The sequence below is a fragment of the Kribbella sp. NPDC020701 genome, from assembly GCF_055562215.1.
The window spans coordinates 1-53,531 of the sequence record NZ_JBVHFT010000032.1 but is presented as its reverse complement, the minus strand read 5'-3'; the positions used below and the strand labels follow the sequence as shown (position 1 = coordinate 53,531).

Sequence of the window (53,531 nt, the reverse complement as noted above, 5' to 3'; positions counted from 1 at the left end):
GAGCGACCAACTCAGACCGTCACCCCGGCTGCCGCCGAGTCCCAACAGCAGGCACCGTATCGGTGCCCACAGCAAGGATGGTGCCCTAGTGACCACCTTTATGGTTGGTGAGTCTGATTTCCTTCTCGACGGTCGGCCCTTCCGGATCCTGTCCGGGGCACTGCACTACTTCCGGGTGCACCCGGACAGCTGGGCCGACCGGATCGAGAAGGCCCGCCTGATGGGACTCAACACCATCGAGACGTACGTGCCGTGGAACGCGCACAGCCCGCGCCCGGGCGCCTTCGACACGTCCGGGATGCTCGATCTCGAGCGCTTCCTGCGGGAGGTGGCCGAGGCCGGCCTGTACGCGATCGTCCGCCCCGGCCCGTACATCTGCGCGGAGTGGGACAACGGCGGGCTCCCGGCCTGGCTCTTCCGGGAGCCGGACATGGGAGTCCGCCGGTACGAACCGCGGTTCATGGCCGCGGTGCAGGAGTATCTGTTCGACGTACTGCGGATCGTCGCTCCGCTGCAGGTGGATCGGGGCGGCCCGGTGCTGCTGGTCCAGGTCGAGAACGAGTACGGCGCGTTCGGGGACGACCAGACCTATCTGAAGTCGGTCGCCGAGATCATCCGGAACGCCGGGATCACGGTGCCACTGGTGACCGTGGACCAACCCGTTGACGCGATGCTTGCGGCCGGCGGGCTGGACGGCGTACTGCGGACCGGGTCGTTCGGGTCACGAGCTCCCGAACGGCTGGCGACGTTGCGGCAGCATCAGCCCACTGGGCCGTTGATGTGCATGGAGTTCTGGGACGGGTGGTTCGACCACTGGGGTGGACCGCACCACACGACCAGCGTGGCCGAAACTGCGGCGGAGTTGGACGCGTTGCTGGCGGCCGGTGCGTCGGTCAACATCTACATGCTCCACGGCGGCACGAACTTCGGGCTGACGAGTGGGGCCAACGACAAGGGCGTCTACCGGCCGACGATCACGTCGTACGACTATGACGCCCCGCTGGACGAGGCGGGGAACCCGACGGAGAAGTTCCACGCCTTCCGGGAGGTGATCTCCCGGTACGCACCCGTCCCCGACGCTGTCCCGGCGTCGGGGCCGCGCGCGCCGGAGACTTCCGCGGCGCTGGGATCGCCGCTCCGGTTGCTGGCTGGTCCTTGGGGTTCGTGGACCGAACATTCGAGGATCCCGACCCTCGACGAGCTGGACGCGCGGCTGGTGCTGTTCCGGACCGAGGTGCCGGGCGAGGATCCGGCGCTGCTGAGTGTGGGCGAGGTGCGGGACCGGGCCTACGTGTTTCTGGATGGCGCGCCGGTCGGGGTGCTCGATCGGGAACGGCACGACCGGGCGCTGATGCTGCCACGGGGTGGGCAGCTCGAGATCGTGGTCGAGGACCAGGGGCGAGTGAACTACGGACGGCGGATCGGTGAGCCGAAGGGTTTGACCGGTCCGGTCCGGCTCGGCTCGGTCGAGCTCACGGACTGGTCGGCGTGTGTGATCGATCTGGACGACGTGCCGCGGTTGTGGGACTCCATGGGTCCGACAACTGATGCTCCCGGTGTTGGACCTACGGCTTGGCGAGCGTCGTTCGAGGTTGACGAGCCGGTGGATCACTTTCTGTCAACCGTTGCCTGGGGCAAAGGGTTTGCCTGGGTGAACGGATTCAACCTCGGGCGGTACTCGCGCCGGGGGCCGCAAGAGACGCTGTACGTGCCGGGTCCGGTGCTGCGGCCGGGGCACAACGAGCTCGTCCTCCTGGAGCTCGAGGTGCTGGTCGACCCGGTCGCGCACTTCGTCGCCGGACCGTCGCTGGGGCCGCTCGAGCTGTAGACGGAACAGGTGGGTCCGGCCTGGCGTAGGTGGAACAGGTGGGTCCGGCGTCGCTGTAGCCGGACCCACCCGGCTCAAGACCCCGCGGCGGCTGCGGTCGGGCTGGCAGCTGGTGTCGGGGCGGCGCCGACTTTGGTGGCGAGGAGGTCGGCGACGGCGTGGACCGCACGGAGGGTCGGGGCCTTGGTGCCGGTGAGGTCGGCGAGCTCGACGACCGCGGCGAGGATGACGTCGAGCTCGAGCGGCTTGTCCTTCTCGAGGTCCTGAAGCATCGAGGTCTTGTGCTCGCCGACCCGTTCGGCACCGTTGATCCGCTTGTCGACCGAGATCTCCGGATGACACCCGACCGCGGCGGCGATCTCCAGCGACTCCTCCATCATCAGCCGGACCATCGCGCGGGTGCCCTGGTGCGTGGCGATCTCCACCATCGTGGCCCGGGCCAGCGCGCTGATCGGGTTGAAGGCGGCGTTGCCGAGCAGCTTGATCCAGATGTCGTTGCGGATGTCCGCCTCGACCGGGCACTTCAGCCCACCGGCGATCATCACCGCACTGAACGCATCGCAGCGCTCCGACCGCCCGCCCACCGGTTCACCGATCGAGAAGCGAGTGCCTTCCAGGTGGCGTACGACGCCAGGCCCCTCGAGCTCCGTCGAGCAGTAGACGACACACCCCACGGCTCGCTCGAGTGACAGCACCTCGGTCACCGAACCGCCCGGGTCGACGGACTCGATCCGGCGCCCCTCGTACGGACCCTTCAACCCATGGAAGTACCACCAGGGAATGCCGTTCTGCGCGGCCACGACCACGGTGCGTTCGTGCAGGAGCGGCGAGATCAACGGGCCGGCGCTCGCGTACGAGTTCGCCTTGAGCCCGAGGAAGACATAGTCGACCGGTCCGACCGCGGTCGGATCGTCGGTTGCCGGCGTGCGGGCGTCGAAATCGCCGCGTGGGCTGAGCACCTTCACACCGTTCGAGCGGATCGCGTCCAGGTGTGCGCCGCGGGCGATCAGATGGACCTCGGTCCCGCCGCGGTGCAGCGCGGCGCCGACGTACGCGCCGATCGCCCCGGCGCCGAGAACAGCAACCTTCATGAATGTACCGCCTTCCAAGCAGGCTTGGTATACGGGATACAGTAGGCGGGAGCCCAAATGCGGTCAAGATCACACTCTGCGGTAAGCGCTCGCCAAAAAAGGTTCGGTGCGAGCGATGAATCGGGACCGGCCCGTCGGTATGTACCGGCATGAGTCACTTGACCGAAGGAGCAGGAGCCATGGGCCGCGTCATCGTCGTCTCGTTCGTCAGCCTCGACGGCATCATCACCGACCCGGACGGATCGGCCGGTACGCCGGGCGGCGGCTGGGCCTGGCGGTTCGGACCGGAACTCGTCGGCGGCGACAAGTTCCGGCTGGGTTCGATCCTCGACACCGGGACCGTCGTACTCGGCCGCTCGACCTGGGAGCTACTCGGACAACGGATGCCGAGCCGGACGGACGATTTCTCGGTGCGGATGACCAAAATCCGCAAGCTGGTCGCCTCTCACTCGCTGACCGATGTGGACGCGTGGGCGAATTCGACCCTGATCGAGGGTGAGGTCGCCGACGCGGTTCGGACCGAGCGCGAGTCCCGCGATGTGGTCGTGGTCGGCAGTCTGAGCGTCGTACGGGCACTGCAGACCTCCGGCCTGGTCGACGAGTACCGCCTGATGACGTTTCCGTCGATCCTCGGCGCGGGCGAGCGGTTGTTCCCAGCCTCGGGTACGCCGGTCCACCTGGAGCTGGTCTCGATGGACCAGGTCGGCCCGACTGTCCTGGCGACGTACCGGAGGTCAGAGGGTCAGGGCTAGTCCGAAGGCCGCGAAGACGGCGTCGTCCTGGAAGACGCGGTTGTGGCTGATGCCGGCCGTGGTGATGGTGAACACGTGCAGAGTGTGCAGCCGATGCACCTCACCATCGCCGCGGTAGACCGCGATCCCGGCCTGGCCGTTCGCCGCGATCGGGAACACCCTCCAGTCCGTGCCCCGCCGTGCGAACACGCCCTCCACGAACGACAGGTGGTCTTCGCGACCGGAGTACCAGTTGTAGAACGGCGGCATCTCGAGCGTGACGTCGGCGGTGAGCAGCTCGGCGAACGCAGCTACGTCCGCCTTCTCGAAGGCGACGATGTACTTGTCGACAATCGCCACGCTGCGGGGATCGTCGGGTTCGAGGACGTCGTCCTCGGCAAGTCCGGTCTCAGCCAGCTTCGCCCGGGCGCGTTGCAGGGCACTGTTGACCGCGGCCGGAGTCAGCTCGAGCTGAGCCGCGATCTCGGCGGCGGACCAGTCCAGCACTTCACGCAGGATCAGGACGGCACGCTGTTTGGCGGGGAGGAACTGGAGTGCTGCGATCAACGCCAGCCGGAGACTGCCGCGCTCACCGACGATCGCTGCCGGGTCAGTGGGGAACGGCTGCAGCCACAGGACTTCCTCACCGCGGACCAGTGGTGCTCGCGGATCCTCACCGCGGGCAACCAGCCCGGACGGCAGTGGGCGACGGCTGCGGCTCTCCAACTCGTTCAGGCAGGTGTTCGTGGCAATCCGGTAGAGCCACGTGCGCAGTGACGCGCGACTCTCGTCATACCGGTCGAAGGCACGCCACGCACGGACGAGCGTCTCCTGGAGCAGATCCTCCGCGTCCTGGATCGATCCGGACATGCGGTAGCAGTGCTGGAGCAACTCCCGGCGGTACGGCGCTGTCCGCGTCTCGAACGTCACGAACCCATTGTGTTGGCAGGATGGGGCAGATGAGCTGGCCGGCGATGGTGTGGATCGGTGGAGCCCCCGGTGCGGGCAAGTCGACGATCGCGCGCGACCTGGCGCGACGGACCGACCTGCCACTGCACCCGATCGACCTGTGGACCTACGACCACGCCGCGCGGATGCCACCAGGGCGGTCCTTGGCCGAGGACTTGGCGGAGGGGCCGGCGTTTGCGGCAGATGCCTTCGCCCGGATCGCGCGGACGCGGTTGGAGCTGGTGACCGCGGATATCCGTGCACGCGGGCTGGGCGACGTACCTGCGCTGGTGGAGGGGCCGCAGCTGTTCCCGTCCATGGCTGATGAGGTGTCTGCGGCGGTGTGGTTGGTGCCGGACGCGGAGCAGACCCGGCGGGCCCGTGAGGAGCGGCTGACCCGGGCGGAGGATCCGGAGGGCCGCGCTCGACTGGAGGCGTTGCTCGCGCGGGACGCCCTACTGGCGGACCTCGTACGGCGTGAGGCGGCGGAGCGCGGGCGGACCGTCATCGAAGTGCCGGCTATTCCGGACTGGGCCGCGATCACCGGGGCTGTCGAGGAAACGCTGGGTACGGCGCCGGGGCTTGCGGCCGGCGGGGAGCTACAACGGCAGCGTCGGTACGAGAACCTGACCGCGTGCCGGCAGGGTCGGCTGTGGCAGGCGGACATCGGGTTGGCCGAGCTGCCGCCGTACCCGTTCGCGTGTGAGTGCGGCCGGTCAGGCTGCACCGCCAGTTGGCCCGCTACGCCGGACCAGTACGACGCGCGGCGTGGCGATGAGTGGTTGATGGTTGGCTGACCGTGCTAGGGTCATCGGCGGTTGCAGTTTTGCAGTTCCACGTTCGTTTCGAAGCGCCCGCGGATTGTAATCCGCTGGGCGTTTTTCTCATATCAGGACCGTTGGTCCGATCTGGGAGGGCTCGTTGCGGCAACCCGGGACCGGCGCCCGCCGGACTCGTAGGCCCCACAGAAGGAGCAGATCATGGCCAGCGGAACAGTGAAGTGGTTCAACGGCGAAAAGGGCTTCGGCTTCATCACCCAGGACGGCGGCGGCGCCGACGTGTTCGTGCACTACTCGGCGATCGCGACGGACGGCTTCCGCTCCCTGGACGAGAACCAGAAGGTCGAGTTCGACGTCGCCCAGGGCCCGAAGGGCCTGCAGGCGGAGAACGTTCGCCCGGTCTGAACCCCACAGACATAACAACAGGCCCGGCCGTTTCGGCCGGGCCTGTTGTCATGTGGTCCAGAGGTACTCGCCGTCGTCCACCTCGTCAGTGCGGGTGAGTCCGGCGGCCGCAGTGACTGCAGCCGAGGCGGCGTGGTCCGGGTGGACGTGGGCGATGATCCGCTCGATGCCCTGGGCACCCAGCCAGGTGACGAGACCCTGTGCGGCCTCTTTCGCGTAGCCGTGGCCCTGCCAGTCCGTGCCGATCACCCAGGCGACTTCCGCCGTACTGTCGGTAACTGTCGCTTGCACGTAGCCGACCAGCTCGTCGTCGTGCTGGATCACCCAGTTGAGCCAGTGCTCTTCAGGCCGGGCCGGACCGGCGAGCTGTCGGCGGTAGCGGGCTTCGAGCGTGTCCACACTCGGCGGTTCGCCACCGGTGAAGGTGTAGAGGTCGGGGTCAGACAGTACGTTCGTCATCTCCCCGGCGTACTCGATCTGCAGCGGCAGCATGCTCAGACGGGCCGTGTGGAAGGGCGTGATCACGGCTCAACCGTAGCGTCGGGCGTCGGTGTGCAGATCGAACTGCGGACTGCGGTGGGCACCGGCGTCGTACGGCGCCACCCGCTCCTCGTAGTGCAGGTGTGAATCGGCAGCGACACCGAGCCGGTCCCCCGTCTCCACGGTCGCCCCCTGGCTGACCACGAGCTCGGACAGGCCGCCGTACAGGTGCCAGATCGCGTTCGACTCGACCATGACCCGATCGGACTCGATCTGGACCACCACACCGGCCAGAGTCGCTCTGATCGGCGTACCGGGTTCGGTGCGGTAGTCGCGACCGGAATGACCCGCTATTTCGAACTCACGGACCACCTCTGGGTTGTGCACCGGCGCTGCCATGTTCAGATGCTGGGGCGGCACCTTCAGACAGCCTTAAAGCCGCGCCGGGACGGCCGGATAGGGCGCCCCGGCCTTCCGGGCCTTCAGTGCGGCGGGCAAGCATCAGCTGAGCGCGCGCCTCGCCGAGTTGGTCGCCTAGCCCGCTACGAATGTTCAAGACCTCGTGGAGGACTTCACCACCACCTGCGGCGGAGTACAGCTCCAGTGCGTCGGCCAGGCCCGCGCGGTCGCGGCGCTTCCGGCAGAGTGCGGCGGCCTCCTCCGCTGTCGCGGCGGCCTCGGTCTGGTTGCCGGCGTGCAGGGTGACCCACCCCAGGGCGACCAGTGCGCCAGAGAGCCCCAGTACGGGGCCATAGGCAACGGCTTGGCGTGCCAGTGCGGCCAGCTCGGCCGCCAGGTCCTCGGTGCCGTCGCCCAGCACCTTCTCCAGTACGGCGAGGGTCTCGGGGACTGTGAACGCCAGAGCGGTGGCGTCGATCTCCAGCACCTGACCACGGCCGCGGAGCCGGTCGATGCCGAACGGCATGGGACTGCGGGACGCCACGACCAGGTGCAGGCTCGGTGGCGCCGTGCGTACCAGGCCTTCGATCAGTGTGGTGGCGGGTGCTGCGGGGTCGAGCTCGTGCAGGTCGTCGAGGACGAGGATCAGGTCGTCGTCGAGGTTGTCGGCTAATGCGTCGGCCAGAAGGGCGGCGTACGCGAGGGCTCGGGTCTGCTGCTCGGCGTCGGCGTCCGGACCGCGCGGGCTCTGGAGTTCGGCGGGGACGGTCTCGAGCGCGGGGACCTGGCGGCGCAGGGCTGTGACCAGTGCGGACACCATGGCGGCCAGCGAGCCGTCCTCGGCTCGCATGGTGTGCCACGCGCATGGCTTGTCGGTGGCCCACGAACTGAGCAGCGTGGACTTGCCGAAGCCGGCGTCCGCCACGACCGTCAGCAGCCGCCGCTGCACTCCCTCGTCCAGCAACGCCCCCAGCCGAGGCCGCCCCACCGTCCCCGTCACGGATTCCACCGGCCCGCACCCCCTCCCCAGATCCCCGAACAGGACGGCACCCCCGACAGGCCGATCGCAACCGTGCTGGCGCTGATCTCCCGGTTGATCCTGCAAATCTCCCGGCTGACCTGGGGTAACCGCCCGGATGTGGCGGGACTGCGTACCTAAGGACAGGAGGTAGTGGGTCTTCGGCGGGGTGTTCACGCGGGAGCGTGCGGGATGAGGGCGACCACCTCCTGTTCTTAGGTACGCCAGGATCCGGGTTGCTGGATTGGCAACAGCATGTGGGGGTTGGTCGCGGGTGGGCTCAGACTGGCGGCATGGTGGAGATTGAGATCGAGTGGGCGGAAGAGGCTGGGCGGCTCCGGGCATCGGCGGAGGGTGAGGCGGACTGGAACAGGACGGTTGCCACCAGCCTGGTCCGGGATGCCGATCAGGTGGCTGTCGACGTGGGCTGCGGTGGCGGTGGGATGGCCAAGGCGTTGGCGGACGCACTGCCGGCCGGAGCGACGGTTGTCGCGATCGACGCGGATCCCGATGTACTGGAGCAGGCGAGGCAGCACACCGGCGGGGCGGTTCGGTGTGAGTTGGCTTCGATGGACGACGGGGCGGAGCCGTTGCGCAAGGCAATCGACGCGCCGGCGGACCTCATCTGGGCGTCGGCCTCGGTGCACCACGCCGGCGACCAGCAGGCTGCCGTTGACGCGCTGGCGTCGCTGTTGGCACCGGGTGGGCGGTTGGCGTTGGCCGAGGGTGGTCTGCCGGCGCGGAGTCTGCCGTGGGATCTCGGGGTCGGCGAGCCGGGGCTGGAGCTGCGGCTGGACCTTGCCCAGGATCAGTGGTTCAAGGTGATGCGCGAATCGCTGCCGGGGTCTGTGCCCATGCCTTACGGGTGGACCGACGCTCTCACCCGGGCCGGGTTGACCGACGTGACCACGCGGAGCATCCTCACCGAAACCGCGCCTCCGCTCTCGGCGGAGCGCCTGGAGCACCTCGTCTCCGGGTTCCGCTTCAGGGTCGAGCGCCTCACTGGCACTTCGTCCGAGACGGGCCACGGACACGGGCATGGGCATGGGCATGATGTTCCGGCGGACGCCGACTGGTTGAGCGCTGACGACCTGGCCGCTTGGCAGCAGCTCCTGGACCCTGACGGGCCGCACTACCTCGGCCGCCGTACCGATCTCGCCGTACTGTCCGTCCGCAGCATCCACCTCGGTCACGCACCCCGCTGAACACGGTCGGCAGCACGCCGTACACACCCCGTCGTACGGCGTGCTGAGATGAGCGCCACGCCGAGCTTAGGACCGGCGGTCGCCCTGGTGTCGGCGGGTCGCCGTAAGGTGGGTGCCCATGAACGACCGGCTGGTGTGGATCGACTGCGAGATGACCGGCCTCGACCTGGCGGCGGACGCCTTGATCGAGGTAGCGGTTCTGGTCACCGACTATGAGCTCAACGTGCTCGGCGAAGGGATCGACCTGGTGATCGCGCCGCCACCGGGCGCCCTGGAGCAGATGGGTGACTTCGTCCGCGACATGCACACCGGATCCGGCCTGCTCGCCGAGCTCGAGCACGGCATCGCGCTCGCCGACGCTGAGCAGCAGGTGCTCGAGTTCATCTCCGGGTACGTGAAGGAGCCGCGCAAGGCCGCCCTCGCCGGGAACTCGGTCGGCACCGACCGGACCTTCCTGGTCCGCGACATGCCGCGGGTCGAGGCGCACCTGCACTACCGCAACGTCGACGTCAGCTCGATCAAGGAGCTCGTCCGGCGCTGGTACCCGCGCGTCTACTACGCGACCCCGGCCAAGACCGGCAACCACCGCGCCCTGGCCGACATCAGGGAGAGCATCGAAGAACTCCGCTACTACCGCCAAACCGTCTTCGTCCCCCAGCCCGGCCCCGACTCCGACACCGCCCGAGCCGCCGCCACCCTCATCGCCACCCCAAACACCCCTGAACCAGCCCCGTAGAGGGCCGATTTCTGGTCCTACCCCTACCCCTCCCAACGCCCCAACCAGGTTCTGCTGGGGCGCATGGGAGGGCCGATTTCTGGTCCTGGGGGTTCGTCGCTATGATTGCTCAGCCGTCGCAGTCGGGGCGGCAATGGTGGGTGTAGCTCAGCTGGTAGAGCACCTGGTTGTGGTCCAGGTGGTCGCGGGTTCGAGTCCCGTCACTCACCCCAAGGCGAAGGCGACCTGCGTCCGCGGAAACGCGAACCGGGTCGCCTTCGCCATTTTGTGCGACCGCGATCTCCGTCCGGCTGGCAGGATGTGCGGGTGAAGTCTTCCGGGAGCTTGTGGTTCGGGTACGGCGTAGTGCTGGCCGTCACGTTCGTGGTGGGGTCTCTGGCGTTCGCCGTCTGGGTGTTGTCGAAAGTCTTCTGAGTCGGGTGTGATCTGACGGGGCGGTCGATGCGTCTCTTGAGGCAGAGGCATCGACCGAAAGGCTGCGATGAGATCGACTGAAGACTTCGAGGAGTTTGCGCGGGCGCGGATACCGCAGCTCTACCGGACCGCGTGGCTGCTGACGGGTGATCGGCATCACGCCGAAGATCTGGTCCAGGAGACGCTGGCGAACCTGCTGCGGACCTGGCACCGGATCGACACCCCGACGGCGTACGCGCGGACCGCGCTGGTGCGGACGTTCGTCTCGCAGCGCCGGCGTAAGAGCTGGTCCGAGCGGCCGACGGCGGATCTGCCGGAGCGGGCCGAACGGGCCGGCGACCCCGAGTTGCGGCTGGCGCTGCAGAGCGCCCTGGCCGAGTTGGCGCCGCTGGATCGTGCCGTGCTGGTGCTGCGGTTCTTCGAAGATCGCAGCGTCGAGCAGGTCGCGCTCGATCTCGGCAAGAACGCCAGCGCGATCACCACCCGCACCGCCCGAGCCCTCGACCGCCTCCGTGCGGTCCTCGGCGACGGCGCCGCCCAGCTGATCGTGCACTGAACCCGAGGAGCATCCATGAACACCCAACTCACCGACCTCATGCAGCGGGCCACCGAGAACCTCGAGCCGATCACTCCGGACCTGCTCGAACGCAGTGTCCAGCAGGGCCTCCGGCTGCGCCGCCGCCGTACGACGGTGCTCAGCCTCACCGGCGCCGGGGCCATACTCGCCACCGTGGGCCTCATCGCCGGCGGTGTCCAGCTGCTCGGCAGTCCGTCGAACACAGCAGTCGCCAGTACGCCGATCCCGTTGGCGAAACCGACGCCGGCGGCCAAACCGAGCCACGTGACTCCGCAGCAGACGCTGGAAAGGCTCAAGTCCTTCGTCAAGGCACCAGGCCGCACTCTCTCGCAGCCCGAAACGTGGGGCACGTCCGAGGAGGGCTTCGCGGCAGCGGCGTACGTCGTCAACGACGGCAAGGGCGCCTCCCGCGTCGACGTACTGGTCGCCGGTGGCGGCGTTCAGGGCCTGTGCGAGTCCTCCGCGGCGAACTGCATCACCAACCCCGACGGTTCGAAACTGTTCACCCTGACCGAGCAGCCGGAGTACCCGGGTAACCGGAACAAGGACGGCGTCACCAGCAACCACGTCGAGATCTCCTACCCCGACGGTCGCTTCATCAGCATGACCAGCTACAACGCGCCCGCCGAGAAGGGGCAGCGCCACACTCGCCAGAAGCCGTTGTTCACGGTGGCCGAGCTCACCACGATGGCGAAGAGCAAGACCTGGAAGTTCCCGCCGGCCAACGTCGTGAAGCCGTCCGGCAAGGTGGTTCCGCCGTCGTCGAAGATCAAGCCCACCAAGTAAGCGCTGAGGCCCGGCTACCGCACGGGTAGCCGGGCCTCTCGCAGCTCAGCGGCGGATGAAGCGCACCGCGTCCGCCACCGCGTAGCCGTCGGCGGTATCGGTCAGCTCCACAGTTCCGGTCAGGCCGCCGGTGAAGTGGTAGGTGCCCAGCGTCACCCACTCCCCTCCGCGTACGTCGGGTGTACCGCGAACGGTCTGATCGACAGGGACTGTGCTGGAGCCGTCCGCGTGGTTGACGACGTACGGCGCGGCCTTGGACCGGTTGGACGCGGCGGTGTACGAGACCTGCACTTCGTAACGACCATCCGCCGGAAGGCAGGGCTGCCAGCGGACCCGCGAGCTCCCGTCGCCCGGTGCGTGCGAGGCGTAGTTGCCGCTGTAGTACCCCGCCACACCGGTGCCTGACGGCCATGTGCCCGAGACGACCGTGTAGCCGAGCGCACCGTTGTCCACAGTGATGGTCTCGGACACGTCCGGAGCAGCAGGTGCCTGTGTCAACGTCAACTGATCAAGCGAGATGCTCTGGCCACCACCACGCCCCGCACCGGCCGGCGCGAACCGGACCACGTGCTGTCCAGCTCTGAGTCGCACAGTGCCGAGCAGGAGTACGTCGTACCCGTTGGCGGTCTCGGATGTCGTGTCTATGAGGTTGTTGCGTGGTTTCAGGCCATCGACCGTCACGGAGACCAGTCCGCCGTCGGTAGATCGGTAGTAGCGCAGCCAGAGCTCGTACTCGCCAGGGCCGGGCGCCGTGACGTGATACTCGAGGCGATCTCCAGCTAGCTTGTAGGACTTCGTCTTCAGGCGTGGACCCTTCGCGAGACTGTCCCGGCCGTGCGTCAGCCACTCGAGGTTGAAGCGGCAGATGTTCACCCGCAGCGGGAAGCTCGCGATGTCGCCGTCACAGCCGTAGATCAGCACGATCGTCCCGTCGGACAGCCTCGCCAGGTCGGAGTAGTACGACCGATTCGGGTTGATCACTCGGCTGTAGCGGAAGGTCTGTGCGTCGTCGTAGCTGATCGACACGGTCATGTTGTAGCGGACCGGTGCATCCGGTCGGCTGAACAGGATCCGCCCGCGCGTGTAGCCGAGCATGCCCGCATCGACGGCGTTGAACGTCCCCGTACCGCCGTCCATCGTCGGCGCCGACCAGGTCAGCCCACGGTCCTTGCTGACCGAGGTGATCCGTTGCCTGTTCCCACCGGCGGCGTACCGTCCGTTGATGAGCACAGTGCCGTCATCACGCTGTACCAACCGGGCCTCATTGATCGGATAGTCGACCGACACCGGTACGGCGCCAGTGCTCTGCCACGTCCGCCCGTGGTCGTCGCTGTACACGGATGCGACGCCGTACATCCGCTCTGCCACGCTGTTGCCGACGATGACCCGCCGGTGCGCGACATTCATCAGCAGCCGGCCGTTGTCGAGCTGGATGCCGTGGCCGGGTCCGGGCGAGTGCAGCGCCCAGTCGTACCCGAAGTGGTCGAACAGGTCGAGCACCCTCGGCTCTCCCCACGTCACACCGCCATCCGTGCTGGAGACGACGTACAGCACGCCGGTATCGCCGGAGCAGCTCGTGTTCTCGGGCAAGCGGCCGGACAGGTTGTAGAACAGGAACACCTCGCCGGTGTGCCGATCACACACGAGTGCCGGGTTGCCCCACGACTGGCCGTCGACTGACGTCACCACGACCTGCGACTCGCTCCAGGTCTCGCCTTTGTCGGTACTGCGGCGCAGCAGCAGGTCACGCGGTCCCGCGTCGCACACCTCGTGACGTCCCTCGCTGAACGCCAGGATGGTGTCATCCGGCAACACCATCAGCCCGTGGACGTGGTAGTTGGCCAATGGCCCGGATGACGCGTCCCACAAGGTCTTCTCGTCGTACGACGGTTGCCCGGGGCCATGACCCGCGTACGCCGGCGTGATGCCCGTGACTGCGGCTCCCGCGGCCACTCCCAGTCCCACGGTGAAGGTCCGCCGGCCGATCAGTCCGTCGCTCATGACGCGCTCCCAGGGATGAGGTGGGCTTCCAGAGGTGCCACGACGTCGGCGAGCTGTCGCAGCTCGTCCGGCGTACAGGGCGCGAGGGGTGGTGCGCAGTGCGTTGGGCAGAGGCCCCGTGCATTCAGCAGCGCCTTGACGGTCGGTACGCCGGGACGTACCGCGTGGATCCTGGTCAGGGCGGTCGAGAGCTCCTGGAGCCGGTCGAGATCGGCGCCGGGGGCAACCATCTCGAGAGCGAGTCCGGGGGCCAGGTTGGCGATGCCTGGAGTGATTCCGTGGGCTCCGGCGCGGAGTGCGTCGGCCAATTGTGTCTCGTCGCCCTGACTGACCTCGAAGCCGGGGCGCGCGATCGAGAGCAGGTAGCGGAGCATGTCCGGGTCGCCCGAGGAGTCCTTGACGCCGGCCATGTGTGGCATGGCGACGAGCGCGTCGGCAGCCGCTTTTGTCAACAATGTGGAGCGAGGAGTGTTGTAGGCGACCACCGGCAGACCGTGACGACCCAGTGCGGCGAAGTGCGCGACGACCTCGTCGTCGCGGTGCTTGAAGAAGGTCGGTGGACTCGACACGATCGCGTCGGCGCCGGCCGCGGCCGCGTCGTCGGCTCGCCGTTCCGCTTCCGCCGTACCCGGTGCTGTGACGTTGACCAGGATCGTCCCGGCGGGCACGAGTTCGCGCCATCGCTTCACCACGCCGGTCACGAAGTCGCCAGATTCTTCGGCCGGGATCAGCGGTCCTTCGCCGTTGCTGCCGAGCAACATCAATCGCCGCACGCCCACCGAAGCCATCGCCGCCAGCAACGGCTCTCCAGCCTCCGTCGACGGCACCCCAGGCGCCGACATCGGAGTCACCAACGGCACCACCACACCACTCAGCAGACCAGCGGCCCCGGTCATGAGCGCCACCTCTTGTCGTCGAAGAGAGCTACTTCGCCGTGGTCCATCAGGGCGATCAGGCTCAGCAGTGCGCCCCAGGTCTGGAATGGCTCGCTGTTCGGCTTGTCGCAGGCGCCACCGTGCACGCTCGAGTAGTTCTCGTGCACGTGCCGGTGCTGGTTCCACTCCTTCAGCACCAACCGCGAACTCCCCTCAGCCAGCCACGCCGCCGTCTCCTTCTCACCGGCGCGCAGCAACCCCAGGTAGACCAGGAAGTTCACCGGTGGCCAGGCCCGGCCCTCCCAGTAGCTGGTCTCCTTCAGCTCGATCGGCTCGTGCCGCGGCGACGTCGGCAGGATCCACTCGCCGCCGAACCCGTCCTCGGCAATCAGGTGCTCGGCCACCATCCGCGCCGTACGCTCGCCGCCGCCAAGCCCAGCCAGTAACGGGTAGAAGCTCATTGTCGACAATCGTTCTGTCGGCAATCCGGTGTCGGTCCGCCGGCTGCGGTAGATCCCGCTCGGCTCGTCCCACAAGGTCCCCATCGCCCGGACGACGGTCTCGTGCCGCTCCCGCAGTTCCGTCACCGCGTCCGCTTGACCGAGGATCTCGGCGATCTCGGCCAGTGCCTCGCAATCGGCGGCGTACAGGCTGTTCATCCCGACGTCGTGCGCGGCGAGCAGACTCTTGGTCTGGTCGAACGGCACGTCGTCGAACACCGGATGCCCGTCCCAGCCGCTCTCACAGGTCGCCCCGAAGTGCTGGTGGATCCGCGGGATGTCCTGTGGCGACGGGAACTCCGGATCGAAGTACGTCGACCCCGTGCAGAGCAGCTCGCCGTCCCGGCGGACTCGCCACCACCAGCGGTTCCAGGACAGCAGCGCGTCGAACGTCTCCTCGAGGAACCACTGCTCACCGAACCGGCGGTACAACTCGAGGATTGTCAAAGATCCGATCGGCGGCTGCGAACCGTCGTACGTCTTCCGGCCGGTGCCCTGCTCGACGTTCGGCACGAAGCCGTCGGGGGTGATCGCGCGGAGCATCTCGACCGCGTTGAGGTAGGCGACCTCCTTGCTCTTCGGGGCTGCGATCAGGGCGTTGAAGAACGCGTCCCAGCAGAACAGCGCGTACCCGCCGCGTTTGCCGACATTCCACAATCGGCTCACGCCGGTGATCACGCGAGACTTGGACGGTTCGTAGATGGTGTTCCAGGAGATCGCGTCCCGGACGATCTCGTGATGCTGCGCGATCGGATCCGACCCAGCCGCCCCGATCTCCGCCGACGCCGCGGCCACGATCTCCGCAATCTCGGCCAGACTGCGAGCCCGCCCGGTACTGACGCCCACCGCGCCGCTCAACTCCAGCGCCAGGTACGGCCCATCGATGTCGACATACGGATCGTCGACCTGTGGTGCGGTCGCAAAGATGTCGACAATCCTCCCGTCGACAACGGTGGATCGCGGCGAGGCGCCTGGGGTTGGGAGTGCGGAGCCGGGCGTGGCACGGAGGTGGTCCGGCTCCCGGCTGACGATCCCCGGACGGTTCCACAAGTAGTTGACGGCGATTGTCAACAATCCGCTCTTCTGCTGGTTGGCCGTTGGCGTCACCAGCGCCACCAGGTCGTCTCCGGCATGCGCGGTCTGGACCCGGATCGTGATGCCGGCCCAGCTCACTGTGGTCTCCGTGTAACTGCCGTCGTACGCGTGCCGGCCGAGCGTCACGGTCTCGGCGCCCTCGGTCCGCCGCCCGATCTGCACCGTCCGCAACGACGTACCCCGGTAGTACTCCTTCAGGCCGAAGGACAAGCCCAGTGCCTCCGGCAGCAGCACCTGCGTGAGCACGCTGCGTGTGTCCCAGGTGTTCCACCCGCGGGCCACCTGCTCCTGGATCCGTTCGTAGGCCGCTTCACTCTCGTTCGTCATCGTTCCCTCGGATACTCGGCTCCGTCTGGTGGCAGACAGCCTCGCACCAAATCTCGTGGTAATACGAATTATTCGAGTGTCGCGTCGTACGGAGGCAGGTCCGGACGCTCTCCGCGCAGAAGCGGGTTCAGGCAGGGGGTTCGACGTACCAGTGAGGTAGTTCGTCGGGGTGCAGGCTGGTGGTGTCGCCGGGGCGGCTGAGGGTCAGCACCGCCTGGACGATCTCGGGGCGAGTGTTGAGGGCGTCCTCGAGTCCGTTCAGACGGGCGGCGACTACGGACTCGGGGTCGTTGCCGGCCAGGTCGACCGCGGCGACCAGGAAGATCTTGTCGGCGCCGACCCACTCCATGTGCAGGAAGCTGACCCTTTCGATGTCCGCGTGGTCGAGCAGCGCCCGCAGCGCGCGGTTGCGGGCCAGCGGCGTGACCGCCTCACCCGTCAGGAAGTCCATGTTCCGGCTGATCAGGAACAGCGCGACGCAACCGAGCAGCACACCGACCACGATCGACCCGATCGCGTCCCAGACCGCGTTGCCGGTCAGTTCGTGCAGCAGGATCGCCACCGCCGCGATCACGATCCCGATCAACGCCGACAGGTCCTCGACGAACACCGCCCGCAGGACCGGGTTCGACGTGAGCCGTACATAACGCCACGGCCGCAGCATCCGTTCCAGCGCGCCGGCCTTCGTCTGCCGCAGCGCCTGCGTGAACGAGATCCCTTCCAGGACGAACGAGATCGCGAGTACGGCGTACGCCCACGAGTAGGACGCGGTTTCGGTCTCCCCGCGCTGCAGCGACTGGATCCCGTGCCAGACCGACACGGCCGCGCCGACGGTGAACAATCCGAACGCGGCGAACATCGACCAGATGTAGCCCACCCGCCCGTACCCGAGCGGATGGGTCTGGTCGGCCGGCTTGCGACCCCGGCGCTCACCGACGAGCAGGAAGATCTCGTTGCCGGTGTCGGCCCAGGAGTGCGCGGACTCCGCCGCCATCGATGCCGAGCCGGTGATCACCGCGACCACCGTCTTCGCCACCGCGATCAGCAGGTTGGCAGTGAGGGCGACGAGCACGGTGAAGAAGCTCTCGCCTCCCGCCGCGTCCTGCTCCGAGCTGCTCACAGCCCGACCCTAAGCCCCGCACCCCGCTGCTCCCGGGAACCCGGCGCTCAGCCGGGTGGGCGGATGATGCGTTGCTCGATGGCCCGGGCGACGGCCGCGGCACGGGTCTCGACTTCGAGCTTGGTGTAGATGTGCGAGAGATGGGACTTGACCGTCGCCTCGCTGACGAACAGGCGACGGGCCAGCTCCCGATTCGACTGACCGGTCGCGAGCAGGCCGAGGATCTCGACCTCCCGCTCGGTGAGGAGCGGACCGGACCGCCGTACGAGTCGGGCCGCGACGGCCGGGGCCAGGACCGTCTCACCCCGCACGGTGCCGCGGATCGCCCGGAACAGATCCTCCGGCGGCGCGTCCTTCAGCAGATACCCGGAAGCGCCGGCGTCGATCGCGCTCAGGATGTCCGCCTCGGTGTCGTACGTCGTCAGAACCAGGACGTGAGGTGGTTCCGGAAGTGCCCGCAGGCGCCCGGTCACCTCGGCACCGCCCGGGCCTGCGCCGAGGTTGAGGTCCATCAGTACGACGTCGGGCCGGACCGCGGCGACGAGCTGCTCGGCGCTGTGCGCGTCCGACGCCTCGCCCACGACGGACAGGTCGTCCTGACCTTCAACCAGCGCGCGCATCCCGGCCCGCACCACGGGATGGTCGTCGACCAGCGCAACCCGGATCATGAGCGTTCCAACGGTATTGATGCCGCCAACGCCGTTCCCTCTCCTGGTTCACTTTCCAGCACCAGCGTTCCGCCGAGCTGCTTCAGGCGATCACGGATACCCGCCAGTCCTCGCCCGCGGTCGGGATCCATGGGTTGCTGAAGCAGACCGCGGCCGTCGTCTCGGACATCGAGGACGACAGCGTCCGGCTGGTAGGTCAGTGTGACCACAGCGGTGCTGGCAGCGGCATGTTCGAGCACATTGGCCAGTGCACCCCGGGCAGTACGCAGCAGGGCGGTTTCAACCTCCGGACCGAGCGACACCGGCGTACCGTGCACCTGGACCCGGACCTCCACACTGCTGTGCGCCGCAAGCCGCTCACAGGTCTGCCGGAGCGCGTCCGGCAACGCAGGAGCCCCGGAGACGGCCAATTCCGCGGGCGCCAGGTCTCGGACCACCCGCCGTACCTCATCCAACCCGTCCCGAGCCGTCGCGGCCGCCTGGGCCGCATGCTCGCGTGCCGCGGCGGGGCGGTCGTCCCACTCCCGTTCAGCGGCTTGGAGGAGCAGATTGATGCTGGAGAGTCCCTGAGCCACGCTGTCATGGATCTCCCGCGACAACCGCGCCCGTTCGGCCAGTGCGCCGGCCTGGTGCTGCGCATCGGCCAGATCACCCTGAGCCGCGTGCAGGTCGTCCAGCAGCGCCTGCCGCGCCAGTGCGTCCCGCTCCAGAGCCCGATAGGCCCCAACCGCGAGTACGGCGATGCACACAGGACCCAGCACGATCGTCGGGTCCAGCCGGTCAGCCATCCGGGTCCACTGGACCACTGTGGTGATCACCATGCCCGCAACGACCACACAGGCCGGCCAGAACGGCAGTACGCGCAGCGCCACGAACGACAGCGGTACGGCGCACCACGCGAACGAAGGCGCCAGCAAAACCAGCCCGAACCACACGACCACCAGCAACCCGAGCCACACTGCTCCAGGCAGCACTCGGTGTGCGGCGTACGTCGCCAGCAGCACCAGAGCGCCCGCAAGCACCCAGGGCGCCCGGTCGTCGAACCCGTGGCCGGTCAGGTACCGGACCGCGGAGGCGATCACCAGGACGACGAACGCCGCGTGCAGCGCCGTCACCAGCCCGTTGGCATGGCCGAGGATCGCGGCCGGTGTGCGCTCTCGATCTCCGGCGAGTGAAGTGGTCATGTCCTGCCGATGGTAGGCCCGGCGGACCGGCTTCCGAATCATCCGTTCGGCTATCCGATGGTGGCCGAACACCCGTCGTGTGGGCCTGCGCAGCGGACCAGGCTGGAGGCAGTCCACCCGTTCGAGTGATGAGAGGTCCTCATGTCAGTCCGCTCCCTGTCCGCGACTCTGGCACTGTCCGTTGCCCTGGTCAGCGTCGGCGCCGGCGTATCCACCGCGTCCGCCCGGCCCAGTTCATATGAGCTACCCGGCGATACCGGCGGGTCGAAGTTCGAGGGCATCGGGTACGACGCCCGCACGCAGCGGTACTACGTCTCGGAGACCACCGGCGGCGAGATCCACCGCGGCCAACTGCGGTCCGCGACCGCAACCGAGTGGCTGCCCGGCGACGGCACCGACAACCGCTGGACCGCCCGTGGCGTCACCGTCGACGCGCACGGCCGGGTGTACGTCGCTGGTGGTCCGAACGGCATCGATCACCCCGGTGCGCCGGACCTGTGGGTCTACGACCGTGACGGACGGCTGCTCGCGGCGCTGCGGACCGGCGTACCGAACGCGTTCCTGAACGACCTCGTGATCGGGCCGGACGGCGCGGCGTACGTAACCAACTCGAACGCTCCGCAGGTCTTCCGGGTCGCCCAGCAGCACGGCCGCTGGACCATCCGGACCTGGGCGGACGCCACCGCGACGATCCCGACCCAGACCGGCTTCAACCTCGGCGGAATCGTCCTGTCCCCGGACCGGAGCGCACTGGTCGTGGCCCAGGGCAACGTCGGCAAACTCTGGCGGTTCTCGCTGCGCACCGGCGTGGTTTCGGCCGTCGACACCGGTACTGCGGACCTGGTCAACGCCGACGGTCTCGTGCAGGACGGCCAACGGCTCTGGGTGGTCCGGAACTTCTCCCGCGTGCTGACCACGCTGCAGCTGTCCGGCGACGGCCGTACGGCGCGACTCGTCTCAGCGATCTCCACCGACCCGGACCGGGTGCTCACCACCGCGAAGCTCGCGCAGGGCAGACTGCTGCTCGTCGACAGCAAGTTCGACGAGCCGACCGCGCTCCCGCCGTACCAGGTCATCACCCTGACGCCGCCGCGCCAATGATCCGCGCCATGACAGTGGCTGCCGTCATCCTGCTGACGGCAGCCTGCACGACCACTGAGAGCCCACCACCGCAGAGGACTACCGCCGTGTCGACAGTCAGCACGCTCGATCAGCAGCTGATCGCCGCCGCCTGGAAGAACGACGTCGCCGAAGCCCGCAGTCTGATCACCAAGGGCGCGGACGTGAACGCGGTCGACGACACCGTGCAGAGCGCCTTCCTGATCGCCGCCAGCGAGGGCTACCTCGACCTGCTCGACCTCACGCTGCAGCATGGCGCGGACATCCGGAGCCTCGACAGCTACCACGGTACGGCGCTGATCCGCGCCGCTGAGCGTGGTCACGCGGCCGTGGTCGGCCGACTGCTCCAGGCCGGGGTGACCGTCGACCAAGTCAACAATCTCGGCTGGACCGCCCTGCACGAGGCCGTCCTGCTCGGCAAGGGCACCCCGCAGTACGTCGACACCGTGCGGCTGCTGATCGCCGCCGGAGCGGACCGCAACAAACCTGCTGAGCGCGATGGCACCACGCCGGTGCAGGGGGCGCGCTCGATGGGCCAGACCGAGGTGGCAGCCGTTCTCGCCACCAAGCGGCCGAGCTCTCCGGCCGCTGCGCTGCTCTCGGCCGCCACCTCCGGCGACGCGAACCAGGCTGCCGCCGCACTGGCCGCCGATGCGCCGATCGAGTCCCGCGACGGCAACCGCCGTGCGGCCCTGCTGCTGGCGTCCTTGAACGACCGCGTCGACGTCGCCCGCCTGCTGGTCGCACTCGGCGCGGACCCCGACGCGCAGGACGATCGCCATGACTCGGCCTGGCTCGTCACCGGCGTCACCGGCAGCGTCGCGATGCTCGAGACCCTCCTCCCCGCGAAACCCGACCTCACCCTGCGCAACCGCTTCGGCGGCATCTCGGTGATCCCGGCCAGCGAGCGCGGTCACGTCGACTACGTCCGCCGCGTCGTCCAGACCGGCATCGACGTCAACCACGTCAACAACCTCGGCTGGACCGCGCTCCTGGAAGCCGTCATCCTCGGCCAGGGCACCGAGCCGTGGCAGCAGATCGTCCGCATCCTCCTGACCGCCGGCGCCGACCCATCCCACCCCGACGGCGACGGTGTCAGCCCTCTCCGGCACGCCGAGAAGCGCGGCTACAACGAGATCGCCAGAATCCTCCGCGAGTCAGGAGCTCGCTAGGGCCAGATCGAGTGCTTCGGAGGACGGCTAGGCCCAGATCGCGGCCGGAGGCCCGTCGCCGAGTGCCTCGGGAGGGTCGGGGTAGGCGACGGCCCGGCCCTCGGCGTACCGCCTGGCCGTCCACGCCACTGCGGCCGCGTCGAGTACATCGTCAACGGCCGCGAACTCGCCCGCCGGACCGATGTCGCCGGTGAGGCCCAGGCCAACGCTCGCGAGCAGTCGCCTGCGCTCTTCCCCGCCCGCCCAGGTCGATTTCGGATGACTCAAGGGCCGCCCGGCCATCGTTGCGAAGCAGACCTCCGGGTGCACCTCGATCACCGCGCACCGAGCGCTCGACAGCCAGGCGTCGACCTCGAGGACCTTCCTCCGCAACGCGAACGCCTGCTGGCTCAGACCCTTCCCGGTCGCCCGCACGTTCAACGCCGACGCCTCCGCGTGCGTGATCGCCATCAGCGCCTCCCTGACCGGCGTCGCGAACACCGACGACGCCCGCCGGCCCACCACCCGTCGCGCCAGTACGTCGGCCTGCCTCGACCCCGCCGACGGCAGCCCGATCGGAATGTCCACACCCAGCACGGCCGGCGCGCCATCCACCTCGGCCGCCTCGACCAACTCCGCGATCGTCGTCCCGAAGTACGCCTTGAGGTCGTCAGCGACCCCCACCCACCCCTTCTTACACGCGTCGACCCCCACTACCCGCGTACCTGCCATCCATTCCTCCGCAAGTCTGATGACACGATTGTCGGGTGCGGGTCTTCTCTGGCGGTGTGGACGGTGGTGACGAGGCCGTCGAGTTGGCTGTCGGGCACGCGTTGGTGCGGCGGGTGTCGGCCGGGGAGGTGGAGGAGGCGCTGCGGGTCTATCGGCCGGCCGCGCCGGTGGTGGTGTTCGGTCGGCGGGACACGCGGCTTCCGGGGTTCGGGGCGGCCGTGGGTGCGGCCCGGGCGGCTGGGTTCGAGGCTCTGGTGCGGGCAGTGGGTGGGCGACCCGTCGCGTACACGACCGAGGCGTTGGTGGTGGACCACGTCAAGCACGAGCGGCTGGCACCGGACGGTATGGAGACTCGGTTCAAGCAGTACGGGATGCTGTACGCCGACGTGCTCCAGACCCTCGGGATCGACGCGCGGGTCGGAGCGGTGCCTGGCGAGTACTGTCCGGGTGCCCACAGCGTCAACGCGCGCGGTGTGGTGAAACTGGTCGGCACAGGGCAACGCGTCGTACCCAGCGGCTGGTTGTTCAGCGCACTGGTCGTCGTGGGCGACGATGCGCGTCTCCGACCGATGCTGGCCGACATCTACCGGCACCTCGAGCTGCCGTTCGACCCGGTGTCGGTCGGCTCGCTCTCGACGGAGGTGCCCGGACTGACCGTGGAAACCGTCGAGCACCAAGTCCTCGACGCGTACGGCGCGACCGACCCGCAACCACTGGACGACGCGACCCTCGCACTGGCGCAGTCGCTCGCCGGAGATCACCGGGCCGACTAAGACAGGCAACGAGAAGGCAGGTCGAACCACCTGAGGTGGTCGAAGTCCGCGTTCACCTGTCCCTCGGCGTCCGGTCCGGTCTCCTGGCAGGTCGACAGCAACTCTCGCGCCTCCGCCAGGTAGTCCTGCAGGGCTGACTCCGGCGCGGTGTGGTCGTGGCGTGGATACCTCAGCCTGCCGTCGGCGTCGTACCCGACCTGCGACAGGCGCATGGGCGGCTCGACCGGGCCACGATGGTGCCGCCACAGCCCGTTCGCCGGGTCGAACCGGTAGTCGCCCAGCAGCCGCCACCCGTCACGGGCGACCAGCTTGACGGCATCGACGACGTACGCGAAGACGGCCTCCGAGATGAAGTAGTTGAAGTTCACCCGCACCCAGCCGGGCTTGATCCCCTCGCACCCGTGCAGGATCTCCTCGGCGAACTCGTGCGACCGCTCCAGGTCGATCCCCAGCAGCGTGTGCCCGTACGGACCCGCGCACGAGCACCCGCCCCGCGACTGGATCCCGAACAGGTCGTTCAGCAGCGCGACGACGAAGTTGTGGTGCAGATACCGCCCGGACGGCGCCTTGACCACGAACGACACGATCGACAGCCGCTCGGAGTCCAGATTGCCGAGGATCTGGAGGTGCGGCTCGTCCTTCCACGCCTCGACCGCACGCCGCAGGTACGCGTCCTCGTGCGCACGGATCACATCGATCCCGACCGCCTGCTTGAGCTGGAACGCCAGTCCGGCCCGGATCGACCCGATGATCGCCGGTGTGCCGCCCTCCTCCCGGTGCACCGGGTCGTCGAGGTAGCGGTGCTCCAGCGGGTTCACGTACGCGACAGTCCCACCACCTGGTACGTCGGGCACCCGGTTGCGGAGCAGTTCCCGCCGGGCCACCAGTACGCCGGGAGTCCCCGGTCCGCCGATGAGCTTGTGTGGACTGAGGAAGATCGCGTCCTTGTACGACAGCGGGTCTGCGTCGGGGTCGCCGTACATCTCGATCTCGACGTACGGCGCCGCGGCGGCACAGTCCCAGAACGACAGAGCGCCGTACCGATGCAGCAGGGCCGACACCCGATGGGTGTTGCTGACGATGCCGGTGACGTTGCTGGCGGCCGAGAACGAGCCGATCTTCAGGGGGCGATCGGCGTACTCGATCAGGCGTTTCTCGAGCTGCGGGATGTCGATGTGGCCGTCATGGTCCTGGCTGATCACGACCACGTCGGCGATCGACTCGCGCCACGGGAGCTCGTTGGAGTGGTGCTCGTACGGCCCGATGAACACGACTGGGCGCTGGTCCGGCGGGATCTGGTCGGTGAGGTGGTAGGTGTCGTCCAGCTCGGCCGGGATGCGCAGACCGAGGATGCCGATCAGCTTGTCGATCGCACCGGTCGCACCGGACCCGCAGAAGATCACCGCGGTCGCGTCGTCGCCGCCGACGCTCTGGTGGATGATCCGGCGCGCGTCCTCGCGCAGGCGGGTGGTCTGCAGGCCGGTGCCGCTGGACTCGGTGTGCGTGTTCGCGTACCGCGGGAGGACTTCCTCGCGGATGAAGTCCTCCAGGAAGGTGAGCGCGCGTCCGGACGCGGTGTAGTCCGCGTACGTGACCCGGCGCGGACCGTACGGCCCGGGCATCACCTGGTCGTCACCGATCACCGACGCGCGGATTCGCCGCAGCAGCGGCGTGTCCGGCGGCATCTCCCCCTGGATCCTCATGCCCCAGAGTAGAGCGGACGAGTGACGTTCGTCGCGTGCTGTGGCCGCGAGCTGTGGATAAGGTCGGTGCCAATCGACGGCGAGGAGTGGGGATGACGTTTTCCAGCGAGCTGTGGGACCGCGGTGGGGCGCCGGTGTACGACGCGATCGTCCAGCACCCGTTCATCACCGGGCTGACCGACGGGACGCTCGACCACGATGCGTTCCGTTACTTCATCGTCCAGGACAGTCACTACCTGCGGGCGTACTCGCGGGCGCTCACTCTGGTCGCCGCACGCGCGGTCGACGAGGACGCGGTCCGCATGTTCGCCCTGCACGCCGCCAACGCCATCGAGGTCGAGCGGTCGCTGCACACGTCACTGCTGGGCTCTTTGGGCTTGACGCCGGCCGATGTCGACGCAGCCGGGTCCGGGCCGACGACAACGGCGTACATGTCCTATCTGACCGCGGTCTGCGCCACGGGCACGTACGCCGAGGCTGTGGCCGCCGTACTGCCCTGCTACTGGATCTACCGCGACGTCGGCCGCGAACTGCTGAAGCGGTCGTCGCCGGACCCGCTCTACCGGGAGTGGATCGAGACGTACGGCTCGGACGAGTTCGACGCGGTGGTGGAGTCGGTGCTCGCGGTCACGGACGGACTGGACGTGAGCGCGTCGGAGCGGGAACGTTGTCATCAGCACTTCGCTACGACGTGCCGCTACGAATGGATGTTCTGGGACGCCGCGTACCACAAGCTCGATTGGCCGGTCGGATGAAGGACTTCTACGACGTCGTGATCGTCGGGGGCGGGCACAACGGCCTCGTCGCCGCCACCTATCTGGCCCAGTCCGGGATGTCCACGCTCGTACTGGAGCAACAGGCCCACACCGGCGGCGCAGCGGTCAGCGAGCAGGTGTTCCCCGGTGTGGACGCGCGCCTGTCCCGCTACTCGTACCTGGTCAGCCTGCTGCCCGACAAGGTCGTCGCCGACCTCGGGCTGTCGCTGGACCTCCGCTCCCGCGCAGTGGCGTCGTACACGCCGGTACGACGCTCTGGACGCGATCTGGGCCTGATGGTCGAGCGACCGGAGGGCGCTGCCACCCGGGCGTCGTTCGAGGCACTCACCGGAGGCGATGCCGACTATGCGGCTTGGACCTCCTTCTATGGTGCCGTCGGCTCCCTTGCCGCCGCCATCGCGCCCACACTGCTCGAACCTCTGCAGTCCGCCGCCGCACTGCGCTCATCTGTCGATTCGGAGCTCTGGGACGAGCTCATCGAACGACCCCTCGGCGAAACCATCGAACGACGCTTCACCGACGACACTGTCCGCGGCGTGGTCGCGACCGACTCCGTCATCGGTACATTCGCATCCCTCCACGACGAGTCACTGATCCAGAACCGGTGCTTCCTGTACCACCTGATCGGCAACGGCACGGGTGAGTGGCGGGTACCAGTGGGCGGCATGGGCGCGGTCACGGACGCCCTGGCCGAGGCAGCCCGCCGGGCCGGCGCCGCACTGGTCACCAACGCATCGGTGACCTCCGTGGAAGCAGACGGGGTCCGTGGGTCGGTCACCTGGATGGGCGGCGATGGTGAGCGGTCGGTCGACTGCTCGTACGTCCTCTCCAACGTCGCACCGGCCACGCTGGATGCTCTACGTGGCCGCCCGGCCGACGTACGGCCTGAGGGGTCGCAGCTGAAGATCAACCTGCTGCTGCGCCGGCTGCCCAGGTTGAAGTCCGGTGACGATCCGGCGCGGGCCTTCGCCGGGACCTTCCACATCGACGAGGACTACAGCCAGCTGGAGTCGGCGTACGTCGACGCGGCCGCCGGTCTGCTGCCCGCCGTACCTCCCTCGGAGGTCTACTGCCACTCCCTCACCGACCCGTCGATCCTGTCGCCGTCTTTGGTTGCCTCCGGCCACCACACGCTGACCGTCTTCGGCGTCCACTTCCCCGCCCGCTTGTTTGCCTCCGACAACGACGCCACCCGCGCTGAAGCCGCCCGCCGGGTGCTGGCCGGCTTGGAGTCCTACCTGGCCGAACCGCTCGAGGACTGCATCGCCCGCGACGCCGACGGGAACCTCTGCGTCGAGGCCAAGACGCCGTACGACATCGAGCAATCCGTAGGCATGCCCGGTGGCCACATCTTCCACGGCGACCTCCAGTGGCCCTGGGCCACCGACGACACCGATGTCGGCCGCTGGGGCACCGAGACCGACGTCGCCAACCTCCTGATCTGCGGTTCCGGCGCCCGCCGCGGCGGCGCCGTCTCCGGCCTCGGCGGCCACAACGCCGCCATGACCATCCTCACCCGCTAACCGATTTCGCATCTCCCCGATCCCCCTGCTACGATCCTCATCGTTCGCAAGCGCCGCTAGCTCAATTGGCAGAGCAGCTGACTCTTAATCAGCGGGTTCGGGGTTCGAGTCCCTGGCGGCGCACAAAAGCCCAGGTCAGAGCGTTGACCTGGGCTTTCGTGTATCCCGCTCCCATGCTTTACCCCATGCTTTTCACTCCTGCCGCTCCTCCACGAGCTTCCGCAGCGTCGGGGGCAACGCCTGGGGCATGTCAGGTGTCCACCCGGCCAGACCTGCGTTCTGGGGCTGCTGGTTCAACGCGGCTTCGAGTGCAGCGGCCGCTGCCGGGTTCTTGGCCCGGCGAGCCATGTACACGTCCTGGGTCAGCGACGGCCGCGCGTGCCCGAGCTGGTCCGCGATCTGCCGCGCGCTCTGCCCGGCGTCGTCCAGGATCGTCGCTGTCGTCTTGCGGAACGAGTGCGACGTGATCCACGCAAGGGCGTCAGCCTGACTACCTTCGGTGGCCTGGGTCGCGAGGTCCAGCACCTCGGTCCGGTCATCGCCGTGCACCCGGTAGAGGTCGAGCAACAACTCGGCGGCGGGCATCTCCAGCCGGACGCGGGCAGTCTCGACCAGGCTGACCCGCGACTGCGGCCAGTCCAGCGTCATCGCCGTCACGGCTTGCGACAGACCTGCCGCGCGGCGCGCTTCCTGGAGCCGTCGTCCGAGCTCGCGGCGCGTCTCGCTACCGACCGGTGACCGAGCTCGCCGCAGGTCCCGCCTTACGTTGGTCGGATCGCGGTACTCACCGTCGGCGTTCGCGAAGATCGGCTGATCCAACCGACCGCCATCCATCAGGCGGCGGCGGAGCATCGCCATGCCCCACGCCGGCACTTTTAGGACCCGCTCCCCTGCCCGGGACTTCGTCCTGATCCGGATGAGTCCCTGGCCCTTCACACGGATGATCTGGTGTGTGATCTCCACCTCGCTAGCCGTGAAGTTGACCTGATGACCGAGCACAGCCACGGATTCCCCGATCCGTACGCCGGTCGCCAGCATGAACGTCGACAAGTCGGGAAGATCAGCCGCGAGCGCGCCGGGATCACTCCGGAGCTGCTCGAACCACGCCTCCCGTTCGTCGTCTGTGAGCGCTCGCGCTTTGCGTTTGGACTCCGTCTCGATCGTGTCGACATCCCTGATCGGGTTGTAGTCGATCGCTCCGTATCGAGCGGCCAGCCCCAGGGTTCCCGAAACGACGCTCCGGCAGGTCTTCGCGGTCGGCGGCCCAACCTCCGCCTTGATCCGCCCGATCACCTTGTCCAGCAGCGGCGTAGTCAGCTCACCCAGCCGAACCTCTCCCAGCGCTGGCAGCACGTGATTGTCGAGCTGCCGCCGATACGTGTCCACAGTGCCCGGTGACCTCTTCCCGTCCCGCACCTTCTCTTCGAGCTTGCCGAACCACAGCTCGGCGGCGACCGAGAACCGATCCATAGCGTCCAGCCCTGCATCTTGGTTCGCCCGGCGTCGATTCTTGAGCTTCTCGACCAGGTTGTTTTCAGCCTGCGAGATGGTGCGCCCGATCGCCTCCACCTGTCGCACCTTGCCGTCGAAGTCACGGTAGTTCGCGACGGACCGATGCGAGGTCGCTTTGCCTTTCTCGTTGCGCACGGCAACATAGGTCCGGATCTTTCCCCAACTCCCCAGCGGCAGGGGTTTGCGTGCCATTCCAGGTGTCCTCTCAGGCTGCTTGCTTCTGGGATTCGAACCACGCCACGACGTCGGCGGGGTCGTAGCGGAGGTGCTTGCCGATCCGCGCACCCACCGGCCCCTCTCCAGTGAGCCGCCACTTGTAGATCGTCTTGACCGACACCTGCAGGAAGTCGGCCACGTCGCGCACCGTCCATCGGGCGGCGTGCTGGCCGATCAAGGTCAGGTCGAGTTCTGCGATTCCTTCGGTCACTTGTGATGCCTCCCTAGGTCAGGCGCAGTCGGTGGCGTCGTCGCCGGATAGGTCGGGAACAGCTCTGGGTCCCCAAGCCGTCCCAGCCGTCCCAGCCGTAACTTCCCTGGTCAGGTCCGGGACGGCTTGGTTGGTTGGGACGGCTTGAGCCGTCCCAAAGGTGGAAGCCGTCCCCGGTGTGACCTGCGCGGGGACGCCTGGGACGGCTGGGACGGCTTCCCGATCGGCGGTCGTTTTGGGTTCCGGGCAGTAGCGGTTCCACGCGTCGGTGAAGTCGCTGCGGGTGTAGCCCTTGGCCTGCCCGGTGGTGAATCGGATGTTGCTGGAACGGATCTCGAAGTCGCGCAGCAGGTTGCCGAGCTTCATCGGGGTCAGCCCGTTCGGCCCGTGGGTTGCCCATGGCGCTTCCGGGTCGCCCTTGAGCCGGTCGAGCAGTTCGGCGGTGGGCAGCGCGTCGGCGTCCTGGAAGGCGATCCGGCAGTCAGCCAGCAGCCGAGTGTGGAGCGATCCGTCATCGCCCGCGTCGCGGTCGCTGGTGAGTGCTACAGCGGCCTTCCTGGCGGCCCGTGGCCACTGCCCGCCTGCCAGGTCGGCAACGGCGATCATCGGCTCCCAGGTGTCTGCCGCTCGGTCTTCCAGTGGCATCTCTGGGGCTGCGTCGGTCAGCTCGTCCAGGTGCGCGGTCAGCCAGCGATTCAGGCTGTGCCGCAACACGTCCAGCTCGGGACCGTCCCGGCGTACCCGGTAGGGCTGTACGGACTCACCTGGTGCGCGGCGGCGCATGCGGATGACGGCGGCGCGGTCCTCGATCGTGTCCGGCATCGCACCGATACCCGCGAGTGCTGCCATGGCGAACGTCGGGTGCTTCTCCACCGCGTCCCGACCCGCGTTGTAGCGGATCGTCGTCCGGCCGCGTTGGTGTCCGGCGTTCAGCAGTCCGCGCAGGTCTTCGTCACCGTTGGCCTTGGCACCAAAGATCGCGTCGGCCTCATCGATCAGAAGGGTCGGTGGGTCGCTCGGTTTCATGCTGATCGACCGGTAGACCGCAGACGGTGACGCGTTGGTCGTCATCAGCGGCCGGTGACATAGCCCTTCCACCATGTCCAACAGTCGCGACTTGCCGCATCGCTTCTCGGGTGCCCGGATCACCAGCCGGGGCGCGCAGTTCCAGGCCGGTACGGCGTGGCTTGCGCCGATCCAGAGCACGACGGCGATCAGCGCGGAGTTGCTGGGCAGGATGACGTACCGGCTGATGGTGGCGGCCACGTCGTCTAGCAGTTCGGCACCGTCGATCGCCTCGGGGATGGCCTCGTCGGTGTCGGTTGGGGTGGTCATGCGGCGATCCCTTCGTCACGGAAGCCACCAGCGATGGCGGCTCGGATGTCGCGGGCGGTTTGCTCGGCTTGCTGCCCCACGTCGGTCAGTACGGCGATCGCGTCGGCGTGGGTGATCGCACCGGCTGCGACCATCCGTGCAACGCCTCTCGCTGCGCCATAGAGCGTTGTTCGGCGCTTGCCCTCGGGTGCGTTTCGGACGGCGGCCAGGTGCGCACTGAGCAGCCGTTCAGGGTGGGAGATGCCCCCCGCCTGCTGGGTGCCGATTTGGCCGGCGCATGGCACAGGGGCGACCGGTGGAGGCAGGCAGGCGGTGACGAGAGCGGGGGGCATCTCCGTTGGTTCGGCCGGTCCAGTGCCCCATCGGTACGGCTCGCCCGTGCGGTGGTGGATCGACGGCGGGAGGACGACGTAGCCGCCGTCTGCCTTGATGTCGATCCCGGCCCGGTTCGGCATCGGCCGTGACGGGATCTCGCGGCCGGGGTGGCGGTAGTACAGGTGCACACCACCGGAGCCGGTGCGAACCCAGAGCGTGCGCGGCACGAGCTCGCGCGCCAGCAGCTCAGCCAGACTGTGCCCTCCGCCGTGCGCGGGGTCCACGTCGACCACCAGCAGCCCGGACACAGCCCCGGTCCGGACGGCCAGCTGTCCGGCCGGGACTGCGGCCACGATCGCGGCGACACGGACCGGGTCGGTGCTGGCGGCGTAGAACCCGTGACAGGTCAGGTGCCCACAAGTCGCCGGGTCGTGCGCGTCTTTTGGGCAGTCGTCGCAGTTGGCCACCGGCCGCTTGGAACGCCCGAGCATGAACACCGGCCAGCCACGTTCGGCAGCGTCCAGCGCGGCGGCGAGGACCGGCGACGGCGCGATCACTTGGCGCCCCAGGTGTCGCCGATGCCGACGGCCTTCCACTTGGCTCGGGAGGTGCAGAAGCTGTGGGTCTTACCTGCGGTGTCGCGGATCTTGACCCACCAGCAGGGCTGGTACTGGGCTTTCCCGTTGACCCAGCTCTGCTGGACTCGGTAGTCCTTGTCCACAACGGTTCCGGTCTCGGTGCAGGCGCTGGTCAGTGCCAGGATTGCGACGGCGATTGCGGTCCCGATGAGTCGCTTCATGGTCGGTTCCTCCTCGAGGTGGATCACGCGGCGTGCGGGTAGGTGGCGGTGTTGATGCAGGTCAGGCAGCGGCCGTCTGAGGTGGGGATGCAGTAGTCGGTGACGGTCTGGCAGAGCTGGCAGGTGCGGCGGGCTTGCATGGCCCTGTCGAGGGCGTTGAGCTGCGCGGGCGACGGCACCCGCGACGGGCGGGCGCGGTCGAGCCGGTAGAGCCATGCCCAGCGTTTGCCGCCTCGCCACACCAGCAGCGCGTACGGCTCTGACCGCCCGGACTCATCCGCATCGCCCGGAGCTGGCGGCGGGTGGCGAGTCCTGCGGGTGCCCATCGGAACCGGAACACCGGCGTGCCGTGCAGGTCCCAGCCGAGGGCCTGTTTGCCGTTCCACAGCTCGATCCACCGGGCCGCGGCCGGGTGCAGGCTGGCGCGGTCGATCGGCGCGGCCATCAGCGCTTGCCCTTGCTGGTGGTGGAGTTCTCTCCCGCGCCTCGGACGGCGCGGATGTGGTTGATGACGTGGCGGCCGAGCCGGACCCGCAGCCCGGAGCCCTGGCAGCGCGGGCAGTGCCGGTAGGCGCGGCCGAAGGGGGATTTGAACTTGCCGACGCCCTTGCAGCGGCGGCATTTGCCGAACGGCCAGATCAGGCAGGTGAACAGGTAGAACGCGACGGCGATGGTCACGATGAGTGCCACCGTGGCGGCCTGGCCGGCGGTGTGGACCGTAGCGGCGAGGTCGCTACCGTGGGTAGCGGCGGTGGGGATAGCGGTAGCGGCGGGGGTGAGCATGAGTTGCCTCCGAGGGCCGGTTTTTGGGCGTAGGAGCCGGGGCCGCTACTCGCTACGCGTGAGCGAACGGCCTGGTCAGGTTGAGGTTGCGGGGTAGCGAGACGGGTAGCGCAGCCGCTACCAGTAGCGTTAGGGCCGCTACTTGGGCCGTCCCGCACCCTCAGTTCAGTTGGTTACTCTGTGTTGCCAGCGGCTTAGGTGCCGGACGGGTCGCGGCGGGCCATCGCGGCGCGCAGGTCGTCGCCCTTGAGGCCCTTGCGGACCACGCCGTCGCGCTTCACGTTCACGCTCGGGACACCGAGGGCGCGGGCCTGCGCGCTGATCGCGTCGGGCGTGGTGCCGTCGTACTGCTCCGGCATCTGGTTCGCCAGGCGCCCGGCGAGCGTGTCCCAGTGCGCCGTGCCGTCCGGACCCATCACGGCCAGCAGGTCGGCCAGCACGTCACGGGTGGCTCGCTCCAGCTCTTCCCCGGCCGCCTCGCCGGTCAGGGTGCCGAACTGCTCGCGGTGCTTGCGGGCGGCGGTGAGGATCTTGTCCGCGTCGGCCGCGTCGGCCAGGAACGACCGCACCGTGGGGGTGTTGTCGGTGACGCCGTACAGGTAACCAACGCCCCGGTACTCATCGCCCACCGGCAGCGTGGACGCGTCGAACCCTTCGGCGTAGGCGTCGCCACCCAGCACGGCCTCGGACACAATGCGGTTGCCGCACTTGAGCGCGAACCGTGCCGAATGGTTGTCGCGGTACCGGTTGAACAACCGGCCCACGTCCCCCGCGCCCACACCAGACGGCTTCTGCGAACTGGAGATGATCACCACACCCGCCGACGGGCCGACCGCCTGAATCCGCGACAGCTTCGCCGCGATCTCCTTGTTGACCGCCTGGTCCTCGGTCTCGAAGTAGACCTGGAACTCCTCCATCACCATCACCAGCACCCGCAGGTCCGGGTAGCGCGGATCCCGAGCGAGTTCCTTGGTCATCTTGCCGTCTGGGCACATCGTGACCGGCAGCGTCGTCAGGATGCTGTTGACCCGGTCGATGTGGGCCAACACCTCGTCCAGGATCGCCTGGAGGTGCTCGACCGGGTTGTCGTCGTTCGGGTTCGGGTGGGTACCGAACACAGTCCGATGCGCGATCTTCTTGAACGCCAACCAGTCCGGGGAGTTCTTGCCGTCAGCAACGATCAACTTCACGTACGGGTCCAGCGCGGCCCACAGCGCCACCAGCCGGGCGAAGAAGGTCTTGCCCTTACGGGGCTGTGCGCCAACCAGGAGCGAGTTCCACATCAGCAGCAGCGTCACCAGCGAGTCCCGCTCGTCCTTGCCCAGCTTGACCGGGTCCCAGATCGAGCGCGGCTTGCAGTCCAGCATCTCCGTGCGGCCCACCGCGACGGCCAGCGGGTCGCGATCGGACACGAACAGCGTGTGCCGCCGCGAGCTGGTCTTGTCCGGCGTCAGGAACACCTGGTTCACGTGCACATCGAGACCGGACGCGATCTTCTCCCGGGCGCCGGCCACGTCGGACCAGCCCTTGCCGTAGGGCAGGTCCACGACCACCTGAGACCCGGTGTTCTTCGCGTCCCTGGACATCGGGGACCCGAAGCGCACCTCCTGGTCCGCGCGGTCCGGCTTACCGAGACCGGCCGCGTAGTAGGCGCGCAGGACGATGTCGGAGTTGAGTTTGCGGAACCGGGGCGCGACCACCGCCGTGCCGACGAGGGTCTGACCTGCCGGGCGCCCGAAGTGCGCCAGGCCCGCGACCGCAGCCGCACCCGCCGCGACGAGACCAGCCGCAGGCGCGGCGTTCCACAGGATCGGGGCCGCGATCAACAGTCCAAGGTTCTGCAGCGCCAGCACGCCGCCGCGCCACATGCGGGTGGCCTTGAGCTGGCGGTGGATCTTCTCCCACTCCTTCAGCTCCCCCGCGTCGGCGGCCTTCTGCTCCAGCGCGACCGAGTTCGGGACCCACCACCAGCGCATCTGCTGACCGATCAGCCGCGACAGACCACGACCGGCAAACCAGCCCAGCTTGGTCGCATACCAAGGCGAGCGGATCGCGTGGAACGCCGTCACGTGCCCGGCCCGGGCGAGTGCGCGGGTGGTCGTGGCGCGCACGTTCTCCGGGCGCAGGTGGGTCGGGATGATCGGCAGCCGCTGGCCGTCCGCGACCGGCACCGGCAGACCAGGGGTGTCCACCGGGACCATGACCTTGCCGGTCGACGGGTCGTCGTCGGTGTCGTCGAGGGCGATTTCGTAGGCGGTGTCCATCGACTCGACCTCGCCCGGCGACAGCGGGACCAGCGCGCCGGCCAGCTCGTCGGCGGGCTTGGTGTCGTCGTCGCGGCGCGCGCGGTGCGCCTCGAGGTCGATCGGCTCGGGCAGCTCGTTGCTCATCGACTCAGTCATGTCAGTGGCTCCCGTTCTCGCGGGTGTGGATCAGGTGGGCCAGCGCGGCACCCATGCCGAGCACGGCGACCGGCAGGCACGCGACAGCGGTGGTGATCGGCCACGGAGCGGTCGTGACTCCGGAGGCGTCGAGGAGGTGGTAGGCGACCTGTCCGAGCGCGCCCAGAGCGAGCGCGGACAGGGCAGAGACCTTGGCGAACTTGCGGGCCTTGGCCGGGACCCGGCCCGACAGCCACACCCGCAGCGCGAACGCGGCATAGGTCTCGACACCGATCGGCAGCGTGATCGCGGAGTTGATCGTGAAGCCATCCGCGATCCCCGGCAGCGGGTGGACCACACCGAACCCGGTCAGCTCCCCCAGCCCGACCCAGCCGGACCAGACCGCGACGAACGCAGGCAAAGCGAGCAGCCACACCGGCCACGGGCTCAACGGCTTGGCGTCGTCAACTGAAACCGCGGGAACCACCCCGGACGGCGCGGCATCTGCAGTCGGAGCCGGGTCCGTAGGCGGCGTGACCTGCGGAGATGCCCCCTCCTCCGGCCCGGGGGGCATCTCGTCCGACCCGCCAACCTCGTCAGCCATACCCGAGTTCGGCACCGCGTGCAGGCGCGGCTCAACAAGCTCAGGGGCGGCCTGAGGCGCGGGCGCGCTCAGGGCATCCAGGACCGAGCGGGCCTTGTCCGCGCCGATCCGGAACTCCTTCATGACCCGGTTCCGCGACGGCACCGAACCCAGCTCGTCAGCGAGCTTGCGCGCGGCCGGAATCAGCTCTTCCACCGGCACCGGGTACGTCGTGCGAAGCGGGGTGCTCATCGCTGAACCTCCTTGCCCAGCAGCACAGTGCGGGCATCGGTGAGAAACGCGGCCAGCTCCAGCAAGTCGCCGTAGCGCACGGCGTGCTCAGCCGAACCAGCCGGGGGAATGTCACCGCGTACAGCGGTCACGAGGGCGGCGAGCCGAGCGTCCAGCTCGCCGTGAATGTCAGCCGGGGACTCAACACCCAGCCGGTCAGCCCAGCTCTGCTCCAGGGTGACCATGCGTCGACGGCGGCTCATGCGGCACCGTCCTCATCGGTCTCGCGGTCGGCCAGGTCGCAACTCAGCTCCAGGACCCGACGCTCGGCACGGCGAACGCGGCGACGGTCCAGGACCGACGCGTACGGACCCGCGTTGATGAGCGCGATCTGCGCGTCAAGCAGGTCCAACTCAGCCGCGATCAGCGGCCACTCCTGCACGATGCCGGCCAGATCGGCAGCGGTCGGCTCTTCGCCACCGGTAGCCGGAAGGTAGATGATGCTCATTGGGTTGTGCTCCTCTTCGAATGGACTAGCGCGACCCGGACGCCTCGGCGGTTGCACCCGCCGGGGCGTCACCTTGTTATTTCAGATCCGTGTTTCGGATCTCTGTTTCGAATTACGGTAGCGCGAAGGATCTGAGTTTCGCAAGTGTGGTCCGTTACCATGTGGCGGTGACTGACATACGGGATGAGCTCGCCGACGCAACCCGCCTGTACCGGCAGACCGAGAGTGCCCACGAGGCAGCCCGGCAGGCCGTCATCGCCGCTGCGCTCGCAGCTCTCCGCGAAGGCGTCACGCCGAACGAGGTCGAGGAGCTGTCGCCGTTCACATCGGCGTACGTGCGCCGACTCGCCCGCGCCGAGGGCATCCCGCCGGCTCCGCCCGGTCCGAAACGACGTGCAGTCAGCTCGGAGCGGCGATGAGGTTGCACCGTTGCTGTTCATGCCATCTAGCTTGTGGCCGGGCAGCCACTGTCAGTAGTCGACAGCGACAGACGGATCTGGACATGACCAGTGTCCCTGGACACGGGGGGACGTGACCGATGTCCAGCACCGCCCCAAAGCCGATCTCAGCGCGCAACGGCGTGCTAATTCAGCAACGCGAGGCGAGAAGGTGGGGTAGAGGCAGGCTCGTCGCCGAATTTGAGCGAATCGGGCGTGAACTTGGCCTCGCCGTTCCATCTCGGAGCGCGATGGAGAAGGCAATATATCGCCACGAGACCGGCGAAAGTCACGTCACCGATGAAATGTATGTTCGCCTCTACTGTGCGGCCTTCGAATGCTCCCCGCACGAGCTGTTCGGCGGGCTTACCGAGTCCCTAGAATCTGGTGATTCGGAGTTTCATCTCACCAGCAACAAGTTCTCGCCGGTCTATGTAGGACCGGAAGTTGTGGCGCAACTGGGCCGCTCCCTGCCGGTCGAACCAACGGTTGTCGAGCAGGTGGAGTGCTGGTCAATCAAGATCGACCATCCGCGCGGCGAATGTGTCCTTTACGGATTCCCGTGGGGATGCCTCGTCTATCACATCAGGGAGCCGCTCAGTAAAGACTCGGTCGCCGACGTTGCCGTGTGGCGTCATGGGTCATATCCCCGCGAGCTCGACTGGGCGGACCAGCATGTTAAGTCATTGCTCGATGAGTCGCACAGTGGACCTGAGTACATTTTCAGTGCGTTCTGGGTTCACACGCCGAAGTGGAAGGGCGACCAGCTCGTCACAGCGATGAGATTGCTTTGCGCACAGAAAACCCTGCTCGACCATGGCAATGAGGAGCCATCTCGACCACATGCGGAACTTGTAGAACAGTCGTTCATGCGAGATGGATTTTCGGACCCGCGAATTCTCGAATTCGGCGTCAGCGGAATCTCATATGGATACGCAAGCTGGTCATCGGTTGCGTATCACCCACTGGAGGGCCGCAGGGGTCTACCGCAGCAAACAATCGTAGACTTCGAGATCATCGTTCAATCGCTCTGGTGCTTCTGTCACCACGTCCGCTCACAAATCGAAGCCGGGCGCGACCCTCAGGTCTCAGATGGATACGATTGGCGCTGGCTTCGAGGCATGACGTCGAGACTGACCAATGCACGGCCACGAGAGTCCGCTCAGCATGTAGCCCTGAGAATCACCGTCCTCCAGTCGAGCGGACTTGAGAGCCACCTAAACAACACTCTCGAAATCCTGAAGGATTCCTCAGAAAGGCAGCAACGTGATCCCCGCTGACGATAGCGTTCTCGTCCTCGTCGACGTACAGAACGGCTTTGTGTCGCCGCGCTCAGCACATGTTGTCCCTCGCATTGCGAAGTTCACTCGGGAGTGGGCCGCCGCCGGACGTCCGTACATCATGACCCGATTTATCAACTACCCAGACTCGCTGTTTGAGCAGCTCATCCGCTGGACCGCGATGATGCCAGGCACACCAGAGACGGAGATCGTCGACGAGCTTGCCGACATGGTGCCGGGCGCGGCCGCCGTCCTGGACAAGCCGACCTACTCCCTCTTCAACGACGAGGGCACCGAGCTGGTAGCTCGCACCGGCTGGAAGCACATCGTCGTCGTCGGCCTCGACACCGAGTCCTGCGTCCTCAAGACGGCGGTCGACGCCTTCGAGCTTGGGCTAGTCCCCTGGGTGGTCGAGGACCTGGTCTACAGCCACGCCGGCCAGGTCGAGCACGAAGCCGGACTCCTTGTGACGGGCCGATTCATCGGTCGCGGTCAGCTCGTCCAGTCCGAGGGCATCTTGGCTCCCGAGGCTCGCGCCGCGACAGCCTGAGGCTCGATCGCTTGCTCACTGCGGGCCGCCTGACCTAGATTCGAACATGTGAGCGAGACGAGAGCCGCATTGCGGTATGAGCGCAGATGGGATCCAGATGCGTCGCACGCCCCGTACCTCCACGGGATCTGGGACAACGCCACCAGAGACTGGATAGCCCGGAACCTCACCGGTCCGGCTGCGGGCTTGCAGGCCGCTGCGCTCAGCCTGCGCTACCAAGGATCTGCTGATCGTCCAGATGCCAGCGCTCGATGGGTAGACCCGCCGATCCACGTCGAGTTGACGATTTCGCCCACAACCACAGAGGTAGCGCTGCTGCACATGTGGGCTCGCGAAGATGACGGCTGGCACGGCTACGTGACCTATCTTGAGCGTCATCCGCTGGATCCAGGGCGTTGGGCATCCGGCTCGTCTCTGCGCCCGCTGAGCGACGATGAAATCCGGCTCTTCGAGAACCTTCGAGCATCGATCCAGCAGTAACGCGCCTGACCCCATGGTGCCTGTGGATAGTGCGACGCAGGACGCGGCCCGCGCGCGGCCCGCTCCACAGCGCGGTTACGTGCAACGCTCACGCCCTGCGGCGTCCCCAGTTGCACGAGCACCAGTCGCGTATCGTCTCCTCATGGATCCATTCATCTCGGGGACAGCGCAGAACGCTGCCGGAGGATTACTCCTAGAGGCTCGGCGTGGCATTCGAATGCTGCGACTCGCTGGAAGGTACGAACCAAGGTGGATTGGCCTGGCCGATGATCAGCCGACTGGTTACACGTTGTCTGCTAAGCAGATTACGGACATTGAAGCGTTTCTCGACTCACCTACTGTGCGTCCGTTGCTCAGCCTTCTGGCAATCACCCACCTGAGTCCGACAGACGACGATCGCGACCAGGCGATTAACGCTATACGCGGAGGCTTCGTTCGAGTCGCTGAGACCTGGAATGTCGACAGTAAGAGTAAATGGTCAAAACATATCGGCACACTTTGGGAACGCGTAAACGAAGTCTTTGAATCAGGTTTCGATCGAGTTGACCCTAGCACGCTATCGCGCGATGAATTGCTACAGTTCTCGCGCTTTCTCTCATCCTCCTTGGAACTTGAAGGCAAATCGTCTCAAACCAGCGACTACCTCCGTCGCATCTGCGCCCTTGCCAGCGATATGAAAAGGCTGGCAAAGGCAACTGAAACATCTGCGAGCTTACTCAGCGTCCTTCAGGCAAAGTCGCCACAACCTATCTTGACGCACACTGACGCTGATATAAGCACAGACTTCGAGAGCCTATATATATCGCGCACCATATATTCAGCAACGGATGGCGCTGCGCACGAGACAGAAGATCTGCTGACACGAGGCGAGCCTTTCCGCATCGTATTGACGGGGGCACCCGGCGCTGGGAAGACAACTTTCGTAACTCACCTCGTCAACGTTATGGCCAGAGTCTCCATCACACCTCAGATAACGATTCTGATCAAGTGTCGTGACTACGTCCGTGACGGATGGAATACATCCATCCCGGAGTACGTCCTGATGCGGATTCGCGCTGAGGTTGACAGCAATGCCGACATCGAATCGATTCGCGATCTTCTATTGTTGGGCCGAATCGTCATTGTTTACGATGGCCTTGACGAGATCACTGAGATACCTAGGCGTGCCGATATGGTGACGCGCATAGAGTCCATGTGTCGGGTCTACCCGGCAACCTCTGTGCTCGTGAGTTCGCGCGAAGTTGGCTACAACCGCGCACCGCTGAACAGTCGACTTTTCGAGCACGATCGATTACTTGAATTTAGCGCACCGCAGGTACAGGAGTACGCGAGACGCTGGTTTGAGCTAATGAAGCGGCCAGAACTAACTGGGCCCTTCATCTCTGAGTCACAGTCGATCGAGGATCTGCGCAAGAACCCACTGCTCCTCTCGCTCCTCTGCATCCTATACAAGGCGCGCGGTGCGATCCCGCGTAAACGACGCGAGATCTACGCCAAGTGCGCTGATCTCTTGTTCACTAGATGGGATTCGCACAGAGGCATACCATTGTCCGAGGACATGCCAAGTTACGGCCCGCGGATCATGCAAGAGATTGCGCGCTGGGTCTATGACTCTCAGAAGGCACAGGCCGGCCTCGAAGAGCAGGTCATAGCCAAGGTAATCGCTGTCTATCTCGCCGATGCCGCCGGAATCACAACTGAGGAGGCGCGTCGCCGAGCGGAGGAGTTCCTGGATTTCTGTGCTGGGCGTGCTTGGCTGTTGGCCAAGATCGGCACGAGCTCAAGTGGCGAGAAGATCTTTGGCTTTACTCATCGAACGTTTTTTGAGTACTTTGCTGCAGAATCGTTTTCTCGGCGGGCCACCAGCGTCGACGATATAGCATGGCGAATCACAGAAGCTTTCGGCAGAGATTCCACGTCCGTACTGCCTGAATTACTAATACAGGCCTACGACGACAAGGAAGAGTTTGGTGGACGTCGAGTCTTCGAGAGGCTTTGCAGTGCCGAGAAGCCTTCTTGCGAACTAGCAGTTCGGCTAATGGATGGGATTCTACTGCCAGCTAAGGTGCGAAAGGTCGGCTTCGATCTACTGTGCACACAATGGCAGGATGCACGGCAGTTTACCATCGAGACATTCATTTCGCTGCTCGCGTTGAATCCGGATGCTAGGCATCAGTTTGTCAATGATTACCTCAGCCACCCTGGACGAAATGAGGCTCGCCGATTATTTGTACATGGCTGGGCATCTATTCAATTGTCACGCCACGACCTGCCGATTGTCGCCGACTGGGAAGATGAGGTCACTGAGATAGTCGACGAAGTTACTTCGAATCCCGGCGACTACTCCGACGCGATTGTCAAAAATTGGCTGGCCTTGATGGGCATTCGGCCCTTCGCGGCGCTCGCGCTAAGCGAGTATCTCCTTGCAGCCGGTCGCTTCGGACTCGAATTGGGCGCGATCTGGTGGTTGCTTGAGCGAGATGCCAGTGGCGACCTCCCCCTTGAGCAACATCAAACTGATCTCTTGGCTTCATGCGCAGAATTATTGGCCGAGCCTGAGAGCATTGAGAAACCGGTCATACGTCGGTTTGCTGAACTGGCTGAGAGGCGACTGTCCGAACGCCTACTGAATGGTTCGCAAGTCAGATGGGAAAGTAGGTCACCCGCGGCTCGATCGCTGCTAGTGGGCCTAGGGCTCGCCGCAATGGAGACCGAGTTCGACGCGCCGGAGTTGTATTGGATGATCTCCGAGGCTGCCGGCATCGACACAGACCAGTTTGTTGGTGTGCGTAGATGGTCGGCCAAGTCCGGTGCCAAGCCAGAGCCGGAGGCGAGCCAGGAGGTGCTCAACGATCTCCGTAGCCTTCCAGCGTGGTGTAAGGCGTGGTGTGCTGATCAGTTCGACATCGTGAAGCCCTATTTCGGAAAATCGGCGTACTAGGCTGTCAGCCGAACGTCTCGACGCCCCCGCCATGGATCCTGAACACTGGCGCGCGGAGTTGGAAGGCGTGCTGGGTCCAGGCGGCATGCCCGGCACCGTGCCCGATCGGACGGCACCTGGCGTGAACCACCGGTCAACATCGGTCAAGTCAGATCGGACGACGAGCACAGCGCCTATAGGGCTGAGCCGACTGCGGCTGACAATTCCTGTTCCCAAGCTGACGGTGTGGAGTGACCGCAACCGGGACCGCAACAACCAGCACCAGCGACCGACAGATCCCGATTGGCGGATCTAGCCCCCGACTGTGGACCTGTGCGCCCCGGTCACCGCTGTCGAACTGAAAGCAGACGGTCGACGGGGCCCAGCTCCTGGTCCGCCCGGCAGCGGAGCGACACGTCGTCGACTGGTTCGCCGTAGGTGTCAGTCGCGAGCACCTAGCAGGTCGATGCTTTTGGTTTGGAGAGCCTCGTAGCTCTGCTGAAGCTCATCCAGAATCCGCTTGTTCAGCTCTGCCGTAGGAGACCCCGCCGGAAGCTTCATCTGCCGGAGGTGGACTCGCCTGATTTCAGACCGAAGGTCCCCGATCTGCTGTTCGAGCCGCACTAGTTCGTCGCGACGCTCCTTGGACACCGCCGACCTGGGCGGCGGCATGCCGGCCGCCTTCCGCCCTTGATCGGTCAGGATGTCTATGCCTGCGGACCAACCGGTGACCTCAGGGACCGTCCCGGTCCACTGAATATCCGGGACGGGCTCGGACCTGTAGTGGCCGGAGTTCCCAGCTTCGAAGCCTGAGCTCCACGACGCGCGGATGATGTCCTCGATGTCCTGCCGCAGATCCAGCAACGTCGGCCGCGCTTCCTGAAGTTTGATTTCGGGTCCAAGCTCCAGCACTGGATGGCCATCGAGAGGAAGTGGTTCAACGTCTTCGGTGATGGCCTGCGCCACCAGCGACGCGTCGATCACCTTCTCGACCCCGCTCAACTGGGCTGTCAGTTCCCTCGCCTCGTCCGACGGATTGAATTCAGCTTCGCCGAAAGACCCCTTCAGGCGGAGCAGATTGCGGATCCGATCACCGATCTGCCGCCGGAAGCCAAGTACTGCCACAGTCACGACGACAGGCCACTTGACTGCCTGGAGAGTCTCGTTCGCCAGGGCCCAGCCCTCCGCCACGTTCATGCACAGAGTTTGCCGGATCAGGCGCTCCATCACCGCGAGGCTCGACGGCCACCAGGCCACGGTTTTCCCCATCCAATTGGATGGGTAGCGACGAGCACGGCCGCGCTCTACAAACTGGGTCCCGATGGGGCGTTTGCCAAGGTCGGGGCAAGGTCGATTAGCAACGAGAACGGTGCCGACGGCTTCGGCGGGAATCAGCGGGTTCGGGGTTCGAGTCCCTGGCGGCGCACCAAAGCCCAGGTCACGACGGTGGCCTGGATTTCTTCATGCCCGCAGGTCACCTCTTATTCGACCCTTTCAGCCACGCATCCCTCCAGCTGACCCGACCCTGCGACCTTCAACCGATAGTGACTGTGCGTCACATCGGCTCGCGGCGTACCTGCCTCGCCGATCCTCCGCACCGGCCGAGCGTTGAACAGGTGACACTCACACCGGTTGGAGGAGACACGTGCCGAGGCCACCGCTGCCCATCGGAACCTGGGGAGAGATCTCCACCAGGACCACGAAGACCACCAAGAACGGCAAACCCGCCAAGTACCTGGCCCACGCCAAGTTCCGCGACCACGACGGCAAAGTCCGCGCCGTCACCGCCACCGGAACCACCAAAACCGCCGCCCGAACCGCGCTGCTCACCAAACTCCAGAACCGCGCCAAAACCAACCACTCCGGCGACCTCACCGCGGCACACAAGATCAACCACCTCCTCGACCTCTGGGAACGAAAGTTCGAAGAACTGGTCGCCGACGGCACACGCTCACCCACCTCACTCGCCACCTACCGGCGCGCCCTCAACAACCATCTCCGTCCCGCCATCGGCGAACTCCACATCGCCGAAGCCACCACCCAACGCCTCGACACCATCCTCACCACCATCAAGCACCACGCCGGCGCCCCCACGGCCAGAACCTGCCGCGCCGTCATCTCCGGCGCCATGAAACTCGCCGTCCGCTACGGCGCCACCACCGTCAACCCCGCCCGCGAGGTCGACACCATCGAAGCCAAACCCAAACACCCACCCCGAGCACTCACTGCCAGGGAAGTCACCCTCCTGCACAGGAACCTGACCGCCGATGAACACGCCGTCGCGGCTGACCTCCCCGACCTCGTCACATTCATGCTCTGCACCGGCGTCCGCATCGGCGAAGCCCTCGCCGTCCTCTGGAACCAAGTCGACCTCGGACCCGGCACCGTCGAAATCACCCACACCATCGCCCGGCCACCCGGCGAAGGCCTGATCCGCAAGACCACCAAATCCAGAACCGGCGAACGCACCCTCACCCTCCCCAACTGGGCTACCGCCATGCTCCGCGGCCGCCGCACCACCGGCACTCGCCCCGACGACCCTGTCTTCCCCGACACGACCGGCGGCTACCGCGACCCCTCCAACGCCCGTCGCTGCCTCCGCACCGCCCTCTCCCCCGTCGGCAGTACCGCGCGGCACGAACTCGGCCGAACCCTCCGCGGCCTCCGGCGCCAAGCCGGCCTCAGCCGCAAGCAAGTCGCACAGACCCTGGGGTGGCCCCAAACCAGACTCGAACTCATCGAAACCGGCCGCATCAAACCCAACCATCGACTCGTCTCCAGGCTCGCCAAGACCTACGGCATCGACCTCGACCGCCGCCCCGACCTGCTCGCCCAACTCACCGACGCCACCCAACCCGCCGAATCCGACAAACTCGCCTGGATCAGATCCCACACCCTCCGCAAAACCACCGCCACCGCCCTCGACCAAGCCGGCCACACCGCCCGCCAAATCGCCGACCAACTCGGCCACGCACGAGTCTCCATCACCCAAGACACCTACCTACACCGCCAACCCGCCAACCCCGCCGCCGCCCAAGCCCTCGAACACGCCTTCGACGACCCCGACCTCGCATGACGACAAGTGTGCCGCGCTGCACCATCCAGGACGTCGAGGATCGCTACGGTGCTGACCGCTGTCACCAGCAGGATCCATCAGGGTGGACCCTGACCTGGGCCTTGCTGCTCATCAGTGTCCACCGATGACTGTCGCTCATCAGTCACCGACGGAGCAGTCACGGATCAGGGCGTGCGTGCGCCGCACCGATCGAAGGCGAGGTCGACGCGCCGGCCCAGTTCAGTCCGCAGGCTCTCAGCGCGTGCCTTGCAGCGATGCCCGGCCACGCCATGGTGCCGGTCGGTCCGGCGGCGCGTGCAGGAGTGTGGAGTTCGGCACCGCAGTCCCCCTCAACCCGACCGCAATTGAAACACCCTTCAAGGTCGCGATCGTGAACTCGTATGTGGCTCTCGCACGCCACCAAGCAGCTCTGGACAGTTGATGCCAGCTCCGTCGATCCATTCACCTGGCAGGTATCGTCGCGAGCTGTGGATTCGCCTCGCGCCTTTTCTCCGGGACTCACGCCGGTCTGGCACGCTGTACACAAACGGCTGTCGACCGGGAAGCCGGTGAGTCAGGTCCGCGTTGGCCCGCTGACCGACGAACAGCGCGAGGCACTGGCCGATCTGCTTGGGCGCGACCGGCTGCCCACGCGCCAGCCGACCATCTCGCTTGCCGCGCTGGAACGGGCCGTGGGTGGCAACATCCGCGATTTCATCACGGCACAGGTAGGCCCCTTGGGTAACCGTGCAGAGGAGGTACGTCTGGACAAGGAGCGTAAGTCGGACCTGTGGGACTGGCTGGCGACGCATCCCGTGGTCGAGGCTCAGCCTGCGCTGAAGCCATGGGCGACGGTGGTACGGCGTAGCGGTCTGATGAACAGCTCGGTGGACGCGACGCGAGCTGAGCTGCACAAGGTCCTTGATGTCCTGCAGGCGCTGCCCGCGACCGGCCTCCCGCTGCCCGTGTTCGCCGACACTGTCTTGAGTGATCCTCATGGCTTGGATGAGGGCTCGCGTCGGGCTGGGCTGGTCCTGAGGGCGTTGGCTGCGATCTTCGATGTTCCGTGGCCGGACGACATGGCTGGACGGAGGGAGCTGTGGAAGCGGGCTGGCGTCTCGGACGACGAACTGTCGTCCACGGTCCTGGTCGCCGGCCTCCGGCCGCCGGGCGATGGCCCGTTGGAGACGATTCTGCGAATCTGCGCGGACGCGGGCGACGCCTCTGCGGTGACACTGCGCCAACTACGACGCCGACCGCTGAAGTCCGGACTGCCACCCGCCGTCTGGACGTTCGAGAACCCGAGCGTCGTGGCGTTGGCCCTCAAGCGCTTCGGTCCGTCCTGCCCGCCGATGGTTTGTACGTCGGGCTGGCCGAGCAGCGCCGGAGTTCTGCTGCTAGAGCAGCTGCGAGACGCGGACACCACGATCCACTACCACGGCGACTTCGACGGCGAGGGCCTGCGCATCGCTTCGTCGGTGGTCGCAAGAGTCGGGGCTGTGCCGTGGCACCTGACCGCTGCTGATTACACGCGCGAGGCGGGCGCCCCTGGTCCGCCAGCCGGACGCATCACGCCGGTTCCCTGGGACGACGAGCTCGGTGCAGAACTGTCCCGGCGCGGCGTCACGGTTCCGGAGGAACGCGTGGCCGGCCGGCTGCTCGACACGCTGGCCGCACAAAGTGTCGGCGGCCTCCTCTAGCGTGACATGGGTCGCTGGTCGCAAGCTCGAGGACGGAGGCGGTTGTGGACCCGATCCGGATCCCGCCTGAGCTGTTCCGCTTCACGAGTGGCGAGCGCGCCGACCAGTACATTGCGATTCTGCACGCCTTCGCGGAGGCTAACGAGCGACTCGATACCGCCCTCGGGCTCGACGACCTGAGCGCATGGATGCGATCTATCGGATGGGTCGTTACGCTATCCGACGACCAACTCGTGGACGCCCTCCGCCAATTGCGCGCCTGGCATCTGGTGGATTTCATCCAGGACCACGGGGAGAACTACCGCACTGCCTTGGAGTACGAGCGCAACAACGTCCGCTACTCGCTCAGCCGGCGAGGCGAGGCCGCATTCGCCGGCGTCACCCACGCGATGAGCGTGCTGGCGTCCACCGGGGCCTTGCAGACGGCGGTACTCGATGCGATCGGAGATCGGTTGGCCGATCTCGTCGTCGAGCTCGACGGCGGATCCGATCGCCGGGTGTTCACTGCACTGATGGAGCTTGAAGGGCATCTGGAGGCCTTGCGCGCCAACACCAAGCAGTTCAACGGAGAGCTTCAGCGACTGCTGCGCGTGGAGGGTGTCGACCTGGCGACCTTCCACGACGTCAAGGTCTCGACCGTGGCCTACCTGGAGGAGTTCCTCACCAACCTTGATCATCGCTCGCACGTGATCCGCAGCCGCATCGAGGCAGTTCTGGATCGCGGCGTCGCCTGGATGCAGCGCCGTGCGCTGATCGGTGCCGAGCTGCCGCGACTCACGGACGCCGACCCGGGACCTGCCTGGCTCGAACGTCGCCAGGCGCGGTGGGATGGCCTGCTGGCCTGGTTCGTAGGTTCGGAGACGACGCCGCCTCGGGTCGAGCAGTTGCATGCGGTAGGACGCAAGGCGATCGTGACGCTGCTGCAGGTTCTCGACCGGATCAACGAGACGAAACGCCGGGCAAGCAGTGCCGTCGCGGACTTCCGTGAGCTCGCACGCTGGTTCACGGCGGTGCCGGCTCAGGACGACCTGCACCGACTGTGGGCAACCTCTTTCGGTCTGACCTCCGCCAGGCACGCCCATCTCGCGGTTGACGACCCGGAGCTCGTCGCATCCTCGGTGTCGTGGTGGGAAGCCCCACCCGTGGCGGTCTCGCCATTGCTGCGATCGTCCGGGCGAGTCGAGCGATTCAGCCGTACCGGGCGCATCCGCGACGTCGCGGCGCTCAAGGCTGCCCGCGCGGAGCGAGCCGCTGACGAACGCGCCGAACTCGAGGCGGCCTGGGACCACCTGGACACCGGCGGCCCGATCCGGCTCTCGGGATTTGCCAACCTCGATCACCAGCTCTTCGAGCGGCTGCTCGAGCTGCTCGGCCAGGCATTGACGAGTGCTCCCGGACGCGGTGGGCACCGGCATGCGACCACCTCGGACGGCCGCGTCGACATCATGCTGTGGCAGCCGTCGGACGACGCCATCACCTCCCTGCGAACACCGCGCGGCGTCTTCCGTGGGCCCGACTACGTCGTGGAGATCAAAGCGGCCCAGGCTCGATCACGTCGACAGGCGGTGAACCCCGAATGAGTCAACTCGCCAACCAGCTCGCGCTGGCCGAACGCGACGAGGTGTCGCGGGCGATCCGTGGATTGCTCGGCGTTCCCCTTGTCACCCAACTGGGCGCTCCGGACATCTTCGACCTGATCCGGCGTCGGCAGGATCCGATCCGCAAGTGGTTCGACTACTACTGCGGATGGGCCGTGCGGGTCGAACCGCGGCTGGGGTATGCCCGACTGGTCAAGGTTCGGTCATCGACGGATGCGAGCCGACCGGCACGCCGGCTGCGATCGGGCCGGGCACCGTTCGACCGCCGCCGGTACGCCATCCTGTGCATCGTCGTCGCGGAACTCCTGACCGTGCCGGTGACGACCATCGGACAGCTCGCGGAGCGAGTGCGGCAGGCGACCGCGGTCGACGACGTCGTCCCGACACTCGACACCGCCAGCCACACCGAGCGACGGGCCTTCGTCGACGTTCTCCGGCTGCTCGAGAGCTGCGGCGGGATCGATGTGGTCGACGGCAGCACGGAGGCTTACGTCGAGAGCGAGTCCGCGAAGGTCCTCTACCAGGTCAACACGACCCTGCTGATCCGGCTCTTGGCCACCCCAGTCGGTCCCTCCACGCTCGCGATACCCATCGAGGAGGTACCGCAACGGTTCGAGGAGCTCCTCACCGGCATCACTCGAGAGCGCCGCTACGGTCCTGCAGCGGACGCAACTGCCGAGACTCCGGAGCTCTCCCCCACCCAACAAAACCTCTGGCTTCGTCACACCGTCTTCCGACGTCTGGTCGACGACCCGGTCGTGTACTTCGCAGACCTCTCTCCGGGCGAGCACGCCTACATCACGTCACCCACCGGGCGTCAACTGCTGCGCCGCGCCGCGGAACAGGCCGGGTTCGTTCTCGAGGAGCGAGCCGAAGGGGTCCTCCTGGTCGATCCGGACGGGTTGGCGACGGACTCACGGTTCCCCGACGACGTCAGTACGGCGAACGTCGCAGCGCTCGTACTCCTTGAGAGCCTCACAGACCCAACCACCACCGAGCAGCTCCGGCTCGTCGTCGGCCGGGTGTTGCAGCAACATCCATCGTGGGCCAAGGCCTTCCAGGACGTGGACGGACCGCACAGGCTGACCCGCGAGGCTCTCGCATTCTTGACCAGGTTCGGACTGGTCCACGTCGCCGACGGCATCGTGACGCCCCTGCCGGCTGCCGGCCGGTACGCAGTGCAATCTCCGCGCACCGACAACGAGAAGAGCCGGGAGGTGGAGTCATGACAGTCACGCAGCTTCATCCACCGCACGTATCCGAACCTCACGACGACCGCTGGATACCCAGTCGAGCAGGCATCCTCAACGTCTGGCGGTACTACGACGAGGTCTTCACGTTCCACGACGGCCGACTGCTGTTGCGCGGCCCGAACGGCAGCGGCAAGTCGAAGGCCCTTGAACTGCTGCTGCCGTTCCTCTTCGACGCGAACCTGCGCGCGAGCAGGCTTTCGACGTTCGGCACCGGCGAGCGGTCCATGCACTGGAACCTTATGGGCGAGGGCGCATCAGGGACCACGCGGGTCGGTTATGTCTGGCTCGAGTTCGCCAAGCAGTCCAGACCCGACAGCTGGTTCACCTGCGGCGCTCGCCTGCAGGCGAGTTCGCACACGACCACGGTGCACGCTGATTACTTCATTACAGACCTGAAGATCGAGCCTGGCGGTCTCAGCCTTGTGAACGAGCTCGGTATGCCGCTGACGCGCGGTGCCTTGAGCGAGCGACTCGGCGAGCACGGCACGGTTCACGACAGCGCCACCGCGTATCGATCGGCCGTCCGCACAACCCTATTCCCCGGCCTGAACGAGCAGCGGTACGACGCGCTGATCATGGCCCTGTTGCAGTTGCGCACGCCGAAGCTGTCCCAGCGACTCGATCCTGCGTTGCTGTCGACCTTGCTGTCGCGCGCGTTGCCGCCGCTAGATCCACAGGAGATCTCAGACCTCGCAGAGGGCTTCGAGCGACTGGATGCCCAACGCGAGCGGTTGGAGACGTTGGAGACCGAGGTCGAGGCGGCGCGCGGACTCGCCCGTCGACAGAGTGCCTACGCACAGCGGGTTCTGCGGGCTGCCGCCGGAACGTTGGTCACGGCGACCTCAGAGCTTCAAAAGCAGAGCAATCGGGCGACGGAAACTGCGGAGCAGCATCAGCGCACCGTCGACCGTGATGGAGAACTCGATACCGAACTGGGCGAGCTCGACCGCCAGAAGCGCCATACTGCTGCTCGGCTGGACGGTCTAACCAGCTCTGATACGTATCGCGACGGGCGCGATATGGACGAGCTGCGGCAGCGGACCGCAAACGCGAAGGGCGCCGCTGATCGGGCGGGAACCCTCGCGACCCGTGAGGCCGAGCAGGCTGGATACGATGCGGAGCTGTTGCAAGGTGCCGAGCAGGACATCCAGTTGGCGGAAAGGATCGTGCACAGACACGCCGCCGAGCTGCGGCAAGCCGCAGTACGCGTCGAGCTGACCGCGATCGCCGACGAGGTGCTCACCCAACGAGTGGTCGACCGGAACGAGACAAAGAGGTTGCTCAGCGCAACTGTTCGCGCTCGGGAGGAACAGATCGGGAGGATCAGTTCCGCCATCGGCTCGCACGAGCGGGCCGTAGAACGGAGGCAAGACGCCGAGCAGGAGCTGGAGCAAGCGCGCGAGGAACTCGAGCAAGCCCGGCAAGCCGTCACTGCCGCATCCCGGGAACATGAACGGGAACTCGCAGAACTTGCGTCAAGTCTCTTCCAATGGGCACAGAGCTGCCGCGAGTTGGTCTTCACGGATCCCGCCGCACTCGCCGAGCACGTCGAGTCCGACACCGAACTGCGTACGATCGTCGATGCGACTGCCGCCGCTGTCAGGTCGGACATCACTGTGCGCCAGACAACTCTGCACGCAGCGATCGAGACACTCGATGCCACCCGGGACGCGCTAACGGAAGAGCTTGAGGGGCTTGAAAGCGGCGACCTGCCGCCGTCAGCGCCGCCGTACCGAACTGCGGATCGCTCCGTGATGCAAGGAGCGCCGCTCTGGCAGTTGGTCGACTTCAATGCCGCCGTCGCCGTGAACACTCGACCACTGGTTGAAGCTGCGCTCCAGGCCTCTGGGCTCCTCGACGCCTGGGTGACCCCGGCAGGTGACGTATGGCAGGTCGACGGCCACGACGCGTTTGCGGATCCGGCGGGGCTGCCGCGCGTGGCCGGCCGGTCATTGGTGGATGTGCTGACGCCTGAGCCAGATGCCCTCGTGCACGAGGACGTCGTACGGCGGTTGTTGTCTGTCGTTGCTGTCGACGACGAGCTGCCGTCCGGAGCCGAGGTCGCAATCGGCCTCGACGGAACGTGGCGAGTGGGTGCGCTGACCGGCAGCTGGGAGAAGGAGGCTGCCGCCCACATCGGCGCCACCGCCCGGCGGCAGGCTCGCGAGCGGCGAGCCGCGGAGATTCAGGAAGAACTCAGGCAACTCACCAATCAGGTCCGCGAGCGGAAGTCGGAGCTGGACGCGCTGGGTCTGCGCCTTGAAGTACTCAACGCGGAGCTGTCGTCGAGACCGGCGTACGACAAGGTCGACAAGACCACGGCAGCACTGGCCCGTGAAGAGATCAAGGCGAGCTCCGCCGAGGAGATGGTTGGGCGCCAACTGAACACCGTCACAAGACGCGAAGGCGAGGTTGCCGCCGCTCTACGTTCACTGACATCGCTCGCCGCAGAAGCAGGGCTGCCCATTCAGCGATCAGCACTTGGAAACGTGCAACAGGCATTACGTTCGTTCGCTGAGCTTGCGGAGACGTGGCTTGACGGGTGGGTGGAGCTCGCGGCGGCCCGACGGAGGGCCGACGATCTCCGTACGCAGGCTGAGCGCTCCGAGAAGAACGCCATAGAACGCGCTGAAGAGGCAGCCGAAGCGGTCGCCGCCCACGAGGAGCTGGCAGTGCGGCTTGCGACCATCGAGAGCAGCATCGGACAGGACTATCGGGAGATCCTCGATCAGATCACGGATCTGCGCAGTCTGCGCAGAGAACTGGAGAAGGCGGAGAAACGCGCGCTCGGCCAGAAGAACAAGCTTGCAGAAGCGATCGGCGAGCTCGGGGCTCGTCTCGAGACAGCGACAGCCGATCACGAGCACGCAATGAACGTGAGGGACGCTGCGGCCACACGGTTCCGTCATGTCGCCATCGGGACCTTTCCCGCGGACAGCAATCTGCCGAACCTGGCCGGCTTCGAGGAACTTCTCGCTGGCTCCGACGGCATCCGAGCTGCGCTGGACGCGGCTCGCCAGGTCGCGGCAGCGTGGCCGCTCGTTCCGCACGGCCCGAGCCACCTCGCCGACGCGCTCCAGCGGTTGTCGGAGAAGGTGCACGAATGCCGCGAATCCCTGCGTTCACGAGCCGATCTCGACATGGAGACGGACGAAGACGTGCAGGTCTTCACGGCAGTCGTCGACGGTCTGCGGGTCGGCGCAGTCGAACTGCTGCGTATCCTGCGCAGCGACGCCGAGCAAAGTCGCCAAGAGATCACCGATCAGGAGCGGGCTCTGTTCGACCGAACTCTCACCGGTGATACTCGGCGCCATCTCGCGAACCGGATCCGGCAAGCGAACGACCTCGTCGACCAGATGAACACCCGGCTCGCACAGGTCCGTACCGCGTCGAAGGTCGCCGTACAGCTGGTCTGGCAGCTCGCGCCAGAGCTGTCGCCCAGCACGAAGTCTGCACGCGACCTGCTCCTCAAGGATCCCGCGCAGCTATCCGAGGACGACCGCGAATCGCTGCACAGGTTCCTACGGGACCGCGTCGAGCAGGCCAGAGTTGACGACACCGCCACGTCCTGGGCAGAGCAACTCGCCCAAGTGTTCGACTACACCGCCTGGCACCACTTCGTCGTCAAGGTCGATCGCGGCAAGGGAGACGGCTGGCAGCCATTGACCAGGAAACTTCACGGCGCGCTGTCTGGCGGCGAGAAGGCAATCGCACTCCACCTACCGCTGTTCGCCGTTGTCGCCGCGCACTACCAATCCATCCCCGATGCGCCGCGCGTGATTCTGCTCGACGAGGTGTTCGTGGGCGTCGACAGCGCCAACCGTGGACAGGTGTTCGCGCTCCTCGCTGCCCTGGACCTGGATCTCTTACTGACCTCCGACCACGAATGGTGCACCTATGCCGAGCTACCGGGTATCGGCATCCATCAGCTTGTCACCGCCGCCGACGGCGACGACGCCGTCACCACCGCCCGCTTCACCTGGAACGGCCGCGAACTAACCATCGAGGACCTGACCTTCGAGGATTCCTGAAATCAGAACTTGGCGCTGAGAACGGTCAGGTTGACCGCGCCCAACCGCCAACTACTCCCCGGGACCGTGAAACCCGCAATCTGTTCCAGCTAAGGCTGGATCAGCGCCGCCAGCTCTGCGTGTCTGGAGCCCAGGCCAGCTCGTTGACCTCTGCGCGGAGCGGTTGATCGGCGAACCGCAGGACCCCTTCGAGCACCTCGACGAACTGCTCCGGCAGGTGATCGGCACCGATGCGACGCCGCCAGGCCGCCCACTTGGTCTGGGCGAACTCGGGGTATCCATCGAGAACCTCCGCAAGCGGCGCGAGGGTTACAGGCTCTTCACGATCGAGGGTGTAGTTGTGGTCTGAAGCCGCCGGTTTCGAGTAGTGATCTGGCGATGTAGTTGGTGAGGTTGCGGAAGCCGAGTG

Annotated in this window: 48 protein-coding genes, 2 tRNA genes and 1 pseudogene; 25 read left to right on the top strand and 26 right to left on the bottom strand. The window is 66.8% G+C overall.

The window, feature by feature from the left end:
* Window positions 1–88 precede the first annotated feature (88 nt).
* Entirely contained in the window at window positions 89–1,828 is a 1,740-nt protein-coding gene (locus ACZ3HV_RS42455; protein WP_465693425.1) for a glycoside hydrolase family 35 protein, read from the top strand.
* 74 nt (window positions 1,829–1,902) lie between these two features.
* On the opposite strand, the gene ACZ3HV_RS42450 is transcribed toward ACZ3HV_RS42455, so the two are convergent.
* Window positions 1,903–2,919: a 2-dehydropantoate 2-reductase gene (locus tag ACZ3HV_RS42450; RefSeq protein WP_465693424.1), complete on the bottom strand. Its 1,017-nt coding sequence runs from the start codon at window positions 2,917–2,919 to the stop codon at window positions 1,903–1,905.
* A 179-nt stretch (window positions 2,920–3,098) separates the two neighbouring features.
* Between ACZ3HV_RS42450 and ACZ3HV_RS42445 the strand changes: the two genes are divergently transcribed.
* Window positions 3,099–3,671 carry a dihydrofolate reductase family protein gene (locus ACZ3HV_RS42445; RefSeq protein WP_465693422.1) on the top strand — a complete coding sequence of 191 codons (573 nt, stop codon included), beginning with the start codon at window positions 3,099–3,101 and terminating at the stop codon, window positions 3,669–3,671.
* On the opposite strand, the gene ACZ3HV_RS42440 is transcribed toward ACZ3HV_RS42445, so the two are convergent.
* On the bottom strand, window positions 3,654–4,580 hold the full coding sequence (locus ACZ3HV_RS42440) for a sigma-70 family RNA polymerase sigma factor (protein WP_465693421.1): 927 nt from the start codon (window positions 4,578–4,580) through the stop codon (window positions 3,654–3,656). The genes ACZ3HV_RS42445 and ACZ3HV_RS42440 overlap by 18 nt on opposite strands.
* A 29-nt stretch (window positions 4,581–4,609) precedes the next feature.
* Between ACZ3HV_RS42440 and ACZ3HV_RS42435 the strand changes: the two genes are divergently transcribed.
* Window positions 4,610–5,395, top strand: a complete 786-nt coding sequence (locus tag ACZ3HV_RS42435) for a hypothetical protein (RefSeq protein ID WP_465693419.1) — start codon at window positions 4,610–4,612, stop codon at window positions 5,393–5,395.
* Between the two features lie 183 nt (window positions 5,396–5,578).
* A complete protein-coding gene (locus ACZ3HV_RS42430; RefSeq protein ID WP_132152442.1) occupies window positions 5,579–5,782 on the top strand; it encodes a cold-shock protein in 204 nt (67 codons plus the stop codon).
* Window positions 5,783–5,830: 48 nt separating this feature from the next.
* On the opposite strand, the gene ACZ3HV_RS42425 is transcribed toward ACZ3HV_RS42430, so the two are convergent.
* From ACZ3HV_RS42425 to ACZ3HV_RS42415, 3 genes are read right to left on the bottom strand one after another with little or no spacing between them, the layout of a single operon-like run.
* A complete protein-coding gene (locus ACZ3HV_RS42425; RefSeq protein WP_465693417.1) occupies window positions 5,831–6,307 on the bottom strand; it encodes a GNAT family N-acetyltransferase in 477 nt (158 codons plus the stop codon).
* Window positions 6,308–6,310: 3 nt separating this feature from the next.
* On the bottom strand, window positions 6,311–6,661 hold the full coding sequence (locus ACZ3HV_RS42420) for a M23 family metallopeptidase (protein ID WP_465693415.1): 351 nt from the start codon (window positions 6,659–6,661) through the stop codon (window positions 6,311–6,313).
* The gene (locus ACZ3HV_RS42415) at window positions 6,624–7,670 is read right to left on the bottom strand and encodes an AAA family ATPase (RefSeq protein ID WP_465693414.1); all 1,047 of its coding nucleotides are present in this window, start codon (window positions 7,668–7,670) and stop codon (window positions 6,624–6,626) included. The genes ACZ3HV_RS42420 and ACZ3HV_RS42415 overlap by 38 nt, the downstream gene beginning before the upstream one ends.
* A gap of 302 nt (window positions 7,671–7,972) precedes the next feature.
* Here ACZ3HV_RS42415 and ACZ3HV_RS42410 point away from each other — a divergent pair, with 302 nt between their 5' ends.
* The 5 genes from ACZ3HV_RS42410 (at window position 7,973) to ACZ3HV_RS42390 (ending at window position 11,397) form a co-directional block, all read left to right on the top strand.
* Window positions 7,973–8,884 carry a class I SAM-dependent methyltransferase gene (locus tag ACZ3HV_RS42410; RefSeq protein ID WP_465693412.1) on the top strand — a complete coding sequence of 304 codons (912 nt, stop codon included), beginning with the start codon at window positions 7,973–7,975 and terminating at the stop codon, window positions 8,882–8,884.
* A gap of 118 nt (window positions 8,885–9,002) precedes the next feature.
* The gene (orn, locus tag ACZ3HV_RS42405) at window positions 9,003–9,620 is read left to right on the top strand and encodes an oligoribonuclease (RefSeq protein ID WP_465693410.1); all 618 of its coding nucleotides are present in this window, start codon (window positions 9,003–9,005) and stop codon (window positions 9,618–9,620) included.
* A gap of 136 nt (window positions 9,621–9,756) precedes the next feature.
* Window positions 9,757–9,832: transfer RNA gene (locus ACZ3HV_RS42400), tRNA-His, on the top strand.
* Between the two features lie 269 nt (window positions 9,833–10,101).
* Complete coding sequence (locus ACZ3HV_RS42395; RefSeq protein WP_465693408.1) at window positions 10,102–10,590, top strand: SigE family RNA polymerase sigma factor; 489 nt, start codon at window positions 10,102–10,104, stop codon at window positions 10,588–10,590.
* A 15-nt stretch (window positions 10,591–10,605) separates the two neighbouring features.
* Window positions 10,606–11,397 (top strand): hypothetical protein, encoded by a 792-nt coding sequence (locus tag ACZ3HV_RS42390; protein ID WP_465693407.1) that lies wholly within the window; start codon window positions 10,606–10,608, stop codon window positions 11,395–11,397.
* 45 nt (window positions 11,398–11,442) lie between these two features.
* On the opposite strand, the gene ACZ3HV_RS42385 is transcribed toward ACZ3HV_RS42390, so the two are convergent.
* The 6 genes from ACZ3HV_RS42385 to ACZ3HV_RS42360 form a co-directional block, all read right to left on the bottom strand.
* Window positions 11,443–13,398, bottom strand: a complete 1,956-nt coding sequence (locus ACZ3HV_RS42385) for a golvesin C-terminal-like domain-containing protein (protein ID WP_465693405.1) — start codon at window positions 13,396–13,398, stop codon at window positions 11,443–11,445.
* Window positions 13,395–14,294, bottom strand: coding sequence for a dihydrodipicolinate synthase family protein (locus tag ACZ3HV_RS42380; RefSeq protein WP_465693403.1), 900 nt, complete (start codon window positions 14,292–14,294; stop codon window positions 13,395–13,397). Before ACZ3HV_RS42380 ends, ACZ3HV_RS42385 begins: the two co-directional genes overlap by 4 nt.
* The gene (locus tag ACZ3HV_RS42375; protein ID WP_465693402.1) at window positions 14,291–16,195 is read right to left on the bottom strand and encodes an MGH1-like glycoside hydrolase domain-containing protein; all 1,905 of its coding nucleotides are present in this window, start codon (window positions 16,193–16,195) and stop codon (window positions 14,291–14,293) included. The genes ACZ3HV_RS42380 and ACZ3HV_RS42375 overlap by 4 nt, the downstream gene beginning before the upstream one ends.
* A 127-nt stretch (window positions 16,196–16,322) precedes the next feature.
* Window positions 16,323–17,315 carry a cation diffusion facilitator family transporter gene (locus tag ACZ3HV_RS42370; RefSeq protein ID WP_465693400.1) on the bottom strand — a complete coding sequence of 331 codons (993 nt, stop codon included), beginning with the start codon at window positions 17,313–17,315 and terminating at the stop codon, window positions 16,323–16,325.
* A gap of 47 nt (window positions 17,316–17,362) precedes the next feature.
* The gene (locus ACZ3HV_RS42365; RefSeq protein ID WP_465693398.1) at window positions 17,363–17,983 is read right to left on the bottom strand and encodes a response regulator; all 621 of its coding nucleotides are present in this window, start codon (window positions 17,981–17,983) and stop codon (window positions 17,363–17,365) included.
* Window positions 17,980–19,167, bottom strand: coding sequence for a sensor histidine kinase (locus ACZ3HV_RS42360; protein WP_465693396.1), 1,188 nt, complete (start codon window positions 19,165–19,167; stop codon window positions 17,980–17,982). Before ACZ3HV_RS42360 ends, ACZ3HV_RS42365 begins: the two co-directional genes overlap by 4 nt.
* Before the next feature lie 141 nt (window positions 19,168–19,308).
* Between ACZ3HV_RS42360 and ACZ3HV_RS42355 the strand changes: the two genes are divergently transcribed.
* Complete coding sequence (locus ACZ3HV_RS42355; protein ID WP_465693395.1) at window positions 19,309–20,268, top strand: SMP-30/gluconolactonase/LRE family protein; 960 nt, start codon at window positions 19,309–19,311, stop codon at window positions 20,266–20,268.
* Window positions 20,269–20,354: 86 nt separating this feature from the next.
* Window positions 20,355–21,458: an ankyrin repeat domain-containing protein gene (locus ACZ3HV_RS42350; protein ID WP_465693394.1), complete on the top strand. Its 1,104-nt coding sequence runs from the start codon at window positions 20,355–20,357 to the stop codon at window positions 21,456–21,458.
* Between the two features lie 27 nt (window positions 21,459–21,485).
* Here the strand turns inward: ACZ3HV_RS42350 and ACZ3HV_RS42345 are convergent, their stop codons facing one another.
* Complete coding sequence (locus ACZ3HV_RS42345) at window positions 21,486–22,169, bottom strand: DUF429 domain-containing protein (protein ID WP_465693392.1); 684 nt, start codon at window positions 22,167–22,169, stop codon at window positions 21,486–21,488.
* 35 nt (window positions 22,170–22,204) lie between these two features.
* Between ACZ3HV_RS42345 and ACZ3HV_RS42340 the strand changes: the two genes are divergently transcribed.
* On the top strand, window positions 22,205–22,942 hold the full coding sequence (locus tag ACZ3HV_RS42340) for a lipoate--protein ligase family protein (RefSeq protein WP_465693391.1): 738 nt from the start codon (window positions 22,205–22,207) through the stop codon (window positions 22,940–22,942).
* Here the strand turns inward: ACZ3HV_RS42340 and ACZ3HV_RS42335 are convergent.
* Window positions 22,939–24,645 (bottom strand): aminotransferase class V-fold PLP-dependent enzyme, encoded by a 1,707-nt coding sequence (locus tag ACZ3HV_RS42335; RefSeq protein WP_465693390.1) that lies wholly within the window; start codon window positions 24,643–24,645, stop codon window positions 22,939–22,941. The genes ACZ3HV_RS42340 and ACZ3HV_RS42335 overlap by 4 nt on opposite strands.
* Before the next feature lie 92 nt (window positions 24,646–24,737).
* Between ACZ3HV_RS42335 and tenA the strand changes: the two genes are divergently transcribed.
* The 3 genes from tenA to ACZ3HV_RS42320 all read left to right on the top strand — a co-directional run bounded on the left by tenA (window position 24,738) and on the right by ACZ3HV_RS42320 (window position 27,067).
* On the top strand, window positions 24,738–25,400 hold the full coding sequence (gene tenA, locus ACZ3HV_RS42330; RefSeq protein WP_360371869.1) for a thiaminase II: 663 nt from the start codon (window positions 24,738–24,740) through the stop codon (window positions 25,398–25,400).
* Window positions 25,397–26,944, top strand: coding sequence for a phytoene desaturase family protein (locus tag ACZ3HV_RS42325; RefSeq protein ID WP_465693388.1), 1,548 nt, complete (start codon window positions 25,397–25,399; stop codon window positions 26,942–26,944). Before tenA ends, ACZ3HV_RS42325 begins: the two co-directional genes overlap by 4 nt.
* Window positions 26,945–26,994: 50 nt before the next feature.
* A tRNA-Lys gene (locus tag ACZ3HV_RS42320) sits at window positions 26,995–27,067 on the top strand.
* Between the two features lie 69 nt (window positions 27,068–27,136).
* Here the strand turns inward: ACZ3HV_RS42320 and ACZ3HV_RS42315 are convergent.
* From ACZ3HV_RS42315 to ACZ3HV_RS42265, 11 genes are all read right to left on the bottom strand, one after another.
* Entirely contained in the window at window positions 27,137–28,648 is a 1,512-nt protein-coding gene (locus ACZ3HV_RS42315) for a helix-turn-helix domain-containing protein (protein WP_465693387.1), read from the bottom strand.
* 13 nt (window positions 28,649–28,661) lie between these two features.
* Window positions 28,662–28,883 carry a helix-turn-helix domain-containing protein gene (locus ACZ3HV_RS42310; RefSeq protein WP_465693386.1) on the bottom strand — a complete coding sequence of 74 codons (222 nt, stop codon included), beginning with the start codon at window positions 28,881–28,883 and terminating at the stop codon, window positions 28,662–28,664.
* A gap of 18 nt (window positions 28,884–28,901) precedes the next feature.
* A complete protein-coding gene (locus tag ACZ3HV_RS42305) occupies window positions 28,902–30,218 on the bottom strand; it encodes a DUF3631 domain-containing protein (RefSeq protein WP_465693384.1) in 1,317 nt (438 codons plus the stop codon).
* Complete coding sequence (locus ACZ3HV_RS42300; RefSeq protein ID WP_465693383.1) at window positions 30,215–31,090, bottom strand: bifunctional DNA primase/polymerase; 876 nt, start codon at window positions 31,088–31,090, stop codon at window positions 30,215–30,217. The genes ACZ3HV_RS42305 and ACZ3HV_RS42300 overlap by 4 nt, the downstream gene beginning before the upstream one ends.
* The gene (locus tag ACZ3HV_RS42295; RefSeq protein WP_465693381.1) at window positions 31,087–31,332 is read right to left on the bottom strand and encodes a hypothetical protein; all 246 of its coding nucleotides are present in this window, start codon (window positions 31,330–31,332) and stop codon (window positions 31,087–31,089) included. Before ACZ3HV_RS42295 ends, ACZ3HV_RS42300 begins: the two co-directional genes overlap by 4 nt.
* A gap of 23 nt (window positions 31,333–31,355) precedes the next feature.
* Complete coding sequence (locus ACZ3HV_RS42290; RefSeq protein WP_465693380.1) at window positions 31,356–31,658, bottom strand: RRQRL motif-containing zinc-binding protein; 303 nt, start codon at window positions 31,656–31,658, stop codon at window positions 31,356–31,358.
* A 118-nt stretch (window positions 31,659–31,776) separates the two neighbouring features.
* The gene (locus tag ACZ3HV_RS42285) at window positions 31,777–32,115 is read right to left on the bottom strand and encodes a hypothetical protein (RefSeq protein ID WP_465693379.1); all 339 of its coding nucleotides are present in this window, start codon (window positions 32,113–32,115) and stop codon (window positions 31,777–31,779) included.
* Window positions 32,116–32,309: 194 nt separating this feature from the next.
* Complete coding sequence (locus ACZ3HV_RS42280; protein ID WP_465693377.1) at window positions 32,310–34,517, bottom strand: cell division protein FtsK; 2,208 nt, start codon at window positions 34,515–34,517, stop codon at window positions 32,310–32,312.
* 1 nt (window position 34,518) lies between these two features.
* Complete coding sequence (locus tag ACZ3HV_RS42275; protein WP_465693376.1) at window positions 34,519–35,331, bottom strand: ABC transporter permease; 813 nt, start codon at window positions 35,329–35,331, stop codon at window positions 34,519–34,521.
* Window positions 35,328–35,573, bottom strand: a complete 246-nt coding sequence (locus ACZ3HV_RS42270) for a hypothetical protein (RefSeq protein WP_465693374.1) — start codon at window positions 35,571–35,573, stop codon at window positions 35,328–35,330. Before ACZ3HV_RS42270 ends, ACZ3HV_RS42275 begins: the two co-directional genes overlap by 4 nt.
* Window positions 35,570–35,818 (bottom strand): DUF6284 family protein, encoded by a 249-nt coding sequence (locus ACZ3HV_RS42265; protein WP_465693373.1) that lies wholly within the window; start codon window positions 35,816–35,818, stop codon window positions 35,570–35,572. Before ACZ3HV_RS42265 ends, ACZ3HV_RS42270 begins: the two co-directional genes overlap by 4 nt.
* A gap of 167 nt (window positions 35,819–35,985) precedes the next feature.
* Between ACZ3HV_RS42265 and ACZ3HV_RS42260 the strand changes: the two genes are divergently transcribed.
* From ACZ3HV_RS42260 to ACZ3HV_RS42240, 5 genes are all read left to right on the top strand, one after another.
* Window positions 35,986–36,237 (top strand): hypothetical protein, encoded by a 252-nt coding sequence (locus tag ACZ3HV_RS42260; protein ID WP_465693369.1) that lies wholly within the window; start codon window positions 35,986–35,988, stop codon window positions 36,235–36,237.
* Between the two features lie 119 nt (window positions 36,238–36,356).
* On the top strand, window positions 36,357–37,535 hold the full coding sequence (locus tag ACZ3HV_RS42255) for a hypothetical protein (RefSeq protein WP_465693365.1): 1,179 nt from the start codon (window positions 36,357–36,359) through the stop codon (window positions 37,533–37,535).
* On the top strand, window positions 37,522–38,085 hold the full coding sequence (locus ACZ3HV_RS42250) for a cysteine hydrolase family protein (RefSeq protein WP_465693364.1): 564 nt from the start codon (window positions 37,522–37,524) through the stop codon (window positions 38,083–38,085). Before ACZ3HV_RS42255 ends, ACZ3HV_RS42250 begins: the two co-directional genes overlap by 14 nt.
* Window positions 38,086–38,133: 48 nt before the next feature.
* Window positions 38,134–38,565, top strand: a complete 432-nt coding sequence (locus tag ACZ3HV_RS42245) for a hypothetical protein (RefSeq protein WP_465693363.1) — start codon at window positions 38,134–38,136, stop codon at window positions 38,563–38,565.
* A gap of 142 nt (window positions 38,566–38,707) precedes the next feature.
* Window positions 38,708–41,506 (top strand): NACHT domain-containing protein, encoded by a 2,799-nt coding sequence (locus ACZ3HV_RS42240; RefSeq protein ID WP_465693361.1) that lies wholly within the window; start codon window positions 38,708–38,710, stop codon window positions 41,504–41,506.
* A gap of 420 nt (window positions 41,507–41,926) precedes the next feature.
* Here the strand turns inward: ACZ3HV_RS42240 and ACZ3HV_RS42235 are convergent, their stop codons facing one another.
* Window positions 41,927–42,712, bottom strand: a complete 786-nt coding sequence (locus ACZ3HV_RS42235; protein WP_465693360.1) for a hypothetical protein — start codon at window positions 42,710–42,712, stop codon at window positions 41,927–41,929.
* A 418-nt stretch (window positions 42,713–43,130) separates the two neighbouring features.
* Here ACZ3HV_RS42235 and ACZ3HV_RS42230 point away from each other — a divergent pair, with 418 nt between their 5' ends.
* From ACZ3HV_RS42230 to ACZ3HV_RS42210, 5 genes are all read left to right on the top strand, one after another.
* On the top strand, window positions 43,131–44,561 hold the full coding sequence (locus ACZ3HV_RS42230) for a tyrosine-type recombinase/integrase (protein WP_465693359.1): 1,431 nt from the start codon (window positions 43,131–43,133) through the stop codon (window positions 44,559–44,561).
* Window positions 44,562–45,109: 548 nt separating this feature from the next.
* Window positions 45,110–46,240, top strand: coding sequence for a TIGR02679 family protein (locus ACZ3HV_RS42225; RefSeq protein ID WP_465693357.1), 1,131 nt, complete (start codon window positions 45,110–45,112; stop codon window positions 46,238–46,240).
* A gap of 44 nt (window positions 46,241–46,284) precedes the next feature.
* Window positions 46,285–47,820, top strand: coding sequence for a TIGR02677 family protein (locus ACZ3HV_RS42220; RefSeq protein ID WP_465693356.1), 1,536 nt, complete (start codon window positions 46,285–46,287; stop codon window positions 47,818–47,820).
* Window positions 47,817–49,067 carry a TIGR02678 family protein gene (locus tag ACZ3HV_RS42215; RefSeq protein WP_465693354.1) on the top strand — a complete coding sequence of 417 codons (1,251 nt, stop codon included), beginning with the start codon at window positions 47,817–47,819 and terminating at the stop codon, window positions 49,065–49,067. The genes ACZ3HV_RS42220 and ACZ3HV_RS42215 overlap by 4 nt, the downstream gene beginning before the upstream one ends.
* Window positions 49,064–53,122, top strand: coding sequence for a TIGR02680 family protein (locus ACZ3HV_RS42210; RefSeq protein ID WP_465693352.1), 4,059 nt, complete (start codon window positions 49,064–49,066; stop codon window positions 53,120–53,122). Before ACZ3HV_RS42215 ends, ACZ3HV_RS42210 begins: the two co-directional genes overlap by 4 nt.
* A gap of 100 nt (window positions 53,123–53,222) precedes the next feature.
* Here the strand turns inward: ACZ3HV_RS42210 and ACZ3HV_RS42205 are convergent.
* A pseudogene (locus ACZ3HV_RS42205) lies at window positions 53,223–53,531 on the bottom strand (hypothetical protein); the annotation flags it as partial.

Bases quoted from the DNA above. Each gene is read 5' to 3' on its own strand.
- ACZ3HV_RS42410 (WP_465693412.1), top strand. From the start codon at position 7,973: ATGGTGGAGATTGAGATCGAGTGGGCGGAAGAGGCTGGGCGGCTCCGG.
- orn (WP_465693410.1), top strand. From the start codon at position 9,003: ATGAACGACCGGCTGGTGTGGATCGACTGCGAGATGACCGGCCTCGAC.
- ACZ3HV_RS42235 (WP_465693360.1), bottom strand. From the start codon at position 42,712: ATGGAGCGCCTGATCCGGCAAACTCTGTGCATGAACGTGGCGGAGGGC.
- ACZ3HV_RS42285 (WP_465693379.1), bottom strand. From the start codon at position 32,115: ATGCTCACCCCCGCCGCTACCGCTATCCCCACCGCCGCTACCCACGGT.
- ACZ3HV_RS42435 (WP_465693419.1), top strand. From the start codon at position 4,610: ATGAGCTGGCCGGCGATGGTGTGGATCGGTGGAGCCCCCGGTGCGGGC.
- ACZ3HV_RS42240 (WP_465693361.1), top strand. From the start codon at position 38,708: ATGGATCCATTCATCTCGGGGACAGCGCAGAACGCTGCCGGAGGATTA.
- ACZ3HV_RS42375 (WP_465693402.1), bottom strand. From the start codon at position 16,195: ATGACGAACGAGAGTGAAGCGGCCTACGAACGGATCCAGGAGCAGGTG.
- ACZ3HV_RS42275 (WP_465693376.1), bottom strand. From the start codon at position 35,331: ATGAGCACCCCGCTTCGCACGACGTACCCGGTGCCGGTGGAAGAGCTG.
- tenA (WP_360371869.1), top strand. From the start codon at position 24,738: ATGACGTTTTCCAGCGAGCTGTGGGACCGCGGTGGGGCGCCGGTGTAC.
- ACZ3HV_RS42365 (WP_465693398.1), bottom strand. From the start codon at position 17,983: ATGATCCGGGTTGCGCTGGTCGACGACCATCCCGTGGTGCGGGCCGGG.
- ACZ3HV_RS42355 (WP_465693395.1), top strand. From the start codon at position 19,309: ATGTCAGTCCGCTCCCTGTCCGCGACTCTGGCACTGTCCGTTGCCCTG.
- ACZ3HV_RS42380 (WP_465693403.1), bottom strand. From the start codon at position 14,294: ATGACCGGGGCCGCTGGTCTGCTGAGTGGTGTGGTGGTGCCGTTGGTG.
- ACZ3HV_RS42395 (WP_465693408.1), top strand. From the start codon at position 10,102: ATGAGATCGACTGAAGACTTCGAGGAGTTTGCGCGGGCGCGGATACCG.
- ACZ3HV_RS42390 (WP_465693407.1), top strand. From the start codon at position 10,606: ATGAACACCCAACTCACCGACCTCATGCAGCGGGCCACCGAGAACCTC.
- ACZ3HV_RS42360 (WP_465693396.1), bottom strand. From the start codon at position 19,167: ATGACCACTTCACTCGCCGGAGATCGAGAGCGCACACCGGCCGCGATC.
- ACZ3HV_RS42255 (WP_465693365.1), top strand. From the start codon at position 36,357: ATGTCCAGCACCGCCCCAAAGCCGATCTCAGCGCGCAACGGCGTGCTA.
- ACZ3HV_RS42280 (WP_465693377.1), bottom strand. From the start codon at position 34,517: ATGACTGAGTCGATGAGCAACGAGCTGCCCGAGCCGATCGACCTCGAG.
- ACZ3HV_RS42420 (WP_465693415.1), bottom strand. From the start codon at position 6,661: ATGGCAGCGCCGGTGCACAACCCAGAGGTGGTCCGTGAGTTCGAAATA.
- ACZ3HV_RS42385 (WP_465693405.1), bottom strand. From the start codon at position 13,398: ATGAGCGACGGACTGATCGGCCGGCGGACCTTCACCGTGGGACTGGGA.
- ACZ3HV_RS42445 (WP_465693422.1), top strand. From the start codon at position 3,099: ATGGGCCGCGTCATCGTCGTCTCGTTCGTCAGCCTCGACGGCATCATC.
- ACZ3HV_RS42265 (WP_465693373.1), bottom strand. From the start codon at position 35,818: ATGAGCATCATCTACCTTCCGGCTACCGGTGGCGAAGAGCCGACCGCT.
- ACZ3HV_RS42325 (WP_465693388.1), top strand. From the start codon at position 25,397: ATGAAGGACTTCTACGACGTCGTGATCGTCGGGGGCGGGCACAACGGC.
- ACZ3HV_RS42295 (WP_465693381.1), bottom strand. From the start codon at position 31,332: ATGAAGCGACTCATCGGGACCGCAATCGCCGTCGCAATCCTGGCACTG.
- ACZ3HV_RS42450 (WP_465693424.1), bottom strand. From the start codon at position 2,919: ATGAAGGTTGCTGTTCTCGGCGCCGGGGCGATCGGCGCGTACGTCGGC.
- ACZ3HV_RS42270 (WP_465693374.1), bottom strand. From the start codon at position 35,573: ATGAGCCGCCGTCGACGCATGGTCACCCTGGAGCAGAGCTGGGCTGAC.
- ACZ3HV_RS42305 (WP_465693384.1), bottom strand. From the start codon at position 30,218: ATGACCACCCCAACCGACACCGACGAGGCCATCCCCGAGGCGATCGAC.
- ACZ3HV_RS42290 (WP_465693380.1), bottom strand. From the start codon at position 31,658: ATGGGCACCCGCAGGACTCGCCACCCGCCGCCAGCTCCGGGCGATGCG.
- ACZ3HV_RS42215 (WP_465693354.1), top strand. From the start codon at position 47,817: ATGAGTCAACTCGCCAACCAGCTCGCGCTGGCCGAACGCGACGAGGTG.
- ACZ3HV_RS42430 (WP_132152442.1), top strand. From the start codon at position 5,579: ATGGCCAGCGGAACAGTGAAGTGGTTCAACGGCGAAAAGGGCTTCGGC.
- ACZ3HV_RS42315 (WP_465693387.1), bottom strand. From the start codon at position 28,648: ATGGCACGCAAACCCCTGCCGCTGGGGAGTTGGGGAAAGATCCGGACC.
- ACZ3HV_RS42210 (WP_465693352.1), top strand. From the start codon at position 49,064: ATGACAGTCACGCAGCTTCATCCACCGCACGTATCCGAACCTCACGAC.
- ACZ3HV_RS42335 (WP_465693390.1), bottom strand. From the start codon at position 24,645: ATGAGGATCCAGGGGGAGATGCCGCCGGACACGCCGCTGCTGCGGCGA.
- ACZ3HV_RS42345 (WP_465693392.1), bottom strand. From the start codon at position 22,169: ATGGCAGGTACGCGGGTAGTGGGGGTCGACGCGTGTAAGAAGGGGTGG.